The sequence below is a fragment of the Geobacillus thermodenitrificans subsp. thermodenitrificans DSM 465 genome, assembly GCF_000496575.1.
In the GTDB taxonomy this organism is placed as follows: domain Bacteria; phylum Bacillota; class Bacilli; order Bacillales; family Anoxybacillaceae; genus Geobacillus; species Geobacillus thermodenitrificans.
Genome location: NZ_AYKT01000002.1, coordinates 55,117 through 112,787 on the forward strand (window position 1 = coordinate 55,117; position 57,671 = coordinate 112,787).

Below are 57,671 nucleotides of genomic sequence, written 5' to 3' on the forward strand. Positions count from 1 at the left end.
ACGCGTTCGGATTGCCGGCAGAACAATATGCGCTCGATACCGGCAACGACCCGGCCGAATTTACGCAAAAAAACATCGACAACTTCCGCCGGCAAATTAAGTCGCTTGGTTTTTCGTATGACTGGGATCGGGAAATTAACACGACTGATCCGAACTATTACAAATGGACGCAATGGATTTTCTTGAAGCTGTATGAAAAAGGGCTCGCCTACATGGACGAAGTACCGGTCAACTGGTGTCCGGCGCTTGGCACCGTGCTGGCGAACGAAGAAGTCATCAACGGCCGGAGCGAGCGCGGTGGGCATCCGGTCATCCGCAAGCCAATGCGGCAATGGATGCTGAAAATTACCGCCTATGCCGACCGGCTGCTCGAAGATTTGGAGGAGCTTGACTGGCCGGAAAGCATTAAAGAAATGCAACGCAACTGGATCGGCCGTTCGGAAGGAGCGGAAATTGAGTTTGCTGTCGACGGCCATGACGAGTCGTTCACGGTATTTACGACGCGGCCAGATACGCTGTTTGGCGCCACGTACGCAGTGTTGGCTCCGGAACATCCGCTTGTTGAGAAAATTACAACGCCGGAGCAAAAACCAGCCGTTGATGCTTACTTAAAAGAAGTGCAAAGCAAAAGCGACCTCGAGCGCACCGACTTGGCGAAAGAAAAAACAGGCGTGTTCACTGGTGCGTACGCCATCCATCCAGTTACCGGCGACAAGCTGCCGATTTGGATCGCCGATTACGTGTTGATGGGCTACGGCACTGGGGCGATCATGGCTGTACCGGCGCATGATGAGCGCGACTACGAGTTTGCGAAAACATTCAACTTGCCGATCAAAGAAGTCGTTGCCGGCGGGAATGTCGAAAACGAGCCGTACACTGGCGACGGGGAGCACATCAACTCTGAGTTTTTGAACGGCTTGAACAAACAAGAAGCGATCGAAAAAATGATCGCCTGGCTTGAAGAAAACGGAAAAGGACAAAAGAAAGTGTCGTACCGGCTGCGCGACTGGTTGTTTAGCCGCCAACGCTACTGGGGTGAGCCGATTCCGGTCATCCATTGGGAAGATGGGACGATGACGACGGTGCCGGAAGAAGAATTGCCGCTTGTCTTGCCGAAAACGGATGAAATTAAACCGTCGGGAACGGGTGAATCGCCGCTCGCCAACATCGAAGAATGGGTCAATGTTGTCGATCCGAAAACCGGGAAAAAAGGGCGGCGTGAAACAAACACGATGCCGCAATGGGCGGGAAGCTGCTGGTATTATTTGCGCTACATCGACCCGCATAACGACAAACAGCTCGCCGATCCGGAAAAGTTGAAACAATGGCTGCCGGTTGACGTCTACATCGGCGGGGCGGAGCATGCGGTCTTGCACTTGCTGTACGCTCGCTTCTGGCATAAAGTGTTGTACGACCTTGGCATCGTGCCGACGAAAGAGCCGTTCCAAAAGCTGTTTAACCAAGGGATGATCTTAGGCGAAAACAATGAAAAAATGAGCAAATCGAAAGGCAATGTCGTCAACCCGGATGATATCGTCGAGAGCCATGGCGCGGATACGTTGCGGCTGTATGAAATGTTTATGGGGCCGCTTGAAGCGTCGATCGCCTGGTCGACGAAAGGGCTTGACGGAGCGCGCCGTTTCTTAGAGCGCGTCTGGCGTCTGTTTGTCACCGAAGATGGTCAACTGAACCCGAACATCGTTGACGAGCCAGCGAACGATACGCTCGAGCGCGTCTACCATCAAACGGTGAAAAAAGTGACGGAAGACTACGAAGCGCTGCGCTTCAACACCGCCATTTCGCAGCTGATGGTGTTCATTAACGAAGCGTATAAAGCGGAGCAGATGAAAAAAGAATATATGGAAGGGTTCGTCAAGCTCTTATCGCCGGTTTGCCCGCATATTGGCGAAGAGCTCTGGCAAAAGCTCGGCCATACTGACACCATCGCCTATGAACCATGGCCGACATATGACGAAGCGAAACTCGTCGAAGATGTCGTTGAAATCGTGATCCAAATCAACGGCAAAGTGCGGGCGAAACTGAACGTGCCGGCGGACTTATCGAAAGAGGCGCTAGAAGAACGGGCGCTCGCCGATGAAAAAATTAAAGAGCAGCTTGCAGGGAAAACGGTGCGTAAGGTGATCACTGTCCCTGGTAAGCTCGTCAATATCGTCGCCAACTAACGAGACGGGTGGGGCGGGCAGTCCGCTGCCACCCTCTTATATGGATGAAAGGAGCGAACTTGGATGGAAGAAATCAAGGAAATTACCGCGGCGGAAGTGAAAGAAAAGCTTGAACGCGGCGAAAAGCTGAACATTGTCGATGTGCGTGAAGACGAGGAAGTCGCTCTCGGCATGATTCCAGGTGCCAAACATATCAAAATGGGCGATATTCCGAACCGATTGGACGAACTTGACAAGGAGGAAGAATACATTTTCGTCTGCCGCTCCGGGCGGCGGAGCGAAAACGTCTGCCGCTATTTGCAGGAGCTTGGCTACCGCGTCTGCAACATGATCGGCGGCATGCTCGAGTGGGAAGGGGAAACAGTGACGAAGCAATAATGTGACGGTTCCGCTTAGCCGGTCAACCGGCAGGCGGGGCGATTGGCAGACGGACAAAAAAACGGCATGGCCGGTAAAGACGGCCTGCCGTTTTTTTCGCTTCACGCTGCTTGTTACGTGCCGCCCTACCGATCCGTCAACTCAGTGAAAAGGAGAAGGCGAGCCCGTTTCGTTCCTTAGGCAGGAACTTTCCCTTGCCTTGTGGAAATGGAAAAAGAAAACGGAGGGCGATCGCCATGTATAAAGTGAAAGTGTTTGACAAAGAACATGAAAAAGATTTAGAGGCGGCCGTCAATGATTTTTTAGCCCGCTTGAAAGACGGGCAGTTGATTGATGTCAAATACAGCGTGGCGGCGATGGAATCAGAGGGCGAGCAAATTTATTGCTTTTCGGCCATGGTCATTTACCGGACGTAATTTGCCGGGCCGCCCCGGTTGCAGGCGGGGACGGAAGGTCGAGCTGTCTGTAAGAGGTTTTCCAGCTTTCTGTCAGCCGTTGTCCGCCCCGGCGGTGGGAAAGCGGCTGCGCCTAGTTTGGTATGCCGTCAATCAACGGCTGTCCGCGCCGATGCTTCCTCTACTTTTCGCTTCCAATGCATAGCGAGCGGCGTTCATGCCGGCGAGCCGCCCGGTCACCAAGGCGGCGGTGATGTTGTAGCCGCCCGTATAGCCGTGGATGTCCAAAATTTCGCCGCAAAAATATAGACCGCCCATACATTTAGATGCCATCGTTTTTGGCTCAATTTCTTTCACTGACACACCGCCCCCGGTCACGAACGCTTTTTCGATGGACAGCGTGCCATGGACGTGAAACGTAAATTGTTTGCAACAGCGGACGAACGCCCGCAGCGCTTCATGACTCACCGTTCCGGCGGCCGCTTGCGGATCGATGCCGCTTCGCTCCAGCAAAAAGGCGGCGTATCGTTCCGGCAGCACCGTTTTGGCGATGTTTTTTACCGCTTTTTTCGGCTCTTGTTTGCATAATTTGGCTAAGCGTTGAAACAGCTCTTCTTGCGTGAGATCCGGCAGCGCATCGATGCTCATGGCGACCGCGCCGTCCGAAGCTTTTTTCAACGCTTTGACAACAAATTGGCTGCAGCGGAGAGCAGCCGGGCCGGAAATGCCAAAATGGGTAAACAGCATGTCCATTCGGTGGGTGATGAGCGGCTTGCCGTTCGGCTTTAAGACGCTCAGCGCCACATCGCGCAACGACAGCCCTTGCAGCGTCCGGTTTTTGATGAACGGCTCGTTCGATACGATCGGCACTTCGGTCGGAAACAGCTCAGTCACCGTATGACCGGCTTTTTCCGCCCAAGGATAGCCGTCGCCGGTTGAGCCGGTTTGCGGCACGGATTTGCCCCCGACTGCGACAACGACGGCGTTTGCTGCGATTGTCTCCCCGCTTTTTAGCTTGACGCCGACCGTTTTTCCGTGCTCATACAGAACATCCTCAACCGGCGCCTCAAGCCGGATATCGACTTTAAGCCGGCCGAGTTCGTTCACGAGTGCTGTTACGACGGATTGGGCGCTGTCACTTTTGGGAAACATGCGGCCATGGTCTTCTTCTTTCAGCGGCACGCCAAGCCGTTCGAAAAAGCGGATGATATCTTCATTGTTAAATACGGAAAAGGCGCTGTATAAAAAGCGGCCGTTGCCGGGAATGTGGCGGACGATTTCATCGATCGGCAACCGGTTCGTGACATTGCAGCGCCCACCGCCGGAGATGGCAAGCTTGCGCCCGAGCTTTGTTCCTTTTTCCAACAGCAGTACGTTCGCTCCTTGTTCCCCAGCAGCGATCGCCGCCATGAGCCCGGACGGGCCGCCGCCGATGATGATGACGTCATATCCCATATGGATTCCATCCTTTCGTTGTCTACAAGCAGACAATGTTTTTCGTTCCGTTGCCAACTATGATAAAATAGGAATGTTGCGATTTTCAACGTCCACGGTTAGGGAAGGGATCATATGTCAACATCGAAATTGCTGCGCGGCACATTTATTTTAACTGCTGGTGTGATGATTTCCCGCCTTCTCGGCTTGTTTTACGTCATTCCGTTTTATCACCTTGTCGGTGAGCGCGGTGGGGCGCTGTACGGATACGGCTATGTGCCTTACCAAATTTTTTTAAGTTTGGCGACGGCCGGGCTGCCGGTCGCCGTATCGAAATTTGTGTCAAAATACAATGCCCTTGAGGAATACCGCGTCGGCTATACGCTCTTTCGCTCCGGCCTCGTGCTTATGTTGGCGAGCGGTGTTGCCTCATGGCTCATTTTGTACGGGCTCGCGCCCATTTTGGCTCCACATGTGATCGATGCAGAAACGAACGTCAACTCGGTCGATGACGTTGTCGCCGTCATTCGCGCGGTCAGTTTTGCGCTCATCATCGTGCCGATGATGAGCTTGATCCGCGGCTTTTTCCAAGGACACGAATCGATGGGGCCGACAGCGTTGTCGCAAGTCGTCGAGCAAGTTGTGCGCATTGCCTTTTTGCTTGGGGCTTGTTATGTCATTTTACGTATGTGGGACGGCTCGATCGTCACCGCCGTGAGTGCAGCGACGTTTGCCGCGTTTGTCGGCGCCGCCGGCGGGTTGTTGGTGCTCGTTGTGTATTGGTGGAAGCGGCGTCCGTATTTGCGCTCCTTGCTCGAGCGCGACCGCGGCGAAGTGAGCGTGTCGCTCCCGGCGATGTATAAGGAGTTGCTCCTTTCTTCGATTCCGTTCGTCTTTGTCGGCTTATCGATGTCGCTTTATCAGCTCATCGATCAGTTTACGTTCAACCACGCGATGGCTGCCGCAGGGTTGGGAAAAATATCGGAACACGCATATTCGGTGTTCAATATGTGGGCGCAAAAGCTCGTCATCATCCCGGTGACGTTGGCGACCTCGTTCAGCTTGGCGCTCATTCCGACGATCACGAAAGCACATGTTGAACAAAACCGGAGGGCCATGCGGCAATATTTGAACCAGACGTTCCAAGTGCTGATGTTTTTAACGATGCCGGCGGTGATCGGCATGGCGGTGCTCGCTGGTCCGATGTACAGCTCGTTTTACAGCTATGACCCGCTCGGTGAGCAAGTGTTGCGTTGGTACGCCCCAGCGGCGATTTTGTACGCGTTATTTTCCGTGACGTCCGCGATTATGCAAGGCATTAACCAGCAGCGGTTTACGGTCATTAGTTTAGCGGCCGGCCTGCTTGTGAAACTGTCGCTTAACACACTGTTGATTATGAAATGGGCGACGGTTGGTGCCATTGTTGCGACGATGGCCGGGTATTTCGTCTCGGTGGCGTTCAACTTATGGGTGATTCAACGGTACACCCGCTATCGCTATCGTTTTGTCCTTCGCCGAACGGTGTTTATGGCCATTTTGACGGCGTTGATGTCGGTGACCGTGATGGTCGTTGCGGCGTTGGTCGGGCAGTGGGTCGATTATCGCCAGGGAACGGCGGAGGCGGTGTTCGTTGCTGCGATTGGCGTGGCGGCCGGTGCGGCGGTGTACTTGTTTCTCAGCATTCGCTCCGGGCTGTTTGTGGCGCTATTTGGCGACCGGTTTGCTTTTTGGCGTCGGAAAGAGAAAAAGGCCGTGTCATAATTCTTGCTCATCAGTTCCCGACTTCGCTGTCTGCGTTGGCAGTGGCGGATTTATGGCCAAAACGAGAAGAAGGCGGTCTTGTGATCCGCCTTCTTTCTCATCGGTTTATGCAAGGCCGAGTCGGCGCTCGATGCGATCGAGGCGTCTGTCCACTCGTTCGAGCTGCCGGTTGAGCCGTTCGACATTGCGCTCGAGCTGCTCGATGCGTCGCGCCCAGTTGGTAAATTGCCATATGGGCAAGAACTGGCCTGCTGGCTGTTGACGGTAATCGTCAAACGTCGGAACATAATAGTAATACTCGTTCATCGACACATCTCCTTTCTGTATCTTTCCCTCATAGTGTATGGTGAGGAGGCAAAAGCGGACTAGATAAACGCCCAAATAGAGGAATATTTTAGGAGGGAGTTTCGTGGAACTGCGCATTGACAAGCTGCTCGCCCATATGGGCTATGGGACGAGGAAGGAAGTAAAAAAGCTGCTGAAGTCCGGCGTGGTGAAAGTGGATGGCGCTGCTGTCTATGATCCGAAAACGAAAGTGCGGCCGGACGAGCAGACGGTGACCGTCTGGGGAGAAACGGTCGAGTATAAACAGTTCATTTATTTGATGATGAACAAGCCCCCCGGCGTCATCTCAGCGACGGAAGACGCTGTGGAAGAGACGGTCGTTGATTTGCTTGAAGAGGAAGATCGGCTGTTTGACCCGTTTCCAGTCGGGCGGCTCGACAAAGACACGGAAGGGCTTCTGTTGTTGACGAATGATGGACAGCTCGCCCATCAGCTGTTGGCGCCGAAAAAACATGTGCCGAAAACGTACTTTGCCGTCATTGATGGCGAGGTGACGGAAGACGATGTGGAGGCGTTTCGGCGAGGTGTGGTGCTCGATGACGGCTATGAGACGAAGCCGGCCGAGCTTGTCGTGTTGAAATCGGGCCTGCGTTCCGATGTCGAAGTGACAATTACAGAAGGGAAATTTCATCAGGTGAAACGGATGTTTCAAGCGGTCGGCAAGCGGGTCGTTTATTTGAAACGGGTGCAAATGGGGCCGCTTTCTCTCGATCCGGATTTAGCGGTTGGCGAGTATCGGGAATTGACAGATGAAGAGGTGGAGATGCTGAAGCAATATCGGGCGGACGCGGATGAAAAAAAAGGAACCTGAGACGGTTCCTTTTTTATGAAAAAGTGAAGAATATTCGTTCGTTATGAAAAGACATTCTGCATTCATCTCTCATCCTGTTTTGCCTTGTTGGCACCGCTCAAGAAGAGATACGCACTTTTTTGTTCGTGGTCGTCCATTTGCCCTTGCTCGGGCTGCGAACGAGATCATTGTACATAAGCACGTTTAAGTCACGCTGGATTGTTCGTGGGGTGGTGCCGAACTCATCAACAAGTTCTTGGGTCGTAACCGTTCCTTTTTCGCTAATGTACATATACACGGATTTAATACGGGTAAGCATCCGGTGTGTTGAAGGTTTCAAAAGACCACTCCCTATCTTAGCATCATTCGCATGGCACAACCGACAGCTTTTAGATGAGAGATGTCTTTTATCTGTTTACTACCATTGTACACGAAATGGCTGGGGAAATGCTACCCGTTTGCACATATTCACGAAAAATTTAAACATTTTGTAGCAAAAATGAAACGAAGTTGTGACAAATGAAAAATTTTGACAACCTTTTTTTGATATGATACGTTGGCAACAAAGAGTGATAAAAAGAAAGGGAGAATGACGTTGAACATCAACTGGATTGAGGAGGCACGGAAACGGAAAGACGATTTAGTTCGCGATGTGCAAGCGCTTGTCCGCATTCCGAGCGTTCGTGATGACAGCGAGGCGCAGCCAGGAGCGCCGTTTGGACTGAAAGTGGCAGAAGCGCTCGATTATATGTTAACCCGTGGTCAAGCGGAAGGGTTTCGCGTCAAAAACGTCGACGGGTTTGCCGGACATGTGGAAATGGGGCAAGGGGAGAAGCTTATCGGTGTGCTCGGCCATATCGACGTCGTGCCGCCCGGGGATGGCTGGACGGTTGATCCGTTCTCCGCTCATGTGAGGGACGGCCGCATTTACGGGCGTGGGGCCATCGATGACAAAGGGCCGACCATCGCTGCGTTTTACGCAATGAAAATCGTGAAAGAACTCGGCCTGCCGCTGAGCAAGCGGGTTCGTCTCATCATCGGAGGGGATGAGGAAAGCGATTGGCGGTGTGTCGACCATTATTTCAAGCATGAAGAGATGCCGGACATTGGGTTTGTCCCGGACGCTGATTTTCCGATTATTTATGCGGAAAAAGGGATTATTGACGCTGATTTGCAATATCGGCTGACGGGGAGCGAAGAAACGGGAGAAATGACGCTTCGCTCGTTTCAAGCAGGCCGCCGCTACAATATGGTGCCTGATGCGGCCGAAGCCGTTGTCGAAGGAGCCGGGCTGGAGGAATGGTCTAGCCGGTATGAGCGCTTTTGCCGTGACCACGGATTAAACGGGAACATCCACCATAGCGGCGAAGCGGCTGTGCTTACGCTGGAAGGAGTGGCTGCTCATGGCGCCGAACCGGAGCGCGGCAAAAATGCCGGCGTCTACTTGGCGCAATTTTTAGCGAGCCTTCCGCTGGATGGCGGTAGCCGGCCGTTTGTCCAGTTTGTGGCGTCCTCGTTTTTCGACGACACGCGCGGACGGAAGCTCGGTCTGGCGTATCGGGATGAGCGGAGCGGTGAGCTGACCGTGAATGTCGGCGTGTTGTCATACGACCGTGCACAGGGCGGGACAATCGGGTTGAACATTCGCTATCCGGTGACGGCCGACGGGGAAACGATCCGTCAAACGTTGACCAACGTGGCTGCTGAACGCGGCCTGACGCTCGGGCGTTTCCATGATACGAAACCGCATTACGTCGATCCGGATCATGAGTGGATCCGCACGCTTCAACGCATCTATGAAGAACAAACCGGTGAGCCTGGTCGGCTGTTGGCGATTGGCGGCGGCACGTATGCCCGCTCGTTGACCGCCGGGGTGGCGTTCGGTGCTTTGTTTCCTGGCCGCCCTGATGTCGCCCATCAGAAAGATGAATATGTCGAGATTGACGATTTAGTGAAAGCGACTGCCATTTACGCTCAGGCGATCTATGAGCTGGCCAAATAAACCGCTGCTTCGGAACGGCTTAAGAAATAGAATGGTTGCCCCACAAGACAGCAATGTTGTGACAAGGAAAGGGGAGAACGGGATGGAAGCAGCCTTAAAACGGGAAGCAGCGGCGCGAAAAACGGTGTTTCCGCTCTTTTATTTTCTGATCTTTTTTGCCATTGGGGCGCTGTCTCCGCTTTTGTCTGTCTATTTGCAGGAAGAAGCGCGCCTGTCGGGGACGGCCATCGGTTGGATTATGTCGCTCACCCCGATCGTGACGATGGCCGCCCAACCGCTTTGGGGCATGGTGACTGACTATACGCGCAAACCGGTCGGGATATTAATGATCACGCTCGTTTTGACGGCGTTGTTCGGACTCATGTATTCATTCGCCGGCAGTTACGAAGCCTTTGTTGCGTTGACGGTGCTGCTTTCGGCGGCGCAGAGCGCTGTCGTTCCGATTTCGGACAGCCTCGCCCTTCGCCATGTCCACGAACAGGGCGGAAACTACGGCTCCATTCGGTTATGGGGATCGATCGGCTTTGCTGTGGCGGTGTTTGTCGTCGGATGGCTATCCGAACGTATCGCCTTTGCGGTCATTTTTTATGCGTTTTCGCTTGCGATGTTAGCTGCAGCCGCGTTGACTGCCCGCCTGCCGCGCTACCGGACGGCGGTGTCGACAGGGAGGTTGACGTGGCGTGACATCGGCGGACTGCTTTCGCTCCGCCCGTTTCGACTGTTGTTGACGGCCGCGTTTTTGTTGTTCGGTCCGATTTTGGCCAACAATTCGTATTTCGGGCTGTTGATTCATGAACTCGGCGGTACGCTGACTGGCGTCGGCTTCGCCTTTTTGCTTGCTGCCGGAAGTGAGGTGCCGTTTATGAAAGCGACGGATCGGCTCATCCGCCGGTTTGGCATGGCGCGCCTACTTATTTTGGCGGCGCTAATATCGGCGGTCCGCTGGCTGTCATATGCCGCCGATCCACCGCTTTGGTTTGTCTATATGACAACGATCGTGCAAGGCTGCTCCGTTGGACTGTCGATTCCGACCGCGCTCCAATATGCGCGTCGCTTGGTGCCAGAGCGGGTGCAGGTGACGGCGGTGTCCCTTTACTCGGCAGTCAGCAACGGCCTCGGTGCTTGGTTTTGCACGCTTTTGGGCGGGTATTTGCTTGAGCGGTGGCACATTGGCACGGTTTATTTGTTTTTTGGCGCTTGCACGCTCGCTGGCGTGTTCGTATTGCTTTGGCTTGCCAAACTAGAACGAGACGACCAATCGGCAGGTGAGAGAGGATGAAACGCAACCATTATTTTATTGCCGTTCCGCTGACGGCGGAGGCGAAACAAGCGATTGCCCGTTTTGCGGGCGATATGGCATCATCGCTTCCGTTCCGTACATGGGTGCATGAACAAGACTACCATATTACCCTTGCATTTTTAGGGGATGTGCCGCCACAGAAAATGGACCCGCTATGTGAAAAGGTAGCGGCAGCCGCAGCCCGCTACGCTCCGTTTTCCCTTCAACTTGACGGGCTCGGAACGTTCGGAGAGCGCACAGCGCCCCGCATTTTTTGGCAAGGAGTCAAAGCGGAGGAAACGCTCAATGCGCTGCGGCGCGATGTGTATGAGGCTTGCTTAACGCTCGGTTTTTCTCTCGACCGGCGGCCGTTTGCCCCGCATATTACGATCGCTCGCAAATGGCAAGGCGCCGAGCCGTTTAAGCCGGAAATGCTCGGTATGCTTCCGGCGGCTTCGGCGGTGTTTTCGGTGCCGGAGATTGTGCTATACCGGACAAATATGCACCAGACGCCAAAATATGAAGTGATCGCCTCGTTTCCGCTGCTGGGTGCACCGGCGGAGGGCAACCAATAGTAGGTGAGGGTATGGGACAGCTTGTGAAAATGCGGGATTGTATCTCCCGCTATGAAACGGATGTGTATTATTATGTGCCGGAATTTATCCGGCTGAAACAACGGCAGTGGGAACAGGCGAAAGCACGGTGGGAAGCGGCACACGATGCTGGCATGAGCGTTCAAACGGGCACGGAAGAGACGTGGGATTTTTTGCTTAACGAACCATCATGGTGGGAACGGCTCGTAAAGCGGTGGCGGCGCGACACGGCATTGGAAGAGGAAGAAGAGGCGCCAGCCGCTATTGCGATGGTCAACCGTGCGGCCACCGTTGAGGAGCTGAAGCGTCAATTTCTTGACGAATTGTTTCAGCTTCAGCTGAAATGGGCCAGTTCGACGATGATGTACGTTTCTCCGCTTGACGACGAGCTGTATCGCGATGAAACGTTGAAGTATTTTTTGCAGCGGTTTCCGGATACGTATTTATGTTTTTACCAGCCGGTCGTTATGGCCGGTAAGGCGCAGGTCGAGCTCGAGACGGTCATCCTGACGCCGACGGCGGCTTGGTGCATCGCCTTTGTCGAGGGAAGTCCGGACAATATTGTGATCGTATCCGCAGACCGGTTTTGGACGGAGCGGGCCGGAATGAAAGAGGTTAAGCGGGTGAACCCGGTCGTGTCGCTGCGCCGGACAGGGCAAGTCGTTTCTGATATTTTCCAAAAACATCAAATCGATTGGCCGATTCATCTTGTGCTGTTAAACCGCTATGGCTACATTGACCATAGCAATCTTTTTCCTTTTGTTCACTATATTGATAAACGAAATTATGAACAATGGTTTTCCCGCTTGCGCCGCTCAGCCCTTCCGCTTCGGCATCAGCAGTTGAAGGCGGCTGAGGCGTTGCTTGGCCACTGCGCCAGTTTTTACAGCCCCCGCCTTGATGGGAATATTTACAACGAAGAATGGCAACAATAAAAGCATCTGTGCATCGATGGGGCGAACCGGCCGATTTTTTGGCACCGCCCTTTTTCTTTTGCGTATGATAGTAGTAACGGGAGGCCACAAAGGGGGGGTGAGCCAATATGCTTCATATTAACCGAACGTTTGTCGCCTATTTGGACGAGATGGATCAATTGACCGTGCTTGTACCGAAGTCGTGTTGCCCTGACGAGATGGCGCCATTTACGATGGTGGCACCGAGCGGAGAGGAAATTCCGCTTTCCGTGCAGCAGCTCGAGGACTTAGGCGATATGGTGAAATATGTATGTCGATTTGCGTCTGCGTTCGAGTTTGGGGCGACCTATTGGGTTCGTGCCCGTTCGGGGGAGAGAACCGATGTGCAAATCGGTGCTGTCGTGCGGACGCCGGCGTTCGATGATCAATTTTTTTACGAAGGAAAGCTAGGAGTGGACTACACGAAGGAGCAAACGGTGTTCCGCGTTTGGGCACCGACGGCAACCGCCGTCAACGTCAAGTTGATCCATCCGGATAGCGGTGATGCCCGCTATGTGCCACTTGAGCGAGGGGAGCGCGGTGTATGGTCGGCGGTCGTCCCCGGCGACTGGGAACGAACGTATTATACGTATGTTGCCTGCATTAACCGCGTATGGCGCGAGGCAGTGGATCCATATGCGACCGCTGTTTCCATCAATGGTGAGTATGGCGTGATCATCGACTGGGAAAAGACGAAGCTCGCACCATCCGCTCGTCCGTTGCCGCCGCTCACATCACCGACTGACGCCATTATTTACGAATTAAGCATCCGTGACTTTACGAGCCACCCCGACAGCGGTGCCGCCCATAAAGGGAAGTATCTTGGGTTGTCGGAAGCGAATACAAGCGGGCCGAACGGAACATCGACCGGGCTTTCCTATTTAAAAGAGCTGGGTGTCACCCATGTGCAGATTATGCCGTTTACCGATTTTGCCGGAGTTGATGAACGCGATCCGTCAGCCTCGTATAACTGGGGATACAATCCACTTCATCTATATGCACCGGAAGGGAGTTATGCAACCGATCCGACCGATCCTTACGCGCGCATTGTTGAATTAAAACAAATGATTCGAACGCTGCACGAAAACGGCTTGCGTGTTGTTATGGATGCGGTATATAACCATGTCTACGATCGGGAGCAGTCATCACTGGAGAAGCTTGTTCCCGGGTATTATTTCCGCTATGATGCGTATGGCCAGCCAGCCAACGGCACCGGCGTCGGCAACGACATCGCTTCTGAGCGGCGGATGGCCCGTCGGTGGATCGTCGATTCGGTCATCTTTTGGGCGAAAGAGTACGGCATTAATGGATTTCGTTTCGATTTGATGGGTGTACATGATATAGAGACGATGAAAGTCGTGCGTGACGCTCTCGATGCAATCGATCCATCGATTCTCGTGTATGGGGAAGGTTGGGACTTGCCGACACCGCTTGCGCCAGAGCAAAAAGCGACGATGACCAACGCTTGGAAGTTGCCGCGCATTGCCTATTTCAATGATCGGTTCCGCGATACGATCAAAGGAAGCACGTTCCATTTGCCAAGCCGCGGCTTTGCGCTCGGCGATGCAAGCGGGCGCGAACAGGCGAAAACGGTCATCGCCGGCAGCTTGCGGGCGTTAGGCGGGCTGTTTTGTCATCCACTCCAATCGTTGAACTATGTAGAATGTCATGATAATCATACTTTTTGGGATAAGATGGAAGTTGCGAACGGCTACGAATCAGAAGCGATTAGGCGCAAACGGCAAAAGCTCGCCACGGCGATCGTTCTATTGGCGCAAGGGATTCCATTTTTGCATAGCGGTCAGGAGTTTTATCGGACAAAAGGGGGAGATGGCAACAGCTATCAGGCACCTGATGAGGTGAATTGGATCGATTGGGAGCAGAAAAGCCGCTATGAAAACGACGTCCGCTATGTTCAAGGGCTGATCGCTCTTCGTCGGGCGCACGGTGCGTTTCGCCTCGCGACAGAGGCGGAGGTGTTGCGCCATTTCGAGTTTCTTGAACCAACCCCGCCGTCAGTGATCGCTTATTGGCTGCGCGATGTCGCCGTCTACGGGCCGTGGGGGGATATCATTGTCATTCACCATCATGAAGAGAAATCGGAGACAATTGTTCTTCCCGATCAAGAAGAGTGGGACGTCGTCTGCGACGGAGAGCAAAGCGGGACGATTCCGCTCCGACGGGTGCGCCATGTTGTTGACCTTGACGGTATCGGTACATGGGTGCTTGTCAGAACAGAAGCGATGAATGCCGATGAAAATGCGGGATGAGCGGAATCCCAATGGGAAAACTCCTTCCCTTTTGTTTTGCTGTGCAGACTTTGGCAGTTTTATGCAAGTATCTTGGTAAGAAAAATGTTTGCATGCCGGGGCGGTATTTCAGTATAATACAAGTAAGACGGACGGAAGAAGGACGCGGCACGGCCGTCCTTTTTATTTGTGCACAAGAAGAAGCAAACGGACACGTTTTCTATTTTTTAAGTCGCAGGTGAACATGCTTTGGAACAGTTACTAGGTAAGGAGTGGGAGATCACTCCGGCCGGCGGTGCAACAGGGGATGCGTATTTTGCCGAATATGAAGGGAAGAAACTGTTTTTGAAACGGAACTCTTCCCCGTTTCTTGCCGTATTGTCGGCGGAAGGGATCGTCCCGAAGCTCGTCTGGACGAAACGGATGGAAAATGGCGATGTGTTTACGGCCCAGCAGTGGCTGAACGGCCGGGAGCTGAAGCCGCATGAGATGGGAAGCGAACAGGTGGCGGCGTTGTTGCGGAAAATTCATGGCTCCAAAGAGCTGGTGACGATGCTTAAGCGGCTCGGCAAAACGCCGCTGCATCCCGAGAAGATGCTCGCTGCGCTCACCGAGCGGCAACGACGTCATCCGATCGGCGCTGCGGCCGTTCGTGAAGCGCTTAGCTGGCTTAGGCAACATGTATCGTTCTTGCCTGATGATCAGCACGTTGTTTGCCACTGTGACATTAACCATAACAATTGGCTGCTTGCTGATGACGGCACATTGTACTTGATCGATTGGGATGGAGCTGTTATTGCGGATCCGGCCATTGACATCGGCATGTTGCTTCATTTATACATTCCGCGCGCTGAGTGGGAAGTGTGGCTTCATCAGTATGGATTGGCATGGACGGAGGGACTTGCCCTCCGTCTGAAATGGTATGCCATCGCCCATACATTGCATTCACTGTTTTGGCCGAAAGGGAAGGACAGTCAAAAAGAAAGGGAACAATCGTTGCAATTATTGCAGTACATTATAGCGGAACAGTAAGCCGTTGAACGTTGCCGAAACGGTCTTCGAAAAAGAAAACAGAACGCTGGCAACGTTTCACGGCCTCTCATGTTTGACCAGTCTTAGCCGCGCTGTTTATGACAGCTCGTTCACCCAATCGGCGAGCTGGCTTTGATGCGCGGAAATATGGGCGTTTAAATCGGGGCTATATTTTCCGCCTTGGCCATAGGCGTAAATGTTCGGGAGAATTTGCTTGACATTCGCGCTCACCTCATTGTTGGCGAGCAGCGATTTGACAAGCCGTTCGATTTGTTCACATTCGGAAACCGTTCCGCAACAATCAAGTTGGTGTTCAGACAAAATATCGCGGAGCACGGTCAATTGATGGTTATGGTCGAGCGGCATGCCGTTCACCATCCTTTAGCGAAGCTGTACGGTTTTAATATGCCCGGGCCTAACGGTGTTTATGCCTAGGCGTTTGCTTCTTCAAGCGCGGTTATACTAACAAGGTAGCATCAAAACAACAAACGGAAACGAGACAGAGGTGTCAATATGCGTTTGCGCAACAAACCATGGGCGAAAGACAAAATCGCCGCTTACCCTCAGTATGTCATCCCTGACCCGGAAGCGAGGCGCGGGCGTTGGCATGAGCTGTTTGGCAATGACCGGCCGATCCATATTGAAATCGGCACTGGAAAAGGAAAATTTATTACCGAAATGGCGAAGCTGCATCCCGACGTCAATTTTATCGGCATTGAGTTGTATCCGAGCGTGCTCGTGTCGGCGCTGGATAAGCTGATCGAGAGCGAGCTGCCAAACGTGCGGTTGCTCAATGCCAACGCGAAAGATCTCACCACATTTTTTGCTGACGGAGAAATCGCGCGTATTTACTTGAACTTTTCCGACCCGTGGCCGAAAAAGCGGCATGAGAAACGGCGGCTGACCTATCGGGATTTTTTGGCGCTTTATGATCGCATTTTGTCCGCAGACGGGGACATTCATTTAAAAACGGACAATCAGTCGTTTTTTGAGTATTCGCTTGTCAGCCTGTCACAATATGGGTTTGTGCTCGCGGCGGTCCAATTGGATTTGCATCGGAGCGATATTGTCGGCAACGTCATGACCGAGTACGAAGAAAAATTTTCAGCAAAAGGCAACCGCATTTACCGCTGCGAGGCGCTTCGTCCGCCACAGCAGTCATAACGGCCCGACCGGTTTGGTCGGGTTTTTTTAGTGCTCTGAACCGGTCTCACCACGTTTCCTCGTGAGCATAAGTGGAGGATGCATCCGTGCCTTCACCAACTTCCGGACGCACGGGGATGGCTTGGCTGACAGCCGGCTGTGAGGCGGGTATTCCTAAGAACCTCCCACTTCTAAGCGTAAACGTCGATGGGAGAGCGTTCCATCCTTTCCGGCCGATGAAGAAAATGGTACACTAATGAATAAGGGGGGGAGAGGAACATGGAACAATTACAAGTTGGACAAGTGACATTGACATGGTTGAACGGAGGCGTTACTCATCTTGACGGCGGGGCGATGTTCGGTGTCGTTCCGAAACCGCTTTGGTCGAAAAAATATCCGCCGAATGACCAAAACCAAATTGAGCTGCGCACGGATCCCATTTTGGTGGAGGCTGGCGGCAAACGTCTGCTCATTGAATCCGGCATCGGCAACGGCAAACTGACCGATAAACAAAAGCGCAATTTCGGCGTCACCGAGGAATCGTCGCTTGACGAGTCGCTCGCTGCGCTGGGGCTGACGCGCGGCGATATTGACATCGTCATCATGACCCATCTTCATTTTGACCATGCGTGCGGGTTGACGGTTTGGGAAGACGGGCGGCTTGTGCCGGCGTTTCCGCGCGCAGCGATCATCACTTCGGACGTGGAGTGGGAGGAAATGCGCGCTCCAAACATCCGCTCGCGCAATACGTATTGGAAAGAAAACTGGGAGCCGATTGCTGAACAGGTCATTCCGTTTACGAAAGAAACGGAAGTCGTCTCCGGTATCCGCCTCATACATACCGGCGGTCATAGCGCCGGCCATGCGATTGTGTTGATCGAATCGGATGGGGAGATGGCCATCCACCTCGGCGATTTGCTCGGCACGCATGCGCATCAAAACGTCCTTTGGGTGATGGCGTATGATGATTACCCGATGGACTCGATTTTCGCCAAACAGCGGTGGCTTCCGTACGGCATCGAGCGGAACGCTTGGTTTACGTTTTATCATGATGCCTATTACCGCGCTGTCAAATGGCGGGAAGACGGAACGATCGCAGAGCAAGTGAAGCGAAACCGGCCGATGCTATAGCGGTTTCGTGTCGACGATGGCGCCGGTGTACGCGTTCACCCAAAACTCGTCATCCCTGTCATCACGGCAAATGCCGCCGCGGTAGACGGTGTATGTCAACCCGTTTTTCTCATAGCGCTCCGGAGCGGATTGAATCCATGAACCACGGATCGGGCGCGTCCCGCTGAGCGATTGCTTCGCCATCGCCAGCGCTTTTTCCGGGGTGAGAAGTGCGGGCCGTGACGCGGCGCGGATGGCGCAGACAGCAGCGGCACCGACGGCAACGCCAACAAGCCATTTTTTCCAAGCCATGCGTTTGTTCCTCCTTTTGCCTTGATACGGATTAGTATAGCCGATTTTGACGGAAGATGTAAGCAGAGCGGAAAAACAGAAGGCAATGAATGAAAAGAAAGGGAGAACCGTGATGAACGTAGAAACGCTGCAACTGTTTCAAACGTTGACCGAACTGCCAGGGGCGCCAGGCCATGAGCACGCGGTGCGGCAGTTTATGCGCAAAGAGCTCGCCAAATACGCCGATGAGATCGTGCAAGACCGTCTCGGCAGCATTTTCGGTGTCAAGCGTGGCGATGAGACAGGTCCAACGGTGATGGTCGCTGGCCATATGGACGAGGTCGGATTTATGGTAACGGCGATTACCGATAACGGCATGATTCGCTTTCAAACGCTCGGTAGCTGGTGGAATCAAGTGCTGCTCGCCCAGCGCGTGCAAATTATCACGGACGACGGGCCGGTCATTGGCGTCATCGGCTCGACTCCGCCGCATTTGCTCAATGAGGAGCAGCGCAACAAACCGATGGAACTCAAACATATGCTCATTGACATCGGCGCGGAAAGCCGTGAGGACGCTGAACGGATCGGTATTCGTCCAGGCCAGCCGATCGTGCCGGTCAGCCCGTTCACTCCGCTTGCAAACGGGAAAACGGTGATGGCCAAAGCGTGGGACAACCGGTTTGGCTGCGGGCTTGCCATTGAGCTGTTAAAAGAGCTGAAAGACGAAACCGTGCCAAACGTGTTGTATGCCGGAGCGACGGTCCAAGAGGAAGTCGGGCTGCGCGGGGCGCAGACGGCGGCAACGATGATTAATCCGGATATCTTTTTCGCCCTTGAAGCAAGTCCGGCGAACGATATGTCTGGCGATAAACAGGCGTTTGGCCATATCGGCAAAGGGGCGCTCCTCCGTTTGTACGACCGGACGATGGTGACGCACCGCGGCATGCGCGAGTTCGTGCTCGATACGGCGGAATCGCTTGGTGTGCCATATCAATTTTTCATTTCTCCAGCCGGAGGAACGGACGCCGGCAGAGTCCATATCGCGAACCGCGGTGTGCCGTCGGCAGTGATTGGCCTTTGCGCTCGCTATATTCATACGCATGCGTCGATCATTCATGTCGACGATTATGCGGCGGCCAAACAATTGATCGTCGAGCTTGTGAAACGATGCGACCGGGCGACGGTCGAAGCGATTCGCGCCAACAGCTGATCAAAAGCGAATGGCGGCAAAGAAGCAACACGATGGCGAAAGCTGAACAAGATAAGGGGAGAAGCGGTAGCTTCTCCTTTTCCATGCCAAGGAGGATGAGCAATGAAGACAATCGCAGTCGGAACAAAAAACGAAGCGAAAGTGGCCGCTGTTCGTGCGGTGTTCGGAGGATCGCAATGGCGCATTGTTCCGATTGATGTGCCATCAGGCGTCTCCGCTCAGCCGCTTTCGGACGAGGAAACGCGGCGTGGGGCGATTCAGCGCGCCAAGCGGGCGCTTGAAGCCGCCGAGGCGGAGATCGGTATCGGGCTTGAGGGCGGCGTCATGAACATGGACGGGCAATGGTGGCTTTGTAACTGGGGAGCGCTCGTTGACCGAAACGGCATTACTGTCGCTGCCGGTGGTGCGCGTCTCGCCTTGCCGCCAGACATCGGCGCCGGGCTTGAGGCGGGGCGCGAGCTCGGTGAACTAATGGAGGAATATACAGGGCGGCGGAACATCCGCACCAAAGAGGGGGCGGTCGGTGTGTTTACGAACGGGCGCATCGACCGTGCAGCGATGTTTTCCCACATCGTTCAGCTGTTGGTCGGCCAATACGAATTGTTTTGTCAAAATGGCCCGTTCACGGTATGATAAAGGAGGACAGCTGGCGACGCCATAAAAACAAGGAGGCAGATTGATGAACAGCCGGCAAATGTATGAGACGATCAAGGAACGTCTCAACGCCCATCCGCATTGGACGTTTCACTTTGATGCCAAACATGATACGATGCGAATCGAAGATCACCGCACGAAAAAAGGGGTTACGATCTCGCTTCCCGGCGTGATCGCCAAGTGGCACGAACAAAAAGACGAAGCGGTGCGCGAAATTATTTATTACGTAGAAGAGACACTGAAAACAATGGAAGAAACAGCAACGCTTTCCGGAAACGAACGGAACATTTATCCCGTGATCCGGTCGACGTCGTTTCCGACTGAAACGAAAGAAGGCGTTCCGCTTTTGCACGATGATCATACGGCCGAAACGCGCATTTACTACGCGCTTGATTTGGGTAAAACCTATCGCTTGATTGATGAACAAATGATGGAAAAGGAAAAATGGAACCGCGAGCGGGTGAAGGAAATCGCCCGCTTTAACGTCCGTTCGCTGCCGACGCCGGTGAAAGAAGACCGCGTTGCCGACAACGTGTTTTATTTTGTCAACACGAACGACGGCTATGATGCGAGCCGAATTTTAAACGATGCGTTTTTGGCCGAAATGCATACACGCATGGAAGGAACGATGGCGATAGCCGTTCCTCATCAAGACGTGCTCATTCTTGCTGATTTGCGCAATGACATTGGCTATGATGTGTTGGCGCAAATGACGATGAGCTTTTTTGCCAATGGCCGCGTGCCGATTACGGCATTGTCCTTTTTATATGAAAACGGCAAACTTGAACCGATCTTCATTTTAGGAAAAAAACGGAGAACGTAGCGCACAAGGAGGAGTTAAGCGATGAACGTGTTTTACAATCGGGAAGGGCTCGGTGATGTATTGCTAGTATCGCTAAAGCCAGTGGCGGCTGAGGAGCGAGTGTTTACAAAGCAAGGGGATGTTGTCCGCATCATTTCTGAACGGACAGGCGAGACGGTCGGCTATAATATTTTTTCCGCTTCTTCGTATTATCCGTTTTCTGGCAGCGGTCCGCTTGAAGTGAATGAAGAACTGGTCAATGTCGTGAATGACATTTTGGCGAAAAACGGCTATGAAGAGCGGATTGAAGCCGATTTGTCGCCAAAATTCGTTGTTGGATATGTAAAGGAAAAGGAAAAACACCCGAACGCCGATAAACTGAGTATCTGTCAAGTCGATGTCGGCAACGAAGTGTTGCAAATCGTCTGCGGGGCGCCGAACGTTGCTGCAGGGCAAAAAGTCGTCGTCGCGAAAATCGGCGCGGTCATGCCAAGCGGGCTCGTCATTCAAGAAAGTGAGCTGCGCGGCGTCACCTCGCGCGGCATGATTTGCTCGGCACGCGAACTCGGATTGCCAAACGCCCCGCAAGAAAAAGGGATTCTTGTGCTCTCCGATGAATATGAAGTGGGACAACCGTTCACGTTTTAACGAGTCAATATGGGAGAGCTGGGCGATATTCAGCTTGAACGTCACTGGAACTGACTCCAGTGACGTTTTTTCCGACACTGAATGAATAGAAAGAGTGGAACGATCAATGAAATTTTGGAAACGATGGCTTCGTTTTTTTACAGATGAGGAGGAACACGAACGACCAACCAACAGAGAACGACTAGACCACAGGCCGGAACGCGCCGAGGCGAAAGTCGTGTACCAGTACCCGCAAGGCCGTTTCCGGTTTCCGCTCATTCCAGATGACCATTCCTTAGAGACTAAGAAGACGACAAGGCAAATAGTCGACGAGGAAAGCACGCTGAAGCCCCCACGCCGCCCATCTGTCGATACAGTGAGAGAAACGTCAGAAAAAAAGCCGTTCCGTCCGTCCGACGTGCCGTCTCCTATTTTTGGGTACCATAACAATAGGGAACAGCGGCAACGACTGACAGAACAAGGAATCATTGCCGCTAGGCGAACGGCAGAAAAAGCGAAGCAACGTCCTGAGGGCTTGTCCGCCGATGGACAAGCGAGCAGCTTGCCAAGTGAACAAGCTCTGTCGTCTCGCTCATCTGATTTCACCGATACCGCCGCGCCGCAAGGGACGTTGGAACAAACGACTCACAGCGCGAAGGAGGGAGCGGCGGCCGACCGGCAGACAGAAAAAGAGACTCAAGTCGATGCCGCAACCGTACAGATCGCAACGCCAGGCGCAGAAAAACGGATGAATGAAAACAGCGAGGGAGAAAATGAGCTTCGCAAAGCGCCGTTCACCGAGACAGCGGCAGAAGCAGAGGAGCTGCCTGTTGAGCCTGTCGAGGAATCACCTGTCCTTGACGAATCGGCATTGACGGAGACGGCAGCGGAAGCGAAGGAGCCGTCTGTTGAGCTTGTCGAGGGAACGTCTGCCTTTGACGAATCGGCATTCACGGAAACAGCGGCGGAAGCAGAGAAACCGTCCATTGAGCCTGTCGAGGAATCGCTTGTCCTTGACGAATCGGCATTGACGGAGACGGCAGCGGAAGCGAAGGGGCCGTCCGTTGAGTCTGATGAGGGCACGCCTGTCCTTGGCGAACCGACATTGACGGAGACAGCGGCAGAAGCAGAGGGGCAGCCTGTTGAGCCTGTCGAGGAATCGTCTGTCCTTGACGAATCGACATTGACGGAGACAGCGGCAGAAGCAGAGGAGCAGCCTGTTGAGCTTGTCGAAGAATCGCTCGTCCTTGGTGAACCGGCATTCACCCAAACGGCAGTAGAAGCGAAGGAGCCATCGGCTGATCCTATCGCGGAAGAGTCCGCGCTTGACGAACCATCATTCACGGAGACGGCAGCGGAAGCGAAGGATCCGTCCGTTGAGTCTGATGAGGGCACGCCTGTCCTTGGCGAACCGACATTGACGGAGACAGCGGCAGAAGCAGAGGGGCAGCCTGTTGAGCCTGTCGAGGAATCGTCTGTCCTTGACGAGCCGGCATTTACCGAGATAGCGATAGAAGCAAAGGATCCGTCCGTTGAACTTGTCGAGGAAGCTCCTGCTCTTGGCGAATCGGCATTCACTGAAATAGCAAAAGAAGCAGAGGAGCAGGTAGAAGGCATTTCGGCAGGGGATGACGATTGCGAAGGGAAAGCAGAAGCGGGGCAGGCAGTAATGAAAGGGACGACATGGACAGAAGCGCCCGTCTCGGAAGAAAAGGAAGTCCCGGAGGCGATGTCTGCGGCCGTGCCGACGATCGGTGAACCGGCGGCTGCTGAAATGAAAGAGGAACAGGCGCATGCGTCGCTTCGTCAGTCCGCATCCGTCGTTGAACCCGAGAGCGGCTCCCGTGAAGGCGGAGATGAACATGAAAACAGATTAACTCAACCGGATGACCGCGACGATGGACAAAAGGAAATGCAAGAGCTGCCGACGGAGAGCGGCAACAGGAATGCACGGGGGACTTCTAAAGAGGCTGAGAGAAGACCGCATTCCTCTTCGTCACCGGCTAGTGAAAACAGACGGGCGGCTGATCGCCATCGTCCGGAACGAATGCGCATTCCGTACAACGTCATGATGCTAAAGCAAGATCGGCGCAAGCTGGAAGAAAGAGCGGCCCGTCGCTCGAGCGGCTATTCGCTGCCGCCGTTGTCGCTCCTTCAGCCACCGGGAGAGGCAGCGGCCTGCGATGAACAATGGATTCGCGAACAATGCGCCCGTTTGGACCAGACGTTTGAAAGTTTCCATATTGGCGCTAAAGTCGTTCACGCCACGCAAGGCCCGACAGTCACGCAGTTTGAAGTGCAGCCTGATTTAGGAGTGAAAGTGAGCAAGATTACAAGTTTGACGGATGATATCAAACTAAGCTTGGCGGCGAGAGATATTCGGATTGAAGCGCCGATTCCGGGAAAACGGACGATCGGCATCGAAGTGCCCAACCCGTCGAGCCGCCCGGTGCAGCTGCGGGAGATTTTAGACAGCAGCGCGTTTCGCGAGCACCGTTCTCCGCTCACGGTCGCGCTCGGTCTTGATATTAGCGGAGCGCCGGTTGTGACGGACATCAAAAAAATGCCGCATGGACTCATCGCTGGAGCGACCGGGTCAGGGAAAAGCGTGTGCATGAACGCAATGCTCGTCAGCATGTTGTATAAAGCCGCTCCGCATGAGGTAAAATGGCTGCTTATCGACCCGAAAATGGTCGAATTGGCACCGTACAACGGCTTGCCGCATTTGCTCAGCCCGGTCATTACGGAGGCGAAGGCGGCTGCCGGGGCGCTCAAATGGGCGGTCCGCGAAATGGAGCGGCGGTATGAGCTATTTGTTCATGCGGGCGTGCGTGACATTGAAAAGTATAATGCTTATCTCCGTGCCCAAGGCAGCGGTGAACCGATCCTTCCATACATCGTGATTGTCATTGATGAGTTGGCCGATTTAATGATGGCCGCCCCAGCCGATGTCGAAGAATCGATTTGCCGGTTGGCACAAAAAGCACGGGCATGTGGCATTCACTTATTGATCGCTACCCAGCGGCCGTCGGTTGATGTCATCACCGGCTTAATTAAAGCGAACATTCCAACGCGCATTGCTTTTTCCGTCTCTTCTCAAATTGATTCGCGTACGATTTTGGATGCGAATGGAGCCGAGCGGCTGCTTGGTCGCGGCGATATGCTCTTTTTGGAGAACGGTTCGGCGAAGTCGGTGCGGTTGCAAGGCTGTTTTATTTCCGATGAGGAAATTGAACGGGTGACGGCGTATGTGAAGGCGCAACAAGGCCCTTCCTACATGTTCAGCCCGGACGAGTTTCGGCAGACGGCGGCGTTTAGTGAGGAAGATGATGAATTATTTGACGAAGCGTGTCGGTTTGTCATTGCGCAAGGTGGGGCATCCACATCGAGTTTACAGCGCCATTTCCGCATCGGCTACAACCGCGCCGCCCGGCTTATCGAGATGATGGAGGAGCAAGGACTGATTTCCGAAGCGCGCGGCAGCAAACCGCGTGACGTACTAATGAGTGAAGAAGAATGGACGCGTTGGCGGGAGAGAGGCGCGTTGCAGACGGATGGTTTTTCCTCTTCCGAACAGTAGTGTTTTGCCGACCGGCGTGCTATAATGGGGAAATGAGACAGTTGGTACAGTAGGATGAAATAAATGGCAAAAATAGATAAATATCATATACTGTCTTACAGAGAGACGATGGTTGGAGGGCTTAGCGATGACAGTTTACCATTTTGTTGGCATTAAAGGCACGGGGATGAGCGCGCTCGCGCAAGTGCTTTATGATCTCGGCTATACAGTGCAAGGATCGGACGTAGAAAAATGGTTTTTTACACAAAAGGCACTTGAAGAGCGGGGAATCCCGGTTTTGCCTTTTTCAAAAGATAATGTTCACCCGGGTTATACGGTCATTGCCGGCAATGCATTTCCGGACACGCACGAGGAAATCGAAGCCGCTCGTCAGCTCAGTGTTCCTGTCATTCGGTACCATCGCTTTTTAGGTGAGTTGGCAAGCAAGTTTACGAGTATAGCGGTGACCGGCTCGCACGGAAAGACGACGACGACGGGGCTGCTCGCTCATGTGATGCAAGGGGCGCATCCAACGTCGTATTTAATCGGAGATGGAACGGGAAAAGGGGAGCCGGGGAGCAAATACTTTGTATTTGAAGCGTGTGAATACCGAAGACACTTTCTCTCCTATTTTCCAGATTATGCAATTATCACGAACATTGACTTCGACCACCCAGATTATTTTGCCAATATCGACGACGTCTTTTCTGCTTTCCAGCAGATGGCGCAACAAGTGAAAAAAGGGATTGTCGCTTGCGGGGACGATCCGTATTTGCAAAATATTCAAGCCAAAGTGCCGATCTTGTTTTATGGGCTTGGCGAAGAAAATGATTTTCAGGCGCGCAACATCGTGAAAACGACAGAAGGAACAGCGTTTGACGTATTTGTGCGCAACACGTTTTTCGCCTCGTTTACCATTCCGCGCTTTGGCACTCATAACGTGCTGAATGCGCTCGCGGTCATCGCCCTTTGTCATTACGAGGGAATTGACGCTGGCACGATCGCTGCGCGGCTGCAAACGTTCCAAGGAGTGAAGCGCCGCTTTAGCGAAAAAACGGTCGGGCGCCAAGTGTTAATTGACGATTATGCGCATCATCCGCGCGAAATTATGGCGACATTGGAAGCAGCTAGACAAAAATACCCGGGGCGCGAAGTCGTCGCTATTTTTCAGCCGCACACGTATACGCGGACGCAAACATTTTTGAGTGAGTTTGCCGAAAGCTTGCAGCAGGCCGACTATGTTTATTTGTGCGACATTTTCGGCTCGGCGCGCGAACATCATGGCAAGCTGTCTATTCGGGACTTACAGGAGAAAATCCCGCGCTCGCAGCTGCTTGAGGAGCAAAACGTGTCGGTGTTGAAGCAGCATCGCGATGCAGTACTTGTGTTTATGGGTGCCGGCGACATTCAAAAGTTTCAACATGCATACGAACAGGCCGTTCTCTCCGCCTAACGGCCGATAGGAAGCAGGCCGTGATCAAGACGGCCTGTTTTTTATGGGAAGACGTTTACTCGTAAACGAAGCAAACGGAATGAGAAATGCGGTTCGTCTTCACTAGAGAAGGTCGGCAAAATTTCTCATTCTCTGCCGTGAATTCGTCGGGAAAGATGAAGAGCTGGGCAGGAAACAGAGGATGGGATGTCGAAGTTTGAAAACGGAGCAGAGCGGGTATAAAGAAGGACGAAATGCTTCAACAGGCAAGGGGGAAACAAGGTGGAATGGCTTTTGTATGCGAGCGCCGCGCTCATCGCTGTCGCTTTTTTGCTTCTTGCGGTTTACATAGCGAGAACGCTCATTGTTTTGCAGGAGACGCTGCGCCGGCTGACAGCAGCAGTCAACCATGCCGATGAACAAGTGCAGACGGTTGGGAAAGAAGTGACCCAGCTTCTCCATACGGCTAATAGCATCGCCGGTGATATGCAAAACAAGGCAGAAAAGTTAAACAATACGATCGAGGCGGTGAATGAAATCGGCGGCACCGTCCGATCGCTAAACCGCGCACTTCAGCAGACGGCAGCTGCGCTGTCGGCGAGGGCGAGCCAAGGGCAAGAAAAGTGGGCGAAAGCGCTGCGCTGGGCAAATGTTTTGCTTGATATATGGGAAAAATGGAGAGAAAGAGAACAACTGCGAGAAAAGGAGGGTATACGAAATGGCCAAAAATAATGGCGGATTTTTGCTTGGAGCGCTTGTCGGCGGCATCGCCGGCGCGGCTGCTGCGATGTTTTTGACGAGTGAAAAAGGGCGGAAGTGGCTGAACGACTTGAACAACTACGAGACATGGGAGCCGGTGAAAACGACAGCTACCGAATGGTTCGAGACGGCCAAAGAGAAAACGAAGGAAATCGCCAACTTCATCCCGCTGAAAACGGCTGAAGCGCCAGCTGGTGGGGAAAACATCGAAGAAACGACGATCCCGATTCCACCATCGGCAGATGAGACAGACCGCGAAACGCTCCAAAAGCTGCTTGAAGAAGCGGAAGCAGCGCTAGATGATGCTGAGCAAAACATGTCATACCGAAGAGAAATGGAGTGAAGACGGTGGGAATGGAGAAACTGGAGGCGATCGAACAGTTTGATCGCGTTATGCAAGAAATGGATCGCTTTTTATTCGTCAAACATAGCTTAACATGTCCGATTAGTCAAGCGGCGTTCCGTGAGTGTGAGAAGTTTGCCGCCGACCATCCGGAGCTGGCCGTCTATTGCCTATACGTTCAAGAGGCGCGCCCGCTTTCCAACTATATCGCGGAGCGAACGGGCGTTAAGCATGAGTCGCCGCAAGTGCTGCTGTTTGAAAACGGCCAAGTGGTTTGGCATACATCCCATTGGAAGATTACGTACGATGCGTTAAAAGCGCACACGGTCACCGCATAACCGCCTGCCTAGCGGGCGGTTTTTGCCAACCTTCTCGCTTTATCACTTAAAAGCGTTTAATCAAAAAAGCATTTTTTTCGTGACAACTGGGGTTTCATCCATTATAATAAAGACTAATTACAAAACTTAACCGTTCTGTCTCCGGATGAGGGGAAGCGCCTGACGGGCGGCTTGCCATCGTCCTGTAGGCGAGACTAGGAGAACGAAACATCGCACGATATTTGGCGAAAGGATGGGGGAAGCATGAGCAACGAGAGATTAGATGAGCTGCGGGCGAGAGTCGACGAAATCAACTTGCAACTGTTGAAACTGATCAATGAACGGGGACGGCTCGTCCAAGAGATCGGGAAAATTAAAGAAGCGCAAGGAACGCATCGCTACGACCCGGTGCGCGAGCGGAAAATGCTTGATCTGATTTCCGAGCATAACGATGGACCGTTTGAAACGTCGACGCTGCAGCATATTTTCAAGGAAATTTTTAAAGCGGCGCTTGAGCTGCAAGAAGATGATCACCGGAAAGCGCTGCTCGTCTCACGGAAAAAACATCCGGAAAACACGATCGTCGAAGTGAAAGGCGAACGGATCGGCGACGGCAATCAATATTTCGTCATGGGACCTTGTGCGGTAGAAAGCTACGAGCAGGTGGCTGCGGTCGCCGAAGCGGTGAAAAAACAAGGCGTGAAGTTGCTGCGTGGCGGCGCGTATAAACCGCGCACTTCGCCATATGACTTCCAAGGGCTTGGCGTCGAAGGACTGAAAATTTTGAAACGGATCGCCGATGAATTTGATTTGGCGGTCATTAGCGAAATCGTCACTCCGGCGGATATTGAGACCGCCTTGGATTATATTGATGTGATTCAAATTGGTGCGCGCAACATGCAAAACTTTGAGCTGCTGAAAGCGGCTGGTCAAGTGAATAAGCCAGTTTTGCTGAAGCGCGGTTTAGCAGCGACGATTGAAGAATTCATTAACGCTGCTGAATACATTATGTCGCAAGGCAATGGGCAAATCATTTTGTGTGAGCGCGGCATCCGCACGTATGAACGGGCGACGCGCAATACGCTCGACATTTCAGCGGTGCCGATCTTAAAGAAAGAAACGCACTTGCCGGTGTTTGTCGATGTCACCCATTCGACCGGACGTCGTGATCTTCTCATTCCGTGCGCCAAAGCGGCGTTGGCGATCGGCGCTGACGGCGTCATGGCCGAAGTGCATCCGGATCCGGCCGTCGCTTTGTCCGACTCCGCTCAACAAATGGATATTGCCCAATTCAACGAATTCATGGAAGAAGTTCGCGCTTTCCAACGCCAGTTTGTTCAGGCGTAAATCAGCCTCCCCTTTGGTTTCGGCCGAAGGGGATTTTTATCGTCTGCTGCGTGGCGGTGAAGCGGGCAGCGTTAGGGGAGGGGCCATTGCCTAGCGTCTGATGCGCATCGTGGAGAAGAGGTGTGAATATCGCAGCGGTTTGGGGCATAAAAGCGACAACTCAAGATGCGTGCATGCTCAACAGAAACGTCGATTAGAAGCGGGACAGTTGAAAAGCAGCCTCCGTTTTGTGTGTGAACACATGGGCGGCTGAGACGTGCTCGCTTTTCTTTCATTTTTGCGATGAAATTTGCTTTTTATCGAGATTGTTCAAACGCTTTTTGGGTAAACTATCCGTGAACGGTTTGTGAACAAAACAGCAAAATCATTGCCATTTCGTTGCGAGTTGGAGATAATGTATCGTATGATAGTTGTACATATATATATCGGAACTCTGGTAGGTTACCGGATTGAGTAAAAAGGAGTGAACGGAATGACCGTAACGATTTATGATGTGGCGCGAGAGGCGAACGTCTCGATGGCGACGGTCTCGCGCGTTGTGAACGGCAACCCGAACGTCAAGCCGTCAACAAGAAAAAAAGTATTGGAAGCGATTGAGCGGCTCGGCTATCGTCCGAATGCAGTCGCTCGCGGCCTCGCTAGCAAAAAAACAACGACGGTCGGGGTGATCATCCCGGATATTTCGAGCATCTTCTTTGCTGAGTTGGCACGCGGCATTGAAGATATTGCGACAATGTATAAATACAACATTATTTTAAGCAACTCCGACCAAAACAAAGACAAAGAGCTGCATTTGCTTAATACGATGCTTGCAAAGCAAGTAGACGGCATTTTGTTTATGGGTGGGACGATCACCGAGGAGCACGTCGCCGAGTTTCAAAAATCGTCTGTGCCGATCGTGCTTGCCGCAACGATAGAGCCAAACGAGACGATTCCATCAGTCAACATTGACTACGAGCAGGCGGCGTTTGAAGCCGTGACGTATTTGCTCGAAAGAGGAAATCGTCGCGTGGCGTATGTCACCGGTCCGACCGACGATCCGATCAACCAGCGGAAACTGGCCGGCTATCGTCGTGCGCTTGAGGAGCACGGAGTGCCGTACGACGAAGAACTCGTTGTTGAAGGCGACAACTCATATGATTCCGGTTTAGAAGCATATGAAAAAATTGCTGAGCTCGCCGAGCGGCCGACGGCGGTATTTGCCGGCACGGACGAAATGGCGCTCGGCATCATCCATAGCGCCCAAGATCAAGGAGTGCGTGTGCCGGATGAGCTCGAAGTCGTCGGCTTTGACAACACAAGGCTGGCGACGATGGTGCGGCCGCGGCTGACGACCGTCGTGCAGCCGATGTATGACATCGGCGCGGTGGCGATGCGGTTGCTGACGAAATATATGAACAAGGAACACGTCGACAACCATATCGTCGTCTTGCCGCATCGGTTGGAAGTGCGCGAGTCGACGAAATAAACAACAAGAAAAAGCGCCCGGATGGGCGCTTTTTTAATTGTCTTGTGAGCAGAAAAAACGGGTGAAAAACTGCCACATCATGAAGCTGCTCCACGAGCACAGTAGGCAAAGATGAGGCTGGCGGGAAGACGAGATGAACGATTGTGAAGTTTCTCGGTTTGAAAACACATGGCATTGGGCTATGTGTCCACTTCTTGAAGCAAAATAAGAGGAGGTGCTTTCTCTGCACCGCCTCTTGTTTGGCCAATGGAAACCGCGAATCCCCGCACGTCTGTAGCAGGAAGTAAGGATCAAGTGCCCGCGCGCCGCTGGCTGCGGATGAAATACAACGCTTTTTCCACCGTCTGGGCATTTTTTTCGCTAATTTCCGCTTTGCGTGGGATCGGTGCATACAAATTGTCCGGATCGTCCCATTCGAGCGGCAAGGAGACCGGGGAAAGTGGCTGCCATCGCTCGCGCCAAGCGGCCGGTAGAGGGCCAGAAATATCGGATTGTTCCGTCATTTCTAACCAAAGAAGCGCCCATGCCCGTGGGACAACGCGCCAAATGTCGTAGCCACCGCCGCCGACGGCGATCCAGCGCCCGCCGCAATATTCATGGGCGATTTGGTGGGCGAGCTTCGGAATGGCGCGATACGTTTTCATCGTTACCGACAAATGGGTAAGCGGATCGTAATAATGGGCATCCACCCCATTTTGCGTCACGATGACATCGGGGCGGAAAAAGTCAGCGATTTCCCGGAGTGCCATCGTGTAGGCATAAAGCCATGACTCGTCTTCTGTAAAGGCGTCGACCGGAATGTTGAACGAATAGCCGTAACCCGCTCCATGGCCACGTTCATTGACGTTTCCTGTCCCCGGAAACAAGTAGCGGCCTGTCTCATGAATGGAGAACGTGCAGACGTTTGGATCGTCATAAAACGCCCATTGCACCCCATCGCCATGGTGGGCGTCGGTGTCGACATACAAGACGCGCAATCCGTATTTTTCGCGAATGTATTGAATGGCGACCGCGCTGTCATTGTAGACGCAAAAGCCCGACGCCTTGCCACGGAATCCATGATGTAAGCCGCCGCCAAGGTTGAGCGCATGGTCGGCCTGTCCAGATAAGACGTAATCCACAGCCGTCAGCGTGCTGCCAACAAGGAGGGCGCTCGCCTCATGCATGTTCGGAAATATCGGCGTGTCTTCGGTGCCGAGGCCGTAGTTTGCCGCGGCGGTTTCCGAAAGCTCGCCGCGCCCGGCTGCCTTGACCGCTTCGATGTATGCCCGATCGTGGATGAGGGTCAGCTCCTCATCCGTCGCCATGCGCGGAGGGACGACGTGACGGTCGTCCAACGCGCCGATGGTTCGCAATAAATCGTAGGTCAGCTTGACCCGCAGCTGGTTAAACGGGTGGTCATCATGAAACTTATAACGGAGAAATTGTTCGCTATAAACAAATACGCACTTGTCGCTCATGATGTAACCCCCGGCAAGTTCGGCCATAACACCGTATAACCAGCCTTTTTCAAATCATGGATTAAGTTGATCGGGTTCATCGTTTGCACGCGAAACACTAAGATTTTATAGTTAGGGTCGCTGTCTGGATAAAGAAGGACGCTGGCGATATTGACGTGGCGGTTGGAGATGATGCTTGCCGCCTTGCTCAACATGCCGGCTTCGTTCGGCACTTTGATTTCGATTTGCGACCCAGGCTGGTGGGCGCCGGTCAGCTGAATGAGCGTGTGCAATAAATCTGTTTCGGTTATAATGCCAACGAGCTTACCCCCGTTGACGATCGGCAGGCAGCCGATCCGGTGCTCGTAAAAGAGTGCGGCGACTTCTTCGACGAAATCGAGCGGGTGGCCGACGATGATGTCTGTTTTCATAATGGTGCTGACCGGTTTTTGCAAGTCTTCAAGATGTTGGTGAAGATGAAAAATCGATGGGCTGGCGTCGCGCAAATCGCGGTCTGTCACAAGGCCGATTAAATGTCCTTCCTCGTCGATGACCGGGAGATGGCGGATGCGATGATGGCGAAGCAACTGCAGCGCTTCGGCGATCGTATTCGTGGCACGGAGCGTGATCACCGATGTTTTCATGACTTGTTCAACAATCATATGTCTCCCCTCCCCTTTGTGTATCGCGTGTTTAGTACATATACCGGTTCATAAAGCGAAGCCGGTCAAACCGTTGAATCGATTCCGGATCGACTCGTTTGCCGATGCGGACCATTAGGCAGTTCGCCGGATGAGAACAAATTTCCGGGTCGTCGGTCGCGTACCAGACGAGCCCGCCGGCGTTCATCATTTTCTCCATTACTTTTCGGTATTCCCATACGTTTAGCCCGGTTCCTTTTAAATCCCAATGCCAGTAATACTCAGTTGTAATGATAATATAATCTTCCATCGCATCGTCCATCATGGAGACGATCAATAAATTTTTTCCAACACCAAAACCACGAAATTCAGGGATTACTTCAATGGCACCGAGCTCGATTAAATTTTCCATCTTTCCTTCGGACCAACGTTCAAGCGGATCTGGATATAAAAACGTGACATAACCGACGATGGTTCCACCGCGACGGGCGATAATGATCCGCCCTTCCGGCAGCTTGGCGATCTCGATTAATGCTTCGTGTTGTTTGGAGGGCTGGCGGAATGAAGTTAAGTCAGGGTGAAATTCGTAGCTGGCCAATGCTTCCGGTGTTACCGGTCCTTCGATGAGAAGCGTCCCTTTCGGTGTTTTCAGCTCTTTGGCGTTATACGTTTTTTTATGTTCCATTCGGTCACCACCTGAATCACTCAATCTTCTTTCATTATACATAAAAATGGCCTTAGTAATCGCAGTTCAAAAAAATTTCAAAAAAATAGGCGACGGGAATATTTTAAAAATTGAGAAATCAATTATTATCTACTATAATAAGTAATGTAACCACTTACATAAGGGGGATCGGAGAATGAAAACGGAACTGCTACCCGTCGTACAAGGGGATTACAACTTGAAAAACTACGAGGAAGCATACGAACAATTTGAATGGACGGAAACGGAAAAGGCGTTTTCTTGGTATGAAACTGGACGAGTCAACATGGCGTACGAAGCGATCGACCGCCATGCCGAGTCGTTCCGAAAAAATAAGGTGGCACTTTACTACCGTGACGCTGTGCGGAATGAGAAATATACGTTCAAAGAAATGAAGGAGCTGTCCAACAAAGTTGCCAACGTCTTAAAGCAGGTGGCCGACATTGAAAAAGGCGACCGCGTGTTTGTGTTTATGCCGCGTTTGCCGGAACTGTATTTTACGGTGCTTGGCATCATTAAAACCGGCGCTATCGTCGGACCGCTGTTTGAAGCGTTTATGGAAGGAGCGGTACGCGACCGTCTAGAAGATAGCGGAGCGAAAGCGATCGTCACGACGCCGGAGCTGTTGCCGCGTGTGCCGGTCGGCGACCTTCCGGAACTGAAGTACGTCTTTTTAGTTGGTGACGATATTGTTGAAGAAGGGCCGTACATCGATTTGAAAAAGCGGATGAATGAGGCGAGCAAACACTTTGACATCCAATGGGTGGATCGTCAAGACGGCCTGATTTTGCACTATACGTCCGGCTCGACCGGCAAGCCGAAAGGCGTTTTGCACGTCCATAATGCGATGATCCAACACTATCAAACAGCGAAATGGGTGCTTGATTTAAAAGAAGATGACATTTATTGGTGCACAGCCGATCCGGGTTGGGTGACCGGGACGTCATACGGCATTTTCGGTCCGTGGCTGTGCGGAGCATCGAGTGTGATCGTCGGAGGCCGCTTCAGCCCGGACGCTTGGTATCAAACGATTCAAGACTTCGGTGTCACCGTCTGGTACAGCGCACCGACGGCGTTCCGCATGCTGATGGGCGCGGGCGATGAAGTGGTGAAAAAATACGACTTAAGCTCGCTCCGCCATGTGTTAAGCGTCGGTGAGCCGCTCAACCCGGAAGTCATCCGCTGGGGACTGAAAGTGTTCGGCCGCCGCATTCATGATACGTGGTGGATGACGGAAACAGGTGGTCATCTCATTTGCAACTACCCGTGCATGGAAATTAAGCCTGGTTCGATGGGGAAACCCATTCCAGGCGTGCAGGCAGCAATCATCGATGATCAAGGGAACGTCCTGCCGCCGTATCGGATGGGCAACTTAGCCATCAAAAAAGGTTGGCCGTCGATGATGAAAACGATTTGGAACAACCCGCAAAAATACGAATCGTACTTTATCGGCGATTGGTATGTGTCCGGCGACTCGGCTTACATGGACGAAGACGGCTATTTCTGGTTCCAAGGGCGCGTGGACGATGTGATCAATACATCGGGCGAGCGCGTCGGCCCGTTTGAAGTCGAAAGCAAGCTCGTCGAGCACCCGGCTGTTGCTGAAGCCGGCGTCATCGGCAAGCCGGACCCGGTGCGCGGAGAAATCATCAAGGCGTTCATCGCGCTCCGTGAAGGATACGCGCCGTCAGAAGAGCTGAAAGAAGACATTCGCCAGTTTGTGAAAAAAGGGCTTGCTGCCCATGCCGCGCCGCGCGAGATCGAGTTCCGCGACAAACTGCCGAAAACGCGAAGCGGAAAAATTATGCGCCGCGTCTTAAAAGCGTGGGAGCTCAACTTGCCGACCGGCGACTTATCGACCATGGAAGACTAAACACGAACATAGGCGCCCGGAATGTTGCGCTTTCCGGGCGCTTTTTCTTATAGCGTCAGATGATGCAATGCTCCGTCAGTTGTTCGCCATTCATACAACTCCGTGACGGAAAAAGATAACGGGAGACGTAACGGTTGAAAAAGTGGGATGACAAGGCATAAAAGACGAGCGAGAGGAAGTGGAACGAACGACCACGAGTATATAGGCGGCGAAAGGAGGTTCTCCTGCCGGTCGAAAAATAGGTGCCCGCTCATAAAAAAAGGCTTTCCAACTGTTTGGTTGGAAAGCCTCATAATATTTATCTAGAAGAAGATGGGGGAGCTTCGCTATTTTCCGCGTTGTCCGCACTAGCGGGCGAATTGGCCGGCGGGGAGGACTGGGCGGCCGGCAGTGCGACTTTGCTTGATGGTGCTGATTCCCGGCCAGCAATATCGACAGCGGTGACGTAATATGTTGCTCCCGGTTTGAGATCGGAAAAGGAAGTCGTTTCCCCCGCTTTGATGATGGCGACGATTTGCCGCTTTCCGGTTTCGCTTACCTGATAGACGCGGTAGCCGATGACATCGCGCTCTCCGTGGCGAGCCCAGACGAGCTGATTGTCATTCAGGCGGGCGGCCGGTGGGGCGGGCACGCGTCCATTGTCTTTTAAGGTGGAAACAACGAACGCATCGCCGACCGATGTCTTTCTATTGATTCCCCACTGATCGAGCAATTTTGGATTGACAACGACCTCGCGGGTGACAAACTCTTCCGGCGTCGTCTCGAGCGCTGCATACCGATGCTCGCCAATGACGACAACCCGACCCTCGATCAAATAGTCATCGCTTCCTTGCCGCGGCGTAAACTTTGTATTGTATAAATCATAGCGAACGAGTCCAGCTTTTTTACATGCCGATGACGGGCTGAATCCACTCGTGGCACAATACGCGCGGCGAACGATGCCGCCTGGCATTAAAAACCGTTCCGACGGATTGATGAGTTTCGGTTTCACACGATGGGCGGCATTCATCAATTGCGCCCATAACAGCTGAGTGCGTTGGCCGTAGGAAAACCCTTTGTAGCGCGACTCAAGCGACGCTGGACGATCGTAACCGATCCAAACGCCGAACGTGACGTTCGGATTAGTGGCAACAAACCATGAATCGCGATTGTCTTGCGATGTTCCCGTCTTGCCGGCCCAGTCAGCAGAAAACGTCAAGTAACGCCGCACTGAAGAGGCGGTTCCACCGCGCAGCACGTCACGCATCATATCGATCATTAAATACGATGTTTGCGGAGAAAAGACGCGAACCGGTTTGCTTGTATGTTGATAAATGACTTTTCCGTCTTTGTCGGTAATCTTTTCGATCATATACGCATCGACAAATGAGCCGTAATTGGCAAAGGTCGCATACGCATTCACGTTTTCTTCGACGGTGACACCGATATTCGTCCCGCCGATCGCTAAAGCCGGATGTTTTTCTTCTTCCTTAGCGACGCTGGTAATCCCCATTTTGTGCAAATAGTCGACCGGATGGCGGTTTTGGATTTTCGTATAGACCCGAACAGCCGGGATGTTGTACGAATGTTGAAGCGCGCGCCGCGCTGTGACAAGGCCGTGCGTTTTTCCATCCGCATTTTTTGGCTTATACGAACCGATCGAAAGCGGAAGATCAGGAATGATCGAGCCGGGCTGAATGACGCCCATCTCCATCGCCGGTGCGTACACTAAAAGCGGCTTCATCGTTGAACCGTTCGAACGGTACGCCTGGGTGGCGTGATTTAACTGCTCGCGCTTGTAATCACGGCCGCCGACAAAGCTGATGATTTTGCCGGTTTTGTTTTCGATGAGCATCGCCCCGACTTCGACCGGCTGGCGCTTGGCGATCCGTTTCCCTGTTTTTGTGTCTGTCACATAATACAACCGTTCGTTGCCGTAATACGGGTAGTTGGCGGCCACACGCTGCATTTGCTCATAAATCGCTTTGTCGATCGTCGTATGGATGTGCAAGCCTCCTTGCCGCAACATTTTTTCCGCTTCACCGACATAGCGGCTGTATAAAGCAGCATCGCGTTTCAGCTCTTCCGGCTTGTGGCCATCGCGTTTAGCGAACGTTTCCGCAAGCACGTCTTTGGCTCGTCTTTCGATTTCCATTGTTAAAAACGGATAGCGCTCAAACGGTGTCGGTTTCGGAGCGGCGAAATGCTTCGTCACATCGTAGGCGAGCGCTTCTTTATACTGCTTATCAGAAATATAACCAGCGCGCTTCATCCGGTAGAGCACTGTTTTCATCCGTTCCAATCCGGCCGATATATCTTGTTTGCGGCTCCCATCAGCGGTAAACGGTGTATAGACGAACGGGTTTTGCGGCAAGCCGGCTAAAAACGCCGCTTGGGCGAGATTGAGTTCTTTGGCGTCAACGCCAAACACTCCTTGGGCGGCGGCTTGGATGCCGGCGATGTTGCGGCCCGATGAACTGCGGCCGAACGGAACAACGTTTAAGTAGGCCTCTAAAATTTCTTCCTTGGAAAAAAACCGTTCCAAGCGCATCGCCAATAACATTTCCTTCGCCTTGCGTTCAAACGACACTTCACTGGTCAGCAGCTGGTTTTTGACGAGTTGCTGCGTAAGCGTACTGCCGCCGCTTTTGATCGGTGAATTGGTCACTTCTTGAAATATAGCGCGAATGACAGCCTTGGGAACGACGCCGTCATGCTCGTAAAAATGCTCATCTTCCGTGGCGATCACCGCCTGCACAACGTACGGGGAGACGTCGGCAAGGCGCACCGACTCGCGGTCGAGATCAGATCGGAATTGGCCTAAATAGATGCCGTCAGCAAAATACATATGGCTCGTTTCTTCATAGCTGTAAATCTCATTTTTCAGTTGGTCATGGGACGGAACCTCCATATCTTTCACCAAAAAGGCAAAATAGCCGGCACCGATGCCCACGGCAAAACAAACAAGACAGAGTGTGGCGATGAGCAAAATAAGGATGACATTCCAGACGACGTCATATGTAAGGGAAAAATAGTACCACACTTTTTGTAAAGAAGCTCGAAACCGTTTTTGTTCCATATCGGGCCCCCTATAATGGCAAATCATATATATAAGTATAGCATACTCGCATGTTCTGTTGCGGGATTTTGTCGCTTTTTCGCCATTTGTGGCGAAAAAAGCCGGAGTTGACAGTGAGTGTGCTGGTATGGTAAAAGAATGTATATATTCATACCGACAAAGCGATGACGGGAACAAGTAGCGGTTGTCTCCCTGGTGCAGAGAGCTGGCGGGTGGTGCGAGCCAGTCCATAGGCAAACGTGAATTACCTCCCCGAGCAGCGATGGTGAACGGCTTTGTCGCCTAGTAGCCGTCTGCCGGCATGCGCCGTTACCGAAATGAGCGAGAAAGCAACATGCTTTCTAAGTAGGGTGGTACCGCGACGAACACTCGCCCCTTCATGCAGGGCGGGTGTTTTCTTTTTTGACGACATTCATTAAAGAGGTGAGAAAAACATGAACCTGCTTGAAGAACTGCAATGGCGCGGACTTGTCAATCAAACGACGGATGAGGATGGGCTTCGAAAGCTCCTGAATGAGGAGAAGGTGACGCTTTATTGCGGGTTTGACCCGACAGCAGACAGCTTGCATATCGGCCATTTGGTCACGATCATGACCTTGCGTCGTTTCCAACAGGCGGGGCATCAACCGATCGCCTTAGTCGGCGGCGCCACCGGGTTGATCGGCGATCCGAGTGGCAGAAAAAGCGAGCGCACGCTCAACGCCAAGGAGACGGTCGAGACGTGGAGCGCCCGAATCAAAGCGCAACTCGAGCGGTTTCTTGATTTTGAGGCTGAGAGCAATCCAGCGAAAATCAAAAACAACTACGACTGGATCGGGCCGCTTGATGTCATCTCGTTTTTGCGTGACATCGGCAAGCATTTCAGCGTCAATTACATGCTTGCGAAAGAATCGGTGCAGTCGCGCATTGAAATGGGCATTTCGTTTACCGAGTTCAGCTATATGATGCTGCAGGCGTACGACTTCCTCAACTTGTACGAAACGGAAGGTTGCCGACTACAAATCGGTGGCAGCGACCAATGGGGCAACATCACGGCGGGGCTTGAGCTCATCCGCAGAACGAAAGGTGAGGCGAAAGCATTTGGTTTGACGGTTCCGCTCGTGACGAAAGCCGATGGGACGAAGTTCGGAAAAACGGAAAGCGGCGCGGTTTGGCTCGATCCGGAAAAAACGTCGCCGTATGAGTTTTACCAGTTCTGGATCAACACCGATGACCGCGATGTGATCCGTTACTTAAAATATTTCACGTTCTTGACAAAAGAAGAGATCGACGCGCTTGAACAAGAGCTGCGCGAAGCGCCGGAGAAGCGGGTGGCGCAAAAAACGCTTGCTTCCGAAGTGACGAAGCTCGTGCATGGCGAAGAGGCGCTCAATCAAGCGATTCGTATTTCAGAAGCACTCTTTAGCGGCGACATTGCCGAACTGACGGCTGCGGAAATCGAGCAAGGGTTTAAAAACGTGCCGTCGTTTGTCCATGAAGGAGGCGACGTCCCGCTCGTCGAGCTGCTCGTAGCTGCCGGCATCTCGCCATCGAAGCGGCAGGCGCGCGAAGATGTTCAAAACGGTGCGATTTATGTCAACGGCGAGCGCATCCAAGATGTCGGCGCTGTCTTAACGGCCGAACACCGTTTGGAAGGGCGGTTTACCGTGATCCGCCGCGGCAAGAAGAAGTATTATTTAATCCGCTACGCTTAAACAAAAAAGCTCCGAAATGCATCGGCATTTCGGAGCTTTTTTTGCGCATTAACGCGAGTAGAACTCAATTGTTTCATCTCACTTGATATATCAGTGTTTAAAAAACCTTCTTAAAAATTACCTCAATCAAATTCATTTTCTCCATTTGTTGAAACAGAAAGAAGAAGTTATCATCACGATTCGTGCACTTGGAAAGTTGTTAGGCTTCACTTCCGAACAGGTTTGGCACCAGTTTGTGATCAGGAATTAGTTTTCCAAGGGCTTGTTCCCTGAATGTTCTTGACACAACTGTCGTTGTCGAGCACTTGACTTTGCCATCAAGTGGGGCAGCACCAGCTGGCCAAGCGTGGACAACACCGTGTGTATGCGATCGTGGACAGTTTGCCGCTTAAGCTATATCATCCATTCCGAATGGATCGCACCAAACGGTTTCGTAGAGAAGCGGATATTGGCTATTGTGCTTCGAAAAAGATCGTTTTCAAACTTTATCCGCAGATCAGCAATCAAGGAGTTCCGATGGGATACGCCATCAATGAAGCATCTTGTGTATGATCGGGTGCCGCTGAAACCATCATAGTGCAAATTCTACATCCATAAACCTAGGTGGACAAAGAGTACATCAGCCAAAAACTACAAAAGGAGCTGTACAAAGAGCATCGAGTTGCTTTTTGAGTGCCCGTTCGAAAAAATGAGCGAATTCGCCAATCCATCTCATGGAAACAGCGGATGAAATGAAAATGCAAAGTGATTGAAACCGTGTTTTCGATTTTCAGCGATTTGTATTGGCTCATCGAGATTCGAGCGAACTCGATTTCGGGATTTGAAACGGCACTCGATGGGATTTTACTGGCTTACTCCTTTGTTGTTCTTCGGTTAGTTGAGTGTTAACGCTCCACTAGCACCAGGGGGATATAAATAATGGTTATAAGATTGAGAAAATTAATATTATTACTAAAATAAGTGATATAATATTGTTCAAGAGAATGCACATTAGAATAAATTGATTAAAAGTGGGGGATGTAAATGGTTCCAGACCTTAAACATATCAATCGGTTTCCAATGAATAATCAACATATGCTACAGCATGAATGTGTTTACAAAATAGCATTAGATCATTTATACGATGGTGTTTTCATTACAGACAACGAATGTAAAATTCTTTACGTTAATGAAGCGTATACAAAAATGTCAGGTCTTAAATATGAAGATGTTGTCGGCCATTATGTGGATGATTTAGAAGCAAAAGGTATATTTAAAAATTCTACTTCACCTCATGTTCGAAGGGAAAACAAGATTATTAGTTCCATTGGAAAGGCAAAAGATGGAGTAGAAATGTTAATTACAGGAAAACCGATATATGATGAAAACAATGAACTCATCTATGTAGTGGTTAATCAGAGGGATATTTCTGATTTAGAAATTATGAGGCAAAAATTAATAGTAACAGAAAACAAAATGGCAGTAGTTGAAAAAGAAAGAAAAAAGAAGGAAGAAGAAAACGAATATTATAAAAAACAATTTTTCAATAATACTGGGATTATTGGAGATAGCGAAGAGATTCGTGATGTAATCTATTTAATTAATAAAATTGCCCCACTAGATGTTACTGTTTTAATTACTGGAGAGAGCGGTGTAGGAAAAGAAGTCATTGCAAATGAAATTTTCCAAAAGAGCTCGAGGAAGAATAAGCAGTTTATTAAAGTGAATTGTGCTGCAATTCCTACTAATTTGTTAGAATCTGAGCTTTTTGGTTATGAAAAGGGGGCTTTTACTGGTGCAGACAAAGCCAAAAAAGGACTTTTTCAACTCGCAGATGGTGGTACCATTTTTTTAGATGAGATAGGGGACATTCCATTAGAAATTCAACCAAAATTACTGAGGGCTCTGCAACAAAAAGAGGTTGTTCCTGTAGGTGGAACCCAAATTCAAAAATTAGATGTTCGAATTATTGCAGCAACAAATAAAGATTTGTCTCAACAAGTAAAAGAGGGAAAGTTTCGCAAAGATTTATATTACCGATTAAATGTTTTTCCCATTGAAATTCCGCCCTTAAGGGAGAGGAAAAGAGATATATATGCCTTAGGTGAATACTTTTTAAAACAATATAATAAAAAGTATGGAAAATCAGTGGTTTTATCTTCCGAGGCATATTCATTGTTGATGAATTATGATTGGCCGGGTAATGTGAGGGAGTTACAGAATATTATCGAAAGATTAATTATTATTTCTGATGACCAAACAGTGATTAATAAAGATCAAATTGAGAAAATTATGTTTCCAAACACAATGTTAGATATCACAAAATCCGAAAAAGGATTAAAAGAAATTATTCAAGAGATTGAAAAAGAAATATTAATAGATGTATTAAAGAATACAGGAACTACTAGAAAAGCGGCAAAAAAATTAAAAATAGACCAATCCACATTAGTAAAAAAGCTAAAGAAATATGGAATAAATATTGATGAAATACGTCATCAAAGCTGATGATTCTTTTCATAATGAAAACGATACCATAAAAGCTATGAATATATGTAAAAAGTCCCTGTTTTACATAATAGAAAAATAAGTGATGAAATATTTCATCACTTATTTTTTTTGAAAGTACGAAAACACCTGTCTTAAAGCGTTTTTCATTTGGCACGGTTATTGCATTTCTTATGAATGAGAAAATGAAAGGAGTGGTATTTTTGGACAAAGTAATTATTACAGCAGCTTTGACAGGTGCATTTCCTGCCAAGGACAAAAACCCAAATATTCCATTAACACCTCAAGAAATTGCAGATGACGTTTATGAAGTTTGGAAAGCAGGTGCAGCCATTGCCCATTTACATATGGTGGATGAAAACGGGCAAGGCACGATGAATAAAGAAAGATTTGCAGAAACTGTTGAACTTATTAAAGAAAAAAATATTGATATCATACTAAACCTTACAACATCCGGGGATTTAAATGCAACAGATGAAGAACGAATGGCTCATTTGATTGAACTTAAACCGGAAATGGCATCGTTTGATGCAGGAACGATGAACTGGATGCATAAAACCGTATTTTATAACACCCCTCCTTTTCTTGAAAAATTAGGTAAAACGATGATTGAAAATAATGTAAAGCCAGAAGTAGAAATATTTGATGCAGGTATGCTTTACAACGCTTTATATTATGTGAAAAAAGGGGTTTTAAAAGAACCTGTTCACTTTCAATTTGTGCTGGGTGCACCGGGCGGAACTGCAGCAACTGTAGAAAATCTAGTATATTTAAAGAGTTTACTTCCTGAAAATTGCACGTGGTCTGCATTTGGAATCGGAAAAGGTCATTTGCCAATTCTTTTTGCAACTCTAGCATTAGGTGGACATATTCGTGTAGGAATGGAGGATAATATTTATTATTCAAAGAATCGAATTGCCAAATCAAATGCAGAGTTTGTAGAAAGGGCAGTAAGAATCATTAAAGAATTCAACAAAGAACCTGCTACACCGGATGAAGCAAGAGAAATTCTTGGTTTAAAAAGTTAAATTTTTGTAAGTGTCTAGAAGAATAAAATTAGAAATTGATTTATGTAAAAAAGGAATCAACCAAATTGAGTCCATGTGAAACTCCATTTTAAATTATCAGACTGAAAAGGAGGTAAATAGTATGCTTATTGCTCTTTTAAGTTGGCTAGGATCAATTTTAGTATCACTATTATTAGGTACGTTTTTATGTTACCGGATAGAAAAATCAGGTGTTGAACGCTGGGGAGCTACAGGTAAATTATTTAAATGAAGGGGTGATATGTGTGTTTTGGTACATTTTTGTTTTTGTATTATATACATTTTTTATAATTGTTTTGAACCTAAGAAGTCTTAAACAAGTCGAGACTTTTGCGGATTTTACTACTGGCGGGCACAGAATGGGATTATGGGTTGGTGTATTTACCACGGTTGCAACATGGGTCAGTGTAGCTTCGGTAATGGGAGTACCTGGTTATTTATATAGTAATGGTGTGTCTGCTATTATTGGCTGGATAGCTGGATGGTTTTTAGCAACAGCATTTATCCCGATTGTTGCTTATAAAGTTAGAAGACCGAAAAACCCTCCAAGGACTTTTCCTGAGTTTATCCATCTTCGGTATGAACCTTTCCAAAAGAGAAGTCCGCTTAGAGCCATTGTAGGATTGTTGATGTCAATAGGCTACTTTATATTTGTACATTTACAAGTGGTTGGATTTGGGATTGTTTTTTCAACGATTACGGGAATTCAATATGAAATAGCTTTATTTGGTTTCTTATTCTTTTTATTGTTTACAAGTATAGGAGGATTCTGGTCAGTTTCTGTTACGGACTCTGTTAATACCATAATCATTGTTTTAGGTGTTATACTTGGTGCTTTTGCTGTATTATATTCAACTGGTGGATTTGTAAATATTTATGAAAATTTAGCTACTACAACTGCGCCTACGTTCGAAGGTGGAGAAAGTCTTCCAAAAGGACTTTTATTATCACCTGTTGGCGGATTTGGATTTGGTGCACTTTGTTCCATTTTCCTATCGAACGCATTAGGTGCCATTGTGTCGCCACACTGGGTGACTAGAATGATGGCACCAAAGAATGTAAAAACTGCAATTTTACAAATGATGTTATCAGTTCTTATACTAACTTTAATATTTATTCCGTTAATCATTATTGGTTTAGGTGCAAAAATGCTAATACCAAGTTTACCGGCTGGGCAAACAACTGATTATATTATGCCAACCGTTATTACAGAATTTGCTCACCCGATAGTTGGTGCATTTACACTAGTTGCATTATGTGCTGCAGCGATTTCTACTGCAAACTCAATGCTTTTACATGCAGGAACATCAATATACTATGATTTGTATCGAAATTTATTTCCCGATAAGGATTTTCATGATGAAAAGGGAAAAAAACAGCTTCGCTATTTAGTCTTAACCCTTGGGTTCTTAGCAGTGCTTAGTGCAATAAAACCACCAGTACTACTGGCTATGGGATTTACTTATGTATATGGGGCATTTGGTGCAGTATTCTTCTTTGTTGTGTTATTAGGATTATATACAAAACGTATGAATCGTCTTGCTGCTTACGCAAACGTTATTGTGGGGCTTGTAGCTTTCATTATTGCACATATTGTTGGAGCCACAAATCCATTCTTAGTTTCTTTAGTTGTATCTTTTATCGCAGTATTACTATCTATTATTATCGGGAAAAAGTCACCACTTGAAGCATACGAGCCGTATTTTGAGGTGGAAGTAAGTCCGTCTACAGAAAAGGTATTAAATATTATTCGCAATGAAGGAGCAGATGGTTCTACAGACATACTAGCAAACGACTCAATAAATCACGAGGTAAAGGCATAATTGTAAAATGACTATTATCTCAGTAAAGAAGCATAAATCATGATCCAGATCTTATAACATTTAATGATATAGTACGTGTAATTATTAGAATATTCTATCAAATGATTCGGAGTGAATTTGAAACCGGACATTGTCAGTGCTCATTACAGATAATAAACTTTCAAATTCACTCCTTTGTTTAAAAGCTAAATTATTAAACGGAATACTGTTGTATGAATGGTTTAGCAATTAAAAGATCAATAATACAATGTCTATTTAATTACGAGGAGGAGATATAATGAGAATAGCAATTGTAGGAGCAGGTTCACTTGGTACGATTATTGGTGCCCTTTTAACTGAAGGCGGACAAAATGTTGATTTGATTGATGCGAATGAAGAAAATGTAAAAGCGTTGAATGAAAACGGTGCACAAATAACAGGATTTATTAAAAAACATGTAAAAGTAAACGCCTTAACACCAGAACAGTTGGAAGATAAATATGATATTGTATTCCTTTTAACAAAGCAAATGTATAATCATGTGGCATTAAATCAATTACTTCCACACTTACATACAGATAGTGTAGTCTGTACACTTCAAAATGGTGTTCCAGAAGACAATGTTGCTAATATTGTCGGAAAACATAGAACAATTGGCGGGGCTGTTGGATTTGGAGCTACTTGGCTAAGACCGGGAGTTTCAGAATTAACAACTGAATGGGATATCGTTCAAAAGTTTGCGTTTGATATAGGTGAACTAGACGGAAAGATTACACCTAGGGCTCAAAAAATTGCAGAAATTTTAAGTTTGGTTGGTCATTGTAAAGTGTCTGATAATATTTTAGGAATTAAGTGGGCAAAACTTTTGATGAATGCGACATTTAGTGGGATGTCTGCAGCTTTAGGATGTACATTTGGTGAGGTTTTATTCAATGAAAGAGCAATGTATAGTCTTGCTCATATCGCTGATGAAACCATTAAGGTTGCCCGAGCGTTAGGAGTCAAAATGGTGCCCATGCAAGGTAAAGATTTTGAATTTCTTGAATTAAAGGATGAAAAAGATATTCCGAATAAAATGGATTTTTACAAAGAAGTTTGGACCCCACATGCAAAATTAAAAGCAAGTATGCTGCAAGATCTGGAAAAAGGAAAAAAAACAGAGATTGACTACATTAATGGACATGTAAGTGCAAAAGGTCGGCTTGTTGGAATGAAAACCCCTTATAACGATCTAGTTGTGGAATTAGTAAAAAAGGCCGAAGAACAAAAAATCGTTCCAGATTTCTCTGTCAATATCGAAAGATTTGATTCATTAAAGGTTAAAAGGTAATAAATAGAAATTAAATTGTGGATGATTGTAATAACATGGTATAGTTATTGAGTTGTGAAAAAGAATCCGATTATCAAATCAGAATCCTTTTTCATAATAAAATTTAAGACAATAGATGTTTTTTATTTTTTAGGTTAAAAAATACGGAAGAAACGAAAAGGCTGATAACAGTCACAGTGTTCAAAACTTCTTTACAGGCTCTCATATAAGGATTTTAAAAAAGAAATGATAATGCGTGGAGCGACAATGCGACTTAATTCCAACTTTAACCGAAGAACATCGTATCTGAGTTGGTTATTTAGGCCTCAATGGTATCAGTGGATAAAAATTTATATTTAAATCAACAGCTGTCCACATAAAATTTTAGCTTAAATCTATCGCGTTGGTTCTAAAAACATTATTTCGTAAAAATGAATATAAACGAAAAACCCCAAAACCTTTGTAGTTCAAGGGTTTTGGGGTTTTTACATGTTGAACTATAGAACCTGGCTTTATTAACGCGAGTAGAACTCAACGATGAGCGCTTCGTTAATTTCTGCCGGCAGTTCAGAACGCTCCGGCAAGCGAGTGTACGTGCCTTCCAGTTTTTCTGGATCGAACGTCAAATAATCTGGAACGAAGTTGTTCACTTCGATCGCTTCTTTAATGACTTGCAAGTTGCGCGATTTTTCGCGGACAGCGATCGTTTGTCCCGGTTTTACGCGGTAAGACGGGATGTTGACGCGGCTGCCGTCAACTAAAATGTGACCGTGCGTCACGAGCTGACGAGCTTGACGGCGCGTACGAGCCAACCCTAAACGATAAACGAGGTTGTCCAAGCGCGATTCAAGCAAAATCATGAAGTTTTCGCCGTGTTTACCCGGCATTTTGCCCGCTTCGTCAAACGTTTTGCGGAATTGGCGCTCGTTGACGCCGTACATATGGCGCAGCTTTTGTTTTTCTTGGAGCTGCAAACCGTACTCCGACAATTTTCTCCGTTGGCCTGGGCCATGTTGACCAGGCGGATACGGACGTTTTTGCAATTCTTTCCCCGTGCCGCTTAACGAGATGCCGAGGCGGCGGGAAATTTTCCATGTTGGGCCAGTATAACGAGCCATGTTTTGCTCCTCCTTATGCTTTTATTCCCGTAAAATAAAAGCAGACGTGCGCCAACAATTATGGCCATTTTGTTTTCATGTATCCTCGCTCTAGCAGCTAAGAGTTACACGATACACCTCGGAGCACCGAGGAACAAAATGAACCATAAAGGTGTGCACAAAGGCTGCTATATTTTACACAAAGGCTATTATATGATTTTTAAAGGGCAAAGTCAATATTTTAATTTCCTTCTTTGCTGCTTATATGATATAATAAAAGATGAAATTTTTAGAAAAAAATGCTACTCATTCTTTCGCTTTAAAGTGATGATATCAGTTCAGGTGGAAAGACAATGAAACAGGAAGAAACGAAACGATATGAATCGTTTAAGCGGGAATTTTTCCACTGGTTTTTAGCGTTTTCGGGGGATGAGCCGTTTTCTGTGGCGGCGGGCGAGCTGCTTGTGATGTTAAAAGAAGAGTTGGCGTTGCAACAAGCCGTATTGTATTTGTTTGACCCATCCTGTGACGCCTTTTGCCCAGAAGCAGCGGCAGGCAGGATGCCGGCGGCAGAATCGATCGTGGCAGAGGAAAAGCAGGAGATCGTCGTGATAGATGATGGCGGGCCGTGTATAGTTGTCCGCCTCTTTTTCCTGCTTTCTGAAGAAACACGAGCGATGCTTGAGCTTATGTATGGAAAAGAGCGCCACATCGACCGTGAATGGTTGAAAGTGCTGAGAACGGATTTGTCTTCATTGTTCCGCAAGTTGAGTGCGCTTTCGCAACGAACGAGCGAGGAGAATCGGTATGAGCAGTTGCACCGTTTTGCAGCGAAAATCCATTCCACCATGCAAATTGACGATGTGCTTGAAGAAATTATCCGCACGCTGCAAAATGTTTACCCAGCGTTTACATACCATCTCCTCTTATCGCATGATAACCATGTGTGCGGGAATTTGCCGATTAAAACGCTTGCCTTGGATGAAAGCGAGGGGCAACCGGCGGCACTGCGGGCGTTTTTGACCGGACAGGTGCAATGTGAGGAGACAGCCGCACCGCCGCGTTCAGTGCTATATGCCCCCATTAAAGGGGTGCAGGCCGTATACGGGGTGATTCAAATCATTGCTCCGTATGCCGCCCCATTTCCAAAGCGGGAAATCAATTTTATTTCGTTGTTGGCGGGAACGGCGGGAAGGGCGTTGGAAAACGCCAAACTGTATGAGCAATCGCGCCGGCTCGTTGCCGATTTGCAACTCATTAACGATACGATGCGTCAGCTGAATGCCCGGCCGCGGCTGTGTGAAGCGATCGAGTATATGGTGTCGCAAATCAAAGAATCGTTTGGCGCGGACGAGGTCGGCTTTTTCTTGTTTGCTGACGGCAAACGTGAGCTTCTTCGAGGAAGCACACCATTTTTTTATAATGACTTGTCGGCGCTGTATGTCGAATGGGTCGAAGCACGGCTTCTAAGCGGAAATGATATTCTATTTGCCGGCGATGTACGCACGTCCGATTTCGGACCGTTTCGTTCCATTATGGCGGCGCCAATGATGCAAAATAAAGAAATGAAAGGCGTCTGTATCGTGCTTGCCTATGAGACGTATCGATTCACCTTTGAGATGTTTAAACTGCTGCAATCGCTCGTCCAACACTCGACACTGGCGTTTATGAATGCGATTTTGCGCGAAGAACTTGAGAAATTGGTTGTCACCGATTATTTGACGAAGCTGTATACGCGCCGTTATTTAGATGAGGCGATCCAAAAATCGATGGAAGAGGATGCGTTAGGGTCGTTTCTTTTAATTGATATCGATAATTTTAAGCAGATCAACGATACTTATGGCCACCAAACCGGCGATGATGTGCTCGTTCAAGTGGCGAAGATGATCCGCACTAACATTCGCGATGGCGATATAGCGGCGCGCTGGGGAGGAGAAGAGCTCGCCGTCTATTTGCCAAAGGTGGCGCTTTTGGATGCGATAGCGATTGCGCGCCGCATCGTTGAAAAAGTGAGAGAGCATACGGTCCCGTCCGTGACCGTTTCATGCGGTCTTTCATCGTGGAGACGACAGGATCATGATGATGCAGAACAGCTGTTCAAACGGGCTGATGCGGCGCTGTATATGGCAAAAGAAACAGGGAAAAACACCATTTTCGTTCATGATGGTGACCATCTATATAGAGGGTGAAAAAGGAATCCGGACAGGCGGATTCCTTCTTCGCGCTCACCGCTATTTTCGCTTATTCTGAAACGAGCACGCTGGCGAATTGCTCTAAATAGCGGCGGTCAATGTCATCAAAGCGGTTCTTGATCGGGCTGTCGATATCAAGGACACCGATGACGCGACCTTCCTTAATGAGCGGCACGACGATTTCCGATTGGGATGCGGCATCACAGGCGATATGGCCTGGGAATTGGTGCACATCGGGAACGACGACCGTCCGCCGCTCGGCAGCCGCTGTGCCGCACACGCCTTTGCCGAACGGAATGCGCACGCATGCTGGCAATCCTTGGAACGGACCGAGCACAAGCTCATCGCCATCTGCCAAATAAAACCCGACCCAGTTGATGTCGGTGAGAAACTGGTTGAGCAGGGCGGAAGCGTTCGCCAAGTTGGCGATCATGTTCGGTTCGCCGGCGATGAGCGCCTTCAGCTGCTCGATGACGAGCGCATAGTTTTCTTCGCGTGTCCCGTTGTAGGTTAGTTGATGAAACATTTGTTCGCCCTCCTTTTTGACCCATTTTATGACGACGCTTGGCGATTGTCAATCGAAAGCGCCTCGTGATCCATCACGTCCCGCCCTTGATGCAGGTCGGCTGCACGATGAGCGTCCGAGCCGTAAACGATCGGAATGCCACGCCGCCGCGCTTCAGTGATGAGGTGATTGGGCGGGTATGGCTCGAGGCAGAGCGGTTTGGCAGCGCCGGCGCCGTTATAGTCGATCTCATAGCCGAACTGCTCTATGTCATCGAGAATGGCGAGAACGAGGTCAGTCATCGGATCTGGGCACGGAAAGCGACGCCAAAACTTCCGCACAAGCGTTAGATGGCCGATGCGTTTCGGCTTATAGCGGCCCATGTCGGTGCGGATCGACTGGCGCACCGTTTCGTAATAGGTGCGGTGAACATGTTCGACGGAACCGAACAGGCGGACGATGTCGGCGAACATGTCAGCACTGTAGTCAATGCATACATATTGACCTTTGTGCGCTAAAAAATGGACCGATAAAATGCTGTCATCAAGCAGCGGTCCAACTTCATCGAGCAATCGAACCGTTTCTTCCTCCCAGCCGGGGATAAAGTCGACCTCAAGTCCGACGCGGATCGTGATGTCGTTTCGGTAGCGCGCTTTTACATCAGCCACAGCGGCTAAATAGCGTTCAAGCTGACGGCGCTCCATCGCGCTATCCCGATCCGGCGTCGGATCAACAAACCGCTCTGGCAGCGGGGCATGTTCAGTGAAGGAAATGTCGGTATAGCCGAGCACAATCGCCCGTTCCACATATTGCTCAAGTGGGTCAGGACTTCCGTGTGGACAAAACGGTGTATGAATATGGCCGTCACGCAAGGCGGTTTTCCCCCTTTCCCTTGTATCATAGCAAAAATCTTGAAGATTCTTGTAAAAAAAATAAAAATTTTGGTCAAAAAATGTCGTTAACATGGTATCATAAAAACATTGAAAAACATATATTTTTGCCTTCTCCGCCGTATTCATTCATTTCGGAGTAGCTTGAGTGCAAGGGGGCATTCGTGCATGGAAATCGTATGGATCGTTCTGCTCCTCGGCGCAGGAGTAATCATATACAATCATATGTATCGGAAGAAGATGTACCGGGAAATCGACCGGCTTGAGGCATGGAAAATCGAACTGATGAACCGGCCGGTGCCGGATGAGTTAGCGAAAGTGAAACAGCTGAACATGACCGGGGAAACGGAGCAGCTGTTTGAACGGTGGCGCCAACAATGGGATGAGATCGTAGCCGTGAAGCTGCCGAATGTCGAAGAACAGCTGTTTGATACCGAGACGTTTCTGGACAAATACCGGTACCGGCAGGCACGCAAGTTGATTGGGCAAATTGAGGATGGGTTGCGTCGCCTTGAGGAAGAGGTGCATCAAATCATTGATGAAGTTAACGAGCTGATCGGAAGCGAAGAGCAAAGCCGGACGGAAATCGAAGAGCTGCGCGCTGTCCATCGGGAGGCGAAGAAAACGCTGCTTGCTTATCGGTATACGTTTGGGGCGGCTGCCGATTTGCTTGACGTCCGCCTAACCGAGGCCGAAAAGCAGTTTGAGTCGTTTGCCAAATTGACGGAAGCCGGCAACTATTTGGCAGCGCGCGGTGTCGTCCAGGAGCTGAAGCAGGAGCTTGACAGCCTGGCGACGATGATGGAAGAGATTCCGGCGCTGCTTAGCGAGTGCCAAACCTCTCTTCCCGCCCAGTTGGCCGAGCTTGCTGACGGCTATCGGGAAATGGAGCAAAGCGGGTACATACTCGACCATTTGCACATCGAACGCACATTGGCAGAAAAACAGGAGAAAATCGGACAATGCTTAGCGATGATTGGCGAGCTGCGCATCGAAGAAGCGAAGCAAACCGTCGCTGAGCTGAAAGAAGAAATTGATACGCTATACGACTTGCTGGAAAAAGAAGTGCTCGCTAATCAATACGTGCAAACGGAAATGCCGCGCATTGGCGGCATGCTTACGGAGTTGGCTGCCGAGGCAAAAGAAACGAGCGCTGAAGCGATGTTTGTTCAACAAAGTTACCATCTGCCGCCAAGCGACCTTGAAAAATATCGAAGCATTGAAAAACAGATGCATCAGCTGCAGAAGCGGTTTTTGCTGATCGAAGACCGCGTCGCTGAGGCGAAAACTGCCTATTCTTTGCTCAGAGAGGAGCTGGAACAGCTCGTCGGGCAAATTGACATGATGAAAGAAGAGCATGAACAGTTTCGGTTGATGCTGCAGGCGCTGCGCAAAGACGAATTAATTGCCCGTGAAAAGCTCGACGACATGAGAAAAAAATTGTCCGAATCGCTTCGCCTCGTGCAAAAAAGCCGACTGCCGGGGCTGCCTGAGCCGTATGCGCTTGAGCTGACGGAAGCGAAAAACAGCTTGCAAAATGTGGCCGCCCGCCTCGAAGAAAAGCCGCTCGACATGCCGGCGGTCGACCGGGCGCTCGAAGAAGCGAAAGTTTCGGTTGAACGGCTTTATGAGCGGACAGTCGAAATGATTGAACAGGCGTCCTTGGCTGAACGGACGATTCAATATGGCAACCGCTACCGCCGCCGTTATCCGGCGGTTCACAAAGGGCTTGAGGAGGCCGAGTTTTTGTTCCGTCATTACGATTACGAAGAGGCGCTCCGGCAGGCGGTGGCCACGATTGAAAGTGTCGAGCCAGGCGCGTTTGACCGCGTGCAGAAGCTTTGGCAGGCGGACAACGAGGACGAACAATGATCAAAACCCGATAATTATCGGTGAAAACCGATATTTATCGGGTTTTTGGTGAATACTGTAAGTACGTGTGTGTTTTCAGCTCGGTTTTATGTTATTATACTATGTATGTACATTTGCCGATCATGAGCGGAGGATGGAAACAATGATTTACCTTGATAACAGTGCGACGACCAAACCGTTTCCAGAAGTGATCGATTCGTTTGTCAAGGTCGCGACGGACTATTTTGCCAATCCGTCTTCGCTTCATGAACTGGGCATGAAGGCGGAGCGACTGCTCACGCAGGCACGCGAACAAATCGCTGCCATGCTGCGGGTCAAAGCGAACGAGGTCGTGTTCACGTCCGGTGGAACGGAAGCCAACAATTTCGCCATTAAAGGAGTGGCTTGGCAATATCGGCGGCGCGGCCGGCATATTATTACGACGGAGATCGAGCATCCGTCCGTTGCTGAGCCGTGCCGTCAGCTTGAGGAGCTCGGCTTTGAGGTGACGTATTTGCCGGTCGACCGCAACGGGAGAGTGTCGGCGGAGCAAGTCGAGCGCGCGCTGCGCGATGATACGATTCTTGTTTCAATCATGCACGTCAATAACGAAGTCGGCACGGTGCAACCGATTGAGGAAATCGGTGCGCTTCTTGCCCGCTACCCGAAGACGCTGTTTCATGTCGACCGGGTGCAAGGCATCAGCAAAGTGCCGCTTGATTTGAAAAAGGCCGGCGTCGATTTAAGCACGATATCGGCTCATAAGTTTCACGGATTGCGCGGTGCCGGGGTGCTTTACGTCCGCGAAGGTGTCCGCTTGACGTCGTTGATTGCCGGCGGCGGGCAGGAAATGCGGCTCCGGTCCGGAACGGAAAATGTGGCCGCCATTGTCGCGATGGCGAAAGCGCTGCGCCTCGCTATGGAGAGATACGAGCGGGAGATCGACCGGCTCAAGGCGTTAAAAGACGAGTGGCGAACCGCTCTTTCCACCATTCCGGAGATTGAGATCAACACGCCGCGCGACGGTGCTGCGCCTCATATTATTAACTTTTCCTTAAAGCGCGGCATGAAGCCGGAAGTGTTCGTCCACGAACTGGCGAAAAGCGGCATTTACGTCTCGACAACATCGGCTTGTTCGTCGAAGAAAAAGGCGCCGAGCAAAACGCTGGTGGCGATGGGGCTTGGGGAAGACCGTGCTGAGCGCGGCATCCGCGTCAGCTTATCGTTTGACAACACAAGCGAAGAAATCGCGCCGGCAGTGGCTGCCATGAAACAGGCGATCAAAACATTAAGCGAGGTAACGGGATAACATGGAAATGAAGTATGACCGCATTTTAATCCGTTATGGGGAAATGACGACAAAAGGAAAAAACCGCAATATTTTTGTTCGACGGCTAAAAAACAACATCGCCCGCAAACTGCAGGCGTTTCCTCGGATCAAAATTGAATATATGCGTGACCGAATGTACATTTTATTAAACGGTGAGCCGCATGAACCGATTATCGACAAGCTGAAAACGGTGTTTGGCATCCACTCGTTCAGCTTGGCGATGAAGTGCGAAAACGATTTAGCGGCTATTAAAGAGACGGCGCTCGCTGCTGTCCGGCAGCTTCCATACAAAGGAAAAACGTTTAAAGTGAGCGCCCGCCGCGTCGATAAACAGTTTCCGTACCGAAGTGATGAGCTTAATCATGAAGTTGGGGCACATATTTTGCGGCAGACGGAAGACTTAACGGTCAATGTGCGCCAACCGGATATTGATGTGCGCATCGAAGTACGCCAAGACGGAACCTATGTTACGTGCCATGACATTTTCGGCGCTGGCGGCTTGCCGGTGGGGACGAGCGGCAAGGCGATGCTCATGCTCTCAGGCGGCATCGACAGCCCGGTCGCCGGGTATTTGGCGATGAAGCGCGGTCTCGAAATCGAAGCCGTTCACTTTTTCAGTCCGCCGTTTACAAGCGAGCGGGCAAAGCAAAAAGTGATCGATTTGGTGCGGAAACTGACCGCGTACGGTGGAAAAATCAAGTTGCATATCGTACCGTTTACCGAAGTGCAGCAAGCCATTTATCAAGGGGTTCCAAACGAATATTCGCTGATTTCCACTCGGAGGGCAATGCTAAAAATTACAGACGCCTTGCGCCGCCGCCAGCGGGGGTTGGCGATCGTCACTGGTGAAAGCCTCGGCCAAGTTGCGAGTCAAACGCTTGAAAGCATGTACGTGATTAACGAAGTGACCAACACACCGGTTTTGCGCCCGCTCATTTCGATGGATAAAATGGAAATCATCGAGATTGCTAAGCAAATCGACACCCATGATATTTCCATTCTTCCATATGAAGACTGTTGCACCATTTTTACGCCGCGGGCGCCAAAAACAAAGCCGAAAAAAGAGAAAGTGCTTCAGCACGAGAGCCAGCTTGATCTCGCTCCGCTTCTTGAAAAAGCGATCAATGAGACGGAAACCATCGTGATTGATGAAGAAGCTGGACAGGCTGACGAGTTCACTGCGCTGTTTTAAATCTCAAAATTTACCAAACATGTTGTTGCATATTGCTGTCTGTTTTCACACATTCTATACGTACAAAGGAGGTGAAAACAGATGGCACGCAACAACAACAGCAATCAATTGCTTGTTCCGGGCGCACAACAAGCGCTTGAGCAAATGAAATATGAAATCGCCCAAGAATTCGGCGTCAACTTAGGCGCTGACACGACATCGCGCGCTAACGGTTCGGTCGGCGGCGAGATTACGAAACGTCTTGTCGCTATGGCGCAACAACAATTGGGCGGTGCACGTCAATTCTAATTTTATAATGATGGCTTACGCGGCGGGGAGCTCCCCGCCGTTTGTTATGACAAAAGTATTCAAAATATAATAATTATTTTGTATAATAAAAGGTGTCGGAGACGGCAAAATGAACAGAAGAGGGGGAGAGGAACGATGAAGCGGGAAGAACTGATCGCTCCTGAGCGCTACAATTTAACGTCCGAAATGGAACGGCATGCGGCAGCACATCCGGAGCGAATTGCTTTAAAATGGGAGAATGAGCGCGGCGAAACGAAAGAGATTACATACGGTCGCCTCATGGCGCGCGCTAACCAAATTGGAAACGCTTTCTTATCGCGCGGGCTGGAAAAAGGGGATAAAGTGCTTGTCATGGTTCCGCGGCTGATTGAAGCGTATGAAGTATATTTAGGGGCGCTCAAAGCCGGGCTTGTCGTCATCCCAAGCTCGGAGATGCTGCGGACCAAAGACTTGGAATACCGATTGTCCCATGGAGAAGTGAAGGCAATCGTCGCCTATGAACCGTATCTCGACGAATTCGTTCCGATCGATGGCGTGGACAAGCTGTTGAAATTTTCGATCGGTGAACACGAGCATGACGGTTGGGTTCGGTTGGACGCGGCGATGGCGGCGGAAAGCGAAACACTCGCAGCGGCCGACACATCGCGCGACGATATGGCGTTTTTATCTTACACATCTGGAACGACCGGCAATCCGAAAGGGGTCGTCCATTGCCACGGCTGGGCGTACGCTCATTTGCGCACGGCGGCGAAAAACTGGCTGTGCATTGAAGAGACGGATCTCGTTTGGGCGACCGCTGGACCGGGGTGGCAAAAATGGATTTGGAGCCCATTTTTATCGGTGCTCGGTTCGGGAGCGACCGGGTTTGTCTATTACGGCCGCTTTGAGCCGGAAAAATATTTGCAGCTGTTAGAAAAATATCAAGTCAACGTGCTTTGCTGCACACCGACCGAGTACCGTCTGATGGCGAAAGTGCCGGATATCGGCCGCTACGACTTATCGCATTTGCACAGCGCCGTGTCGGCTGGCGAGCCGCTCAACCGTGAAGTGATCGACACGTTTGCCAAACATTTTGGCATCCAAGTGCGCGACGGTTATGGACAGACGGAAAATACATTGCTTGTCGGTGTCATGAAGGGGATGGACATCAAACCGGGATCGATGGGGAAACCGACGCCGGGCAACCGTGTCGAAATTATCGACGAAAACGGCGAACCGTGCCCAGTCGGCGTTGTGGGAGATATCGCTGTTCATGTAGAAACGCCAGCCTTATTTAAATATTACTATAAAGATCCGGAACGGACGGCGATGCAGTTCCGCGGTGACTATTACATTACCGGCGATAAGGCGAGAAAAGACGAAGACGGTTATTTCTGGTTTGAAGGCCGCGGCGATGATATCATCATCAGCTCCGGTTATACGATCGGCCCGTTTGAAGTGGAAGATGCGCTCGTCAAGCATCCGGCGGTAAAAGAATGCGCGGTTGTCGCCAGCCCGGATGAAGTGCGCGGTCATGTCGTCAAAGCGTTCGTCGTGCTCCGTGATGGAGTCGATCCAAACGATCCATCGCTCATTCCGGCGCTGCAGGAACATGTCAAACAATTGACCGCTCCATACAAATATCCGCGCAAAATTGAGTTCGTCGATGACTTGCCGAAAACCGTGTCGGGAAAAATCCGCCGCGTCGAGCTTCGCGAGCGGGAAGCGCGCCTTGCAGGCCGCTCTTCTTAAACACCGTGAGAAGGCGTGTGAAACACGAGCTTAACGAAAAGACGTCAGAACTGCCTGTCTTCCTAAAGGATGAAGGGGAAGCAGGGCGTC

General features: G+C 50.3%; 50 protein-coding genes, 1 pseudogene and 1 other annotated feature (1 of these 52 running past the window's edge). Of the genes and pseudogenes, 39 read left to right on the forward strand and 12 right to left on the reverse strand.

What is annotated here, in order from left to right; all coding sequences use genetic code 11:
- The 4 genes from leuS to DSM465_RS0102720 form a co-directional block, all read left to right on the forward strand.
- Positions 1–2,183: the 3' portion of a leucine--tRNA ligase gene (leuS, locus tag DSM465_RS0102710; RefSeq protein ID WP_008880943.1), read on the forward strand. Its footprint begins 235 nt before the window's first position; the window shows 2,183 of its 2,418 coding nt (coding positions 236–2,418); its start codon lies beyond the left edge, outside the window; its stop codon occupies positions 2,181–2,183.
- Between the two features lie 63 nt (positions 2,184–2,246).
- Entirely contained in the window at positions 2,247–2,561 is a 315-nt protein-coding gene (locus DSM465_RS0102715; protein WP_029760579.1) for a rhodanese-like domain-containing protein, read from the forward strand.
- 42 nt (positions 2,562–2,603) lie between these two features.
- Positions 2,604–2,741 (forward strand): hypothetical protein, encoded by a 138-nt coding sequence (locus tag DSM465_RS19770; RefSeq protein ID WP_165478180.1) that lies wholly within the window; start codon positions 2,604–2,606, stop codon positions 2,739–2,741.
- 56 nt (positions 2,742–2,797) lie between these two features.
- The gene (locus DSM465_RS0102720; protein WP_008880941.1) at positions 2,798–2,977 is read left to right on the forward strand and encodes a sporulation protein Cse60; all 180 of its coding nucleotides are present in this window, start codon (positions 2,798–2,800) and stop codon (positions 2,975–2,977) included.
- Positions 2,978–3,109: 132 nt separating this feature from the next.
- On the opposite strand, the gene DSM465_RS0102725 is transcribed toward DSM465_RS0102720, so the two are convergent.
- Positions 3,110–4,411: a BaiN/RdsA family NAD(P)/FAD-dependent oxidoreductase gene (locus tag DSM465_RS0102725; RefSeq protein WP_029760580.1), complete on the reverse strand. Its 1,302-nt coding sequence runs from the start codon at positions 4,409–4,411 to the stop codon at positions 3,110–3,112.
- A gap of 114 nt (positions 4,412–4,525) precedes the next feature.
- On the opposite strand from DSM465_RS0102725, the gene DSM465_RS0102730 reads away from it, so the two are divergent.
- Complete coding sequence (locus DSM465_RS0102730) at positions 4,526–6,151, forward strand: putative polysaccharide biosynthesis protein (RefSeq protein WP_029760581.1); 1,626 nt, start codon at positions 4,526–4,528, stop codon at positions 6,149–6,151.
- A 105-nt stretch (positions 6,152–6,256) separates the two neighbouring features.
- On the opposite strand, the gene DSM465_RS0102735 is transcribed toward DSM465_RS0102730, so the two are convergent.
- Complete coding sequence (locus DSM465_RS0102735; protein ID WP_008880938.1) at positions 6,257–6,457, reverse strand: prefoldin domain-containing protein; 201 nt, start codon at positions 6,455–6,457, stop codon at positions 6,257–6,259.
- Positions 6,458–6,560: 103 nt separating this feature from the next.
- Here DSM465_RS0102735 and DSM465_RS0102740 point away from each other — a divergent pair, with 103 nt between their 5' ends.
- Positions 6,561–7,307 (forward strand): pseudouridine synthase, encoded by a 747-nt coding sequence (locus DSM465_RS0102740; protein ID WP_029760583.1) that lies wholly within the window; start codon positions 6,561–6,563, stop codon positions 7,305–7,307.
- A 97-nt stretch (positions 7,308–7,404) separates the two neighbouring features.
- Here DSM465_RS0102740 and DSM465_RS0102745 read toward each other — a convergent pair whose 3' ends face one another.
- Complete coding sequence (locus DSM465_RS0102745; RefSeq protein WP_008880936.1) at positions 7,405–7,626, reverse strand: DeoR family transcriptional regulator; 222 nt, start codon at positions 7,624–7,626, stop codon at positions 7,405–7,407.
- Between the two features lie 249 nt (positions 7,627–7,875).
- On the opposite strand from DSM465_RS0102745, the gene pepV reads away from it, so the two are divergent.
- The 6 genes from pepV to DSM465_RS0102775 all read left to right on the forward strand — a co-directional run bounded on the left by pepV (position 7,876) and on the right by DSM465_RS0102775 (position 15,394).
- Complete coding sequence (gene pepV / locus DSM465_RS0102750; RefSeq protein WP_029760584.1) at positions 7,876–9,288, forward strand: dipeptidase PepV; 1,413 nt, start codon at positions 7,876–7,878, stop codon at positions 9,286–9,288.
- Between the two features lie 82 nt (positions 9,289–9,370).
- Positions 9,371–10,567 (forward strand): MFS transporter, encoded by a 1,197-nt coding sequence (locus DSM465_RS0102755; protein ID WP_029760585.1) that lies wholly within the window; start codon positions 9,371–9,373, stop codon positions 10,565–10,567.
- Entirely contained in the window at positions 10,564–11,142 is a 579-nt protein-coding gene (gene thpR, locus DSM465_RS0102760; RefSeq protein ID WP_011887999.1) for an RNA 2',3'-cyclic phosphodiesterase, read from the forward strand. The genes DSM465_RS0102755 and thpR overlap by 4 nt, the downstream gene beginning before the upstream one ends.
- 11 nt (positions 11,143–11,153) lie before the next feature.
- Positions 11,154–12,095 (forward strand): hypothetical protein, encoded by a 942-nt coding sequence (locus DSM465_RS0102765; protein ID WP_008880932.1) that lies wholly within the window; start codon positions 11,154–11,156, stop codon positions 12,093–12,095.
- 107 nt (positions 12,096–12,202) lie between these two features.
- Positions 12,203–14,383: a type I pullulanase gene (gene pulA / locus DSM465_RS0102770; RefSeq protein ID WP_029760586.1), complete on the forward strand. Its 2,181-nt coding sequence runs from the start codon at positions 12,203–12,205 to the stop codon at positions 14,381–14,383.
- A gap of 228 nt (positions 14,384–14,611) precedes the next feature.
- The gene (locus DSM465_RS0102775; RefSeq protein WP_008880930.1) at positions 14,612–15,394 is read left to right on the forward strand and encodes a phosphotransferase family protein; all 783 of its coding nucleotides are present in this window, start codon (positions 14,612–14,614) and stop codon (positions 15,392–15,394) included.
- A 96-nt stretch (positions 15,395–15,490) separates the two neighbouring features.
- On the opposite strand, the gene DSM465_RS0102780 is transcribed toward DSM465_RS0102775, so the two are convergent.
- Entirely contained in the window at positions 15,491–15,760 is a 270-nt protein-coding gene (locus DSM465_RS0102780; RefSeq protein WP_008880929.1) for a YtzH-like family protein, read from the reverse strand.
- Positions 15,761–15,907: 147 nt separating this feature from the next.
- Here DSM465_RS0102780 and trmB point away from each other — a divergent pair, with 147 nt between their 5' ends.
- A complete protein-coding gene (gene trmB / locus DSM465_RS0102785) occupies positions 15,908–16,558 on the forward strand; it encodes a tRNA (guanosine(46)-N7)-methyltransferase TrmB (RefSeq protein WP_029760587.1) in 651 nt (216 codons plus the stop codon).
- Positions 16,559–16,816: 258 nt separating this feature from the next.
- Positions 16,817–17,668, forward strand: a complete 852-nt coding sequence (locus tag DSM465_RS0102790; protein WP_029760588.1) for a YtnP family quorum-quenching lactonase — start codon at positions 16,817–16,819, stop codon at positions 17,666–17,668.
- On the opposite strand, the gene DSM465_RS0102795 is transcribed toward DSM465_RS0102790, so the two are convergent.
- The gene (locus tag DSM465_RS0102795; protein WP_029760589.1) at positions 17,663–17,959 is read right to left on the reverse strand and encodes a PepSY domain-containing protein; all 297 of its coding nucleotides are present in this window, start codon (positions 17,957–17,959) and stop codon (positions 17,663–17,665) included. The two genes, DSM465_RS0102790 and DSM465_RS0102795, sit on opposite strands and share 6 nt — an antisense overlap.
- A gap of 112 nt (positions 17,960–18,071) precedes the next feature.
- Here DSM465_RS0102795 and DSM465_RS0102800 point away from each other — a divergent pair, with 112 nt between their 5' ends.
- The 11 genes from DSM465_RS0102800 (at position 18,072) to ccpA (ending at position 30,456) form a co-directional block, all read left to right on the forward strand.
- Positions 18,072–19,148 carry a M42 family metallopeptidase gene (locus tag DSM465_RS0102800; protein ID WP_008880925.1) on the forward strand — a complete coding sequence of 359 codons (1,077 nt, stop codon included), beginning with the start codon at positions 18,072–18,074 and terminating at the stop codon, positions 19,146–19,148.
- A gap of 102 nt (positions 19,149–19,250) precedes the next feature.
- Positions 19,251–19,781 (forward strand): DUF84 family protein, encoded by a 531-nt coding sequence (locus DSM465_RS0102805; protein ID WP_008880924.1) that lies wholly within the window; start codon positions 19,251–19,253, stop codon positions 19,779–19,781.
- A gap of 46 nt (positions 19,782–19,827) precedes the next feature.
- Positions 19,828–20,625 carry a DUF1444 domain-containing protein gene (locus tag DSM465_RS0102810; protein ID WP_008880923.1) on the forward strand — a complete coding sequence of 266 codons (798 nt, stop codon included), beginning with the start codon at positions 19,828–19,830 and terminating at the stop codon, positions 20,623–20,625.
- Positions 20,626–20,646: 21 nt separating this feature from the next.
- Positions 20,647–21,252: a YtpR family tRNA-binding protein gene (gene ytpR, locus DSM465_RS0102815; RefSeq protein WP_008880922.1), complete on the forward strand. Its 606-nt coding sequence runs from the start codon at positions 20,647–20,649 to the stop codon at positions 21,250–21,252.
- A gap of 106 nt (positions 21,253–21,358) precedes the next feature.
- The gene (locus tag DSM465_RS18120) at positions 21,359–24,811 is read left to right on the forward strand and encodes a DNA translocase FtsK (protein ID WP_035498108.1); all 3,453 of its coding nucleotides are present in this window, start codon (positions 21,359–21,361) and stop codon (positions 24,809–24,811) included.
- Positions 24,812–24,938: 127 nt separating this feature from the next.
- The gene (murC, locus tag DSM465_RS0102825; RefSeq protein WP_008880920.1) at positions 24,939–26,243 is read left to right on the forward strand and encodes a UDP-N-acetylmuramate--L-alanine ligase; all 1,305 of its coding nucleotides are present in this window, start codon (positions 24,939–24,941) and stop codon (positions 26,241–26,243) included.
- A 261-nt stretch (positions 26,244–26,504) separates the two neighbouring features.
- A complete protein-coding gene (locus DSM465_RS0102830; RefSeq protein WP_008880919.1) occupies positions 26,505–26,954 on the forward strand; it encodes a DUF948 domain-containing protein in 450 nt (149 codons plus the stop codon).
- The gene (locus tag DSM465_RS0102835) at positions 26,941–27,324 is read left to right on the forward strand and encodes a YtxH domain-containing protein (protein WP_029760595.1); all 384 of its coding nucleotides are present in this window, start codon (positions 26,941–26,943) and stop codon (positions 27,322–27,324) included. The genes DSM465_RS0102830 and DSM465_RS0102835 overlap by 14 nt, the downstream gene beginning before the upstream one ends.
- Positions 27,325–27,329: 5 nt before the next feature.
- Positions 27,330–27,662 carry a bacillithiol system redox-active protein YtxJ gene (gene ytxJ / locus DSM465_RS0102840; protein ID WP_029760596.1) on the forward strand — a complete coding sequence of 111 codons (333 nt, stop codon included), beginning with the start codon at positions 27,330–27,332 and terminating at the stop codon, positions 27,660–27,662.
- Between the two features lie 243 nt (positions 27,663–27,905).
- Complete coding sequence (locus DSM465_RS0102845) at positions 27,906–28,988, forward strand: bifunctional 3-deoxy-7-phosphoheptulonate synthase/chorismate mutase (RefSeq protein WP_008880916.1); 1,083 nt, start codon at positions 27,906–27,908, stop codon at positions 28,986–28,988.
- 472 nt (positions 28,989–29,460) lie between these two features.
- Positions 29,461–30,456, forward strand: a complete 996-nt coding sequence (gene ccpA / locus DSM465_RS0102850; RefSeq protein WP_011887988.1) for a catabolite control protein A — start codon at positions 29,461–29,463, stop codon at positions 30,454–30,456.
- Positions 30,457–30,746: 290 nt separating this feature from the next.
- Here ccpA and DSM465_RS0102855 read toward each other — a convergent pair whose 3' ends face one another.
- From DSM465_RS0102855 to DSM465_RS0102865, 3 genes are read right to left on the reverse strand one after another with little or no spacing between them, the layout of a single operon-like run.
- Positions 30,747–31,916 (reverse strand): acetoin utilization protein AcuC, encoded by a 1,170-nt coding sequence (locus DSM465_RS0102855; protein WP_008880914.1) that lies wholly within the window; start codon positions 31,914–31,916, stop codon positions 30,747–30,749.
- Complete coding sequence (locus DSM465_RS0102860) at positions 31,913–32,557, reverse strand: acetoin utilization AcuB family protein (RefSeq protein WP_008880913.1); 645 nt, start codon at positions 32,555–32,557, stop codon at positions 31,913–31,915. The genes DSM465_RS0102855 and DSM465_RS0102860 overlap by 4 nt, the downstream gene beginning before the upstream one ends.
- A 31-nt stretch (positions 32,558–32,588) precedes the next feature.
- The gene (locus DSM465_RS0102865; protein WP_008880912.1) at positions 32,589–33,221 is read right to left on the reverse strand and encodes a GNAT family N-acetyltransferase; all 633 of its coding nucleotides are present in this window, start codon (positions 33,219–33,221) and stop codon (positions 32,589–32,591) included.
- A gap of 175 nt (positions 33,222–33,396) precedes the next feature.
- Between DSM465_RS0102865 and acsA the strand changes: the two genes are divergently transcribed.
- Positions 33,397–35,112, forward strand: coding sequence for an acetate--CoA ligase (acsA, locus tag DSM465_RS0102870; RefSeq protein ID WP_008880911.1), 1,716 nt, complete (start codon positions 33,397–33,399; stop codon positions 35,110–35,112).
- A 298-nt stretch (positions 35,113–35,410) separates the two neighbouring features.
- Here acsA and DSM465_RS0102875 read toward each other — a convergent pair whose 3' ends face one another.
- On the reverse strand, positions 35,411–38,170 hold the full coding sequence (locus tag DSM465_RS0102875; RefSeq protein ID WP_011887986.1) for a transglycosylase domain-containing protein: 2,760 nt from the start codon (positions 38,168–38,170) through the stop codon (positions 35,411–35,413).
- A gap of 155 nt (positions 38,171–38,325) precedes the next feature.
- Positions 38,326–38,550, forward strand: a binding site (T-box leader).
- A 54-nt stretch (positions 38,551–38,604) separates the two neighbouring features.
- Between DSM465_RS0102875 and tyrS the strand changes: the two genes are divergently transcribed.
- The 7 genes and pseudogenes from tyrS to DSM465_RS0102905 all read left to right on the forward strand — a co-directional run bounded on the left by tyrS (position 38,605) and on the right by DSM465_RS0102905 (position 46,526).
- Positions 38,605–39,864 (forward strand): tyrosine--tRNA ligase, encoded by a 1,260-nt coding sequence (tyrS, locus tag DSM465_RS0102880; RefSeq protein WP_008880909.1) that lies wholly within the window; start codon positions 38,605–38,607, stop codon positions 39,862–39,864.
- Positions 39,865–39,991: 127 nt separating this feature from the next.
- Positions 39,992–40,752, forward strand: a pseudogene (locus DSM465_RS18125) (IS982 family transposase); the annotation flags it as partial.
- Positions 40,753–40,887: 135 nt separating this feature from the next.
- Entirely contained in the window at positions 40,888–42,348 is a 1,461-nt protein-coding gene (locus tag DSM465_RS0102890) for a sigma-54 interaction domain-containing protein (protein WP_011887985.1), read from the forward strand.
- Positions 42,349–42,542: 194 nt separating this feature from the next.
- Positions 42,543–43,376: a BKACE family enzyme gene (locus DSM465_RS0102895; RefSeq protein ID WP_011887984.1), complete on the forward strand. Its 834-nt coding sequence runs from the start codon at positions 42,543–42,545 to the stop codon at positions 43,374–43,376.
- Positions 43,377–43,497: 121 nt separating this feature from the next.
- On the forward strand, positions 43,498–43,626 hold the full coding sequence (locus DSM465_RS20050) for a hypothetical protein (protein ID WP_008880905.1): 129 nt from the start codon (positions 43,498–43,500) through the stop codon (positions 43,624–43,626).
- Positions 43,627–43,639: 13 nt separating this feature from the next.
- Entirely contained in the window at positions 43,640–45,217 is a 1,578-nt protein-coding gene (locus tag DSM465_RS0102900; RefSeq protein ID WP_051358512.1) for a sodium:solute symporter family protein, read from the forward strand.
- A gap of 277 nt (positions 45,218–45,494) precedes the next feature.
- Positions 45,495–46,526, forward strand: coding sequence for a ketopantoate reductase family protein (locus tag DSM465_RS0102905; RefSeq protein WP_008880903.1), 1,032 nt, complete (start codon positions 45,495–45,497; stop codon positions 46,524–46,526).
- 494 nt (positions 46,527–47,020) lie between these two features.
- On the opposite strand, the gene rpsD is transcribed toward DSM465_RS0102905, so the two are convergent.
- Complete coding sequence (rpsD, locus tag DSM465_RS0102910; protein WP_008880902.1) at positions 47,021–47,623, reverse strand: 30S ribosomal protein S4; 603 nt, start codon at positions 47,621–47,623, stop codon at positions 47,021–47,023.
- Between the two features lie 332 nt (positions 47,624–47,955).
- On the opposite strand from rpsD, the gene DSM465_RS0102915 reads away from it, so the two are divergent.
- Positions 47,956–49,791: a sensor domain-containing diguanylate cyclase gene (locus DSM465_RS0102915; RefSeq protein ID WP_029760599.1), complete on the forward strand. Its 1,836-nt coding sequence runs from the start codon at positions 47,956–47,958 to the stop codon at positions 49,789–49,791.
- Between the two features lie 52 nt (positions 49,792–49,843).
- Here the strand turns inward: DSM465_RS0102915 and DSM465_RS0102920 are convergent, their stop codons facing one another.
- Complete coding sequence (locus tag DSM465_RS0102920; RefSeq protein ID WP_008880899.1) at positions 49,844–50,320, reverse strand: GAF domain-containing protein; 477 nt, start codon at positions 50,318–50,320, stop codon at positions 49,844–49,846.
- A 26-nt stretch (positions 50,321–50,346) separates the two neighbouring features.
- On the reverse strand, positions 50,347–51,171 hold the full coding sequence (gene hisJ, locus DSM465_RS0102925; RefSeq protein ID WP_008880898.1) for a histidinol-phosphatase HisJ: 825 nt from the start codon (positions 51,169–51,171) through the stop codon (positions 50,347–50,349).
- 186 nt (positions 51,172–51,357) lie between these two features.
- Here hisJ and ezrA point away from each other — a divergent pair, with 186 nt between their 5' ends.
- From ezrA to mbcS, 5 genes are all read left to right on the forward strand, one after another.
- On the forward strand, positions 51,358–53,061 hold the full coding sequence (gene ezrA, locus DSM465_RS0102930) for a septation ring formation regulator EzrA (protein WP_029760600.1): 1,704 nt from the start codon (positions 51,358–51,360) through the stop codon (positions 53,059–53,061).
- Between the two features lie 142 nt (positions 53,062–53,203).
- Positions 53,204–54,349 carry a cysteine desulfurase family protein gene (locus tag DSM465_RS0102935; protein ID WP_029760601.1) on the forward strand — a complete coding sequence of 382 codons (1,146 nt, stop codon included), beginning with the start codon at positions 53,204–53,206 and terminating at the stop codon, positions 54,347–54,349.
- 7 nt (positions 54,350–54,356) lie between these two features.
- Positions 54,357–55,562, forward strand: coding sequence for a tRNA uracil 4-sulfurtransferase ThiI (gene thiI, locus DSM465_RS0102940; protein ID WP_011887981.1), 1,206 nt, complete (start codon positions 54,357–54,359; stop codon positions 55,560–55,562).
- Between the two features lie 81 nt (positions 55,563–55,643).
- Entirely contained in the window at positions 55,644–55,850 is a 207-nt protein-coding gene (locus tag DSM465_RS0102945; RefSeq protein WP_008880894.1) for an alpha/beta-type small acid-soluble spore protein, read from the forward strand.
- A gap of 135 nt (positions 55,851–55,985) precedes the next feature.
- Complete coding sequence (gene mbcS / locus DSM465_RS0102950) at positions 55,986–57,581, forward strand: acyl-CoA synthetase MbcS (protein WP_029760602.1); 1,596 nt, start codon at positions 55,986–55,988, stop codon at positions 57,579–57,581.
- Positions 57,582–57,671: the final 90 nt, after the last annotated feature.

Coding starts and splice junctions, on each gene's coding strand:
- DSM465_RS0102715 (WP_029760579.1), top strand. CDS start 2,247: ATGGAAGAAATCAAGGAAATTACCGCGGCGGAAGTGAAAGAAAAGCTT.
- DSM465_RS0102720 (WP_008880941.1), top strand. CDS start 2,798: ATGTATAAAGTGAAAGTGTTTGACAAAGAACATGAAAAAGATTTAGAG.
- DSM465_RS0102725 (WP_029760580.1), bottom strand. CDS start 4,411: ATGGGATATGACGTCATCATCATCGGCGGCGGCCCGTCCGGGCTCATG.
- DSM465_RS0102730 (WP_029760581.1), top strand. CDS start 4,526: ATGTCAACATCGAAATTGCTGCGCGGCACATTTATTTTAACTGCTGGT.
- DSM465_RS0102735 (WP_008880938.1), bottom strand. CDS start 6,457: ATGAACGAGTATTACTATTATGTTCCGACGTTTGACGATTACCGTCAA.
- pepV (WP_029760584.1), top strand. CDS start 7,876: ATGACGTTGAACATCAACTGGATTGAGGAGGCACGGAAACGGAAAGAC.
- DSM465_RS0102755 (WP_029760585.1), top strand. CDS start 9,371: ATGGAAGCAGCCTTAAAACGGGAAGCAGCGGCGCGAAAAACGGTGTTT.
- thpR (WP_011887999.1), top strand. CDS start 10,564: ATGAAACGCAACCATTATTTTATTGCCGTTCCGCTGACGGCGGAGGCG.
- DSM465_RS0102765 (WP_008880932.1), top strand. CDS start 11,154: ATGGGACAGCTTGTGAAAATGCGGGATTGTATCTCCCGCTATGAAACG.
- pulA (WP_029760586.1), top strand. CDS start 12,203: ATGCTTCATATTAACCGAACGTTTGTCGCCTATTTGGACGAGATGGAT.
- DSM465_RS0102780 (WP_008880929.1), bottom strand. CDS start 15,760: ATGCCGCTCGACCATAACCATCAATTGACCGTGCTCCGCGATATTTTG.
- trmB (WP_029760587.1), top strand. CDS start 15,908: ATGCGTTTGCGCAACAAACCATGGGCGAAAGACAAAATCGCCGCTTAC.
- DSM465_RS0102790 (WP_029760588.1), top strand. CDS start 16,817: ATGGAACAATTACAAGTTGGACAAGTGACATTGACATGGTTGAACGGA.
- DSM465_RS0102795 (WP_029760589.1), bottom strand. CDS start 17,959: ATGGCTTGGAAAAAATGGCTTGTTGGCGTTGCCGTCGGTGCCGCTGCT.
- DSM465_RS0102800 (WP_008880925.1), top strand. CDS start 18,072: ATGAACGTAGAAACGCTGCAACTGTTTCAAACGTTGACCGAACTGCCA.
- DSM465_RS0102805 (WP_008880924.1), top strand. CDS start 19,251: ATGAAGACAATCGCAGTCGGAACAAAAAACGAAGCGAAAGTGGCCGCT.
- DSM465_RS0102810 (WP_008880923.1), top strand. CDS start 19,828: ATGAACAGCCGGCAAATGTATGAGACGATCAAGGAACGTCTCAACGCC.
- ytpR (WP_008880922.1), top strand. CDS start 20,647: ATGAACGTGTTTTACAATCGGGAAGGGCTCGGTGATGTATTGCTAGTA.
- DSM465_RS18120 (WP_035498108.1), top strand. CDS start 21,359: ATGAAATTTTGGAAACGATGGCTTCGTTTTTTTACAGATGAGGAGGAA.
- murC (WP_008880920.1), top strand. CDS start 24,939: ATGACAGTTTACCATTTTGTTGGCATTAAAGGCACGGGGATGAGCGCG.
- DSM465_RS0102835 (WP_029760595.1), top strand. CDS start 26,941: ATGGCCAAAAATAATGGCGGATTTTTGCTTGGAGCGCTTGTCGGCGGC.
- DSM465_RS0102845 (WP_008880916.1), top strand. CDS start 27,906: ATGAGCAACGAGAGATTAGATGAGCTGCGGGCGAGAGTCGACGAAATC.
- ccpA (WP_011887988.1), top strand. CDS start 29,461: ATGACCGTAACGATTTATGATGTGGCGCGAGAGGCGAACGTCTCGATG.
- DSM465_RS0102855 (WP_008880914.1), bottom strand. CDS start 31,916: ATGAGCGACAAGTGCGTATTTGTTTATAGCGAACAATTTCTCCGTTAT.
- DSM465_RS0102860 (WP_008880913.1), bottom strand. CDS start 32,557: ATGATTGTTGAACAAGTCATGAAAACATCGGTGATCACGCTCCGTGCC.
- DSM465_RS0102865 (WP_008880912.1), bottom strand. CDS start 33,221: ATGGAACATAAAAAAACGTATAACGCCAAAGAGCTGAAAACACCGAAA.
- acsA (WP_008880911.1), top strand. CDS start 33,397: ATGAAAACGGAACTGCTACCCGTCGTACAAGGGGATTACAACTTGAAA.
- DSM465_RS0102875 (WP_011887986.1), bottom strand. CDS start 38,170: ATGGAACAAAAACGGTTTCGAGCTTCTTTACAAAAAGTGTGGTACTAT.
- tyrS (WP_008880909.1), top strand. CDS start 38,605: ATGAACCTGCTTGAAGAACTGCAATGGCGCGGACTTGTCAATCAAACG.
- DSM465_RS0102890 (WP_011887985.1), top strand. CDS start 40,888: ATGGTTCCAGACCTTAAACATATCAATCGGTTTCCAATGAATAATCAA.
- DSM465_RS20050 (WP_008880905.1), top strand. CDS start 43,498: ATGCTTATTGCTCTTTTAAGTTGGCTAGGATCAATTTTAGTATCACTA.
- DSM465_RS0102905 (WP_008880903.1), top strand. CDS start 45,495: ATGAGAATAGCAATTGTAGGAGCAGGTTCACTTGGTACGATTATTGGT.
- rpsD (WP_008880902.1), bottom strand. CDS start 47,623: ATGGCTCGTTATACTGGCCCAACATGGAAAATTTCCCGCCGCCTCGGC.
- DSM465_RS0102915 (WP_029760599.1), top strand. CDS start 47,956: ATGAAACAGGAAGAAACGAAACGATATGAATCGTTTAAGCGGGAATTT.
- DSM465_RS0102920 (WP_008880899.1), bottom strand. CDS start 50,320: ATGTTTCATCAACTAACCTACAACGGGACACGCGAAGAAAACTATGCG.
- ezrA (WP_029760600.1), top strand. CDS start 51,358: ATGGAAATCGTATGGATCGTTCTGCTCCTCGGCGCAGGAGTAATCATA.
- DSM465_RS0102935 (WP_029760601.1), top strand. CDS start 53,204: ATGATTTACCTTGATAACAGTGCGACGACCAAACCGTTTCCAGAAGTG.
- thiI (WP_011887981.1), top strand. CDS start 54,357: ATGAAGTATGACCGCATTTTAATCCGTTATGGGGAAATGACGACAAAA.
- DSM465_RS0102945 (WP_008880894.1), top strand. CDS start 55,644: ATGGCACGCAACAACAACAGCAATCAATTGCTTGTTCCGGGCGCACAA.
- mbcS (WP_029760602.1), top strand. CDS start 55,986: ATGAAGCGGGAAGAACTGATCGCTCCTGAGCGCTACAATTTAACGTCC.